The organism is Mycobacterium sp. 134, from assembly GCF_048282715.1.
Classification (GTDB): Bacteria; Actinomycetota; Actinomycetes; order Mycobacteriales; family Mycobacteriaceae; genus Mycobacterium; species Mycobacterium septicum.
Genome location: NZ_JBLVUN010000008.1, coordinates 2265756 through 2322757, shown reverse-complemented (window position 1 = coordinate 2322757; position 57002 = coordinate 2265756). Strand labels below are relative to the sequence as shown.

Annotated in this window: 52 protein-coding genes, 3 pseudogenes and 1 riboswitch (2 of these 56 cut by a window edge); of the genes and pseudogenes, 17 read left to right on the top strand and 38 right to left on the bottom strand. The window is 67.9% G+C overall.

What is annotated here, in order from left to right; translation table 11 throughout:
• The 7 genes from ACNQVK_RS15905 to ACNQVK_RS15875 form a co-directional block, all read left to right on the top strand.
• Nucleotides 1-160: the 3' portion of an LLM class flavin-dependent oxidoreductase gene (locus tag ACNQVK_RS15905; protein ID WP_418034181.1), read on the top strand. Its footprint begins 1199 nt before the window's first position; the window shows 160 of its 1359 coding nt (coding positions 1200-1359); its start codon lies off the left edge, out of view; its stop codon occupies nt 158-160.
• A gap of 59 nt (nt 161-219) precedes the next feature.
• Nucleotides 220-1326, top strand: a complete 1107-nt coding sequence (locus tag ACNQVK_RS15900; RefSeq protein ID WP_418030278.1) for an LLM class flavin-dependent oxidoreductase — start codon at nt 220-222, stop codon at nt 1324-1326.
• Nucleotides 1323-2549, top strand: coding sequence for a GNAT family N-acetyltransferase (locus ACNQVK_RS15895; RefSeq protein WP_418030277.1), 1227 nt, complete (start codon nt 1323-1325; stop codon nt 2547-2549). The genes ACNQVK_RS15900 and ACNQVK_RS15895 overlap by 4 nt, the downstream gene beginning before the upstream one ends.
• Nucleotides 2550-2654: 105 nt before the next feature.
• Nucleotides 2655-4289 carry a dipeptide ABC transporter ATP-binding protein gene (locus ACNQVK_RS15890; protein ID WP_418030276.1) on the top strand — a complete coding sequence of 545 codons (1635 nt, stop codon included), beginning with the start codon at nt 2655-2657 and terminating at the stop codon, nt 4287-4289.
• Nucleotides 4286-5227: an ABC transporter permease gene (locus ACNQVK_RS15885; RefSeq protein WP_418030275.1), complete on the top strand. Its 942-nt coding sequence runs from the start codon at nt 4286-4288 to the stop codon at nt 5225-5227. The genes ACNQVK_RS15890 and ACNQVK_RS15885 overlap by 4 nt, the downstream gene beginning before the upstream one ends.
• Before the next feature lie 4 nt (nt 5228-5231).
• On the top strand, nt 5232-6230 hold the full coding sequence (locus ACNQVK_RS15880; RefSeq protein WP_418030274.1) for an ABC transporter permease: 999 nt from the start codon (nt 5232-5234) through the stop codon (nt 6228-6230).
• 27 nt (nt 6231-6257) lie between these two features.
• Nucleotides 6258-8027 carry an ABC transporter substrate-binding protein gene (locus ACNQVK_RS15875; RefSeq protein WP_418030273.1) on the top strand — a complete coding sequence of 590 codons (1770 nt, stop codon included), beginning with the start codon at nt 6258-6260 and terminating at the stop codon, nt 8025-8027.
• 33 nt (nt 8028-8060) lie between these two features.
• Here ACNQVK_RS15875 and ACNQVK_RS15870 read toward each other — a convergent pair whose 3' ends face one another.
• Nucleotides 8061-8606, bottom strand: coding sequence for a class I SAM-dependent methyltransferase (locus ACNQVK_RS15870; RefSeq protein WP_418030272.1), 546 nt, complete (start codon nt 8604-8606; stop codon nt 8061-8063).
• 54 nt (nt 8607-8660) lie between these two features.
• Here ACNQVK_RS15870 and ACNQVK_RS15865 point away from each other — a divergent pair, with 54 nt between their 5' ends.
• Nucleotides 8661-9575, top strand: a complete 915-nt coding sequence (locus tag ACNQVK_RS15865; protein WP_418030271.1) for a zinc-binding dehydrogenase — start codon at nt 8661-8663, stop codon at nt 9573-9575.
• A gap of 10 nt (nt 9576-9585) precedes the next feature.
• Here ACNQVK_RS15865 and ACNQVK_RS15860 read toward each other — a convergent pair whose 3' ends face one another.
• The 6 genes and pseudogenes from ACNQVK_RS15860 to lepA form a co-directional block, all read right to left on the bottom strand.
• Nucleotides 9586-10821 carry an acyl-CoA dehydrogenase family protein gene (locus ACNQVK_RS15860; protein ID WP_409552477.1) on the bottom strand — a complete coding sequence of 412 codons (1236 nt, stop codon included), beginning with the start codon at nt 10819-10821 and terminating at the stop codon, nt 9586-9588.
• Nucleotides 10822-11823: a GNAT family N-acetyltransferase gene (locus ACNQVK_RS15855; RefSeq protein WP_418030270.1), complete on the bottom strand. Its 1002-nt coding sequence runs from the start codon at nt 11821-11823 to the stop codon at nt 10822-10824. It abuts the gene before it with no gap.
• On the bottom strand, nt 11820-13307 hold the full coding sequence (locus ACNQVK_RS15850; protein ID WP_418030269.1) for an APC family permease: 1488 nt from the start codon (nt 13305-13307) through the stop codon (nt 11820-11822). The genes ACNQVK_RS15855 and ACNQVK_RS15850 overlap by 4 nt, the downstream gene beginning before the upstream one ends.
• Before the next feature lie 126 nt (nt 13308-13433).
• Nucleotides 13434-14815 (bottom strand): annotated as a pseudogene (locus ACNQVK_RS15845) (LLM class flavin-dependent oxidoreductase).
• The gene (locus tag ACNQVK_RS15840) at nt 14812-16116 is read right to left on the bottom strand and encodes an NtaA/DmoA family FMN-dependent monooxygenase (protein ID WP_418030268.1); all 1305 of its coding nucleotides are present in this window, start codon (nt 16114-16116) and stop codon (nt 14812-14814) included. The pseudogene ACNQVK_RS15845 and the gene ACNQVK_RS15840 overlap by 4 nt, the downstream one beginning before the upstream one ends.
• Nucleotides 16117-16206: 90 nt before the next feature.
• Nucleotides 16207-18081, bottom strand: a complete 1875-nt coding sequence (lepA, locus tag ACNQVK_RS15835) for a translation elongation factor 4 (RefSeq protein ID WP_044522964.1) — start codon at nt 18079-18081, stop codon at nt 16207-16209.
• A gap of 79 nt (nt 18082-18160) precedes the next feature.
• Here lepA and ACNQVK_RS15830 point away from each other — a divergent pair, with 79 nt between their 5' ends.
• A complete protein-coding gene (locus tag ACNQVK_RS15830; protein ID WP_418030267.1) occupies nt 18161-18796 on the top strand; it encodes a type II toxin-antitoxin system PemK/MazF family toxin in 636 nt (211 codons plus the stop codon).
• Between the two features lie 63 nt (nt 18797-18859).
• On the opposite strand, the gene ACNQVK_RS15825 is transcribed toward ACNQVK_RS15830, so the two are convergent.
• The 6 genes from ACNQVK_RS15825 to ACNQVK_RS15800 all read right to left on the bottom strand — a co-directional run bounded on the left by ACNQVK_RS15825 (nt 18860) and on the right by ACNQVK_RS15800 (nt 24006).
• Nucleotides 18860-19639, bottom strand: coding sequence for an ABC transporter ATP-binding protein (locus ACNQVK_RS15825; RefSeq protein ID WP_418030266.1), 780 nt, complete (start codon nt 19637-19639; stop codon nt 18860-18862).
• A complete protein-coding gene (locus ACNQVK_RS15820; protein WP_418030265.1) occupies nt 19636-20661 on the bottom strand; it encodes a FecCD family ABC transporter permease in 1026 nt (341 codons plus the stop codon). The genes ACNQVK_RS15825 and ACNQVK_RS15820 overlap by 4 nt, the downstream gene beginning before the upstream one ends.
• Nucleotides 20658-21659: an ABC transporter substrate-binding protein gene (locus tag ACNQVK_RS15815; protein WP_418034180.1), complete on the bottom strand. Its 1002-nt coding sequence runs from the start codon at nt 21657-21659 to the stop codon at nt 20658-20660. The genes ACNQVK_RS15820 and ACNQVK_RS15815 overlap by 4 nt, the downstream gene beginning before the upstream one ends.
• A 17-nt stretch (nt 21660-21676) precedes the next feature.
• Nucleotides 21677-22675, bottom strand: a complete 999-nt coding sequence (locus tag ACNQVK_RS15810) for an ABC transporter substrate-binding protein (RefSeq protein ID WP_418034179.1) — start codon at nt 22673-22675, stop codon at nt 21677-21679.
• An 80-nt stretch (nt 22676-22755) separates the two neighbouring features.
• Nucleotides 22756-22888: riboswitch (cobalamin riboswitch) on the bottom strand.
• Between the two features lie 16 nt (nt 22889-22904).
• Nucleotides 22905-23531: a GNAT family N-acetyltransferase gene (locus tag ACNQVK_RS15805; protein WP_418030264.1), complete on the bottom strand. Its 627-nt coding sequence runs from the start codon at nt 23529-23531 to the stop codon at nt 22905-22907.
• A gap of 43 nt (nt 23532-23574) precedes the next feature.
• Complete coding sequence (locus ACNQVK_RS15800; RefSeq protein WP_418030263.1) at nt 23575-24006, bottom strand: CBS domain-containing protein; 432 nt, start codon at nt 24004-24006, stop codon at nt 23575-23577.
• A gap of 104 nt (nt 24007-24110) precedes the next feature.
• Here ACNQVK_RS15800 and ACNQVK_RS15795 point away from each other — a divergent pair, with 104 nt between their 5' ends.
• Nucleotides 24111-24971: a ribonuclease Z gene (locus tag ACNQVK_RS15795; RefSeq protein WP_418030262.1), complete on the top strand. Its 861-nt coding sequence runs from the start codon at nt 24111-24113 to the stop codon at nt 24969-24971.
• On the opposite strand, the gene ACNQVK_RS15790 is transcribed toward ACNQVK_RS15795, so the two are convergent.
• Together ACNQVK_RS15790 and ACNQVK_RS15785 are read right to left on the bottom strand one after the other, a co-directional pair.
• Nucleotides 24938-25819 (bottom strand): LLM class flavin-dependent oxidoreductase, encoded by an 882-nt coding sequence (locus ACNQVK_RS15790; protein ID WP_418030261.1) that lies wholly within the window; start codon nt 25817-25819, stop codon nt 24938-24940. The genes ACNQVK_RS15795 and ACNQVK_RS15790 overlap by 34 nt on opposite strands.
• Entirely contained in the window at nt 25816-26517 is a 702-nt protein-coding gene (locus ACNQVK_RS15785) for a hypothetical protein (RefSeq protein WP_418030260.1), read from the bottom strand. Before ACNQVK_RS15785 ends, ACNQVK_RS15790 begins: the two co-directional genes overlap by 4 nt.
• A gap of 88 nt (nt 26518-26605) precedes the next feature.
• On the opposite strand from ACNQVK_RS15785, the gene ACNQVK_RS15780 reads away from it, so the two are divergent.
• Complete coding sequence (locus ACNQVK_RS15780) at nt 26606-27067, top strand: MarR family winged helix-turn-helix transcriptional regulator (RefSeq protein WP_418030259.1); 462 nt, start codon at nt 26606-26608, stop codon at nt 27065-27067.
• Between the two features lie 4 nt (nt 27068-27071).
• Here ACNQVK_RS15780 and ACNQVK_RS15775 read toward each other — a convergent pair whose 3' ends face one another.
• The 3 genes and pseudogenes from ACNQVK_RS15775 to ACNQVK_RS15765 all read right to left on the bottom strand — a co-directional run bounded on the left by ACNQVK_RS15775 (nt 27072) and on the right by ACNQVK_RS15765 (nt 30401).
• Nucleotides 27072-27911, bottom strand: a complete 840-nt coding sequence (locus ACNQVK_RS15775; protein ID WP_418030258.1) for a transglutaminase family protein — start codon at nt 27909-27911, stop codon at nt 27072-27074.
• A pseudogene (locus ACNQVK_RS15770) lies at nt 27912-28885 on the bottom strand (alpha-E domain-containing protein).
• A 13-nt stretch (nt 28886-28898) separates the two neighbouring features.
• Nucleotides 28899-30401: a circularly permuted type 2 ATP-grasp protein gene (locus tag ACNQVK_RS15765; RefSeq protein WP_418034178.1), complete on the bottom strand. Its 1503-nt coding sequence runs from the start codon at nt 30399-30401 to the stop codon at nt 28899-28901.
• Between the two features lie 396 nt (nt 30402-30797).
• On the opposite strand from ACNQVK_RS15765, the gene rpsT reads away from it, so the two are divergent.
• Nucleotides 30798-31058, top strand: coding sequence for a 30S ribosomal protein S20 (gene rpsT, locus ACNQVK_RS15760; RefSeq protein WP_044522939.1), 261 nt, complete (start codon nt 30798-30800; stop codon nt 31056-31058).
• Nucleotides 31059-31091: 33 nt separating this feature from the next.
• Here the strand turns inward: rpsT and holA are convergent, their stop codons facing one another.
• The 4 genes from holA to ACNQVK_RS15740 all read right to left on the bottom strand — a co-directional run bounded on the left by holA (nt 31092) and on the right by ACNQVK_RS15740 (nt 35338).
• The gene (gene holA, locus ACNQVK_RS15755) at nt 31092-32042 is read right to left on the bottom strand and encodes a DNA polymerase III subunit delta (RefSeq protein ID WP_418034177.1); all 951 of its coding nucleotides are present in this window, start codon (nt 32040-32042) and stop codon (nt 31092-31094) included.
• A 25-nt stretch (nt 32043-32067) separates the two neighbouring features.
• Nucleotides 32068-33639 carry a ComEC/Rec2 family competence protein gene (locus ACNQVK_RS15750; RefSeq protein ID WP_418030257.1) on the bottom strand — a complete coding sequence of 524 codons (1572 nt, stop codon included), beginning with the start codon at nt 33637-33639 and terminating at the stop codon, nt 32068-32070.
• Nucleotides 33620-34456, bottom strand: coding sequence for a helix-hairpin-helix domain-containing protein (locus ACNQVK_RS15745; RefSeq protein WP_418030256.1), 837 nt, complete (start codon nt 34454-34456; stop codon nt 33620-33622). Before ACNQVK_RS15745 ends, ACNQVK_RS15750 begins: the two co-directional genes overlap by 20 nt.
• Nucleotides 34457-34543: 87 nt before the next feature.
• A complete protein-coding gene (locus tag ACNQVK_RS15740; protein ID WP_211155071.1) occupies nt 34544-35338 on the bottom strand; it encodes an SPFH domain-containing protein in 795 nt (264 codons plus the stop codon).
• A 170-nt stretch (nt 35339-35508) separates the two neighbouring features.
• Between ACNQVK_RS15740 and ACNQVK_RS15735 the strand changes: the two genes are divergently transcribed.
• Nucleotides 35509-36561 (top strand): dihydrodipicolinate reductase, encoded by a 1053-nt coding sequence (locus ACNQVK_RS15735; protein WP_418030255.1) that lies wholly within the window; start codon nt 35509-35511, stop codon nt 36559-36561.
• Here the strand turns inward: ACNQVK_RS15735 and ACNQVK_RS15730 are convergent.
• The 10 genes from ACNQVK_RS15730 to ACNQVK_RS15685 form a co-directional block, all read right to left on the bottom strand.
• Nucleotides 36539-36889 (bottom strand): transcriptional regulator, encoded by a 351-nt coding sequence (locus ACNQVK_RS15730; protein WP_418030254.1) that lies wholly within the window; start codon nt 36887-36889, stop codon nt 36539-36541. The genes ACNQVK_RS15735 and ACNQVK_RS15730 overlap by 23 nt on opposite strands.
• Nucleotides 36886-37350: a hypothetical protein gene (locus ACNQVK_RS15725; protein ID WP_418030253.1), complete on the bottom strand. Its 465-nt coding sequence runs from the start codon at nt 37348-37350 to the stop codon at nt 36886-36888. The genes ACNQVK_RS15730 and ACNQVK_RS15725 overlap by 4 nt, the downstream gene beginning before the upstream one ends.
• Nucleotides 37351-37461: 111 nt before the next feature.
• Entirely contained in the window at nt 37462-38301 is an 840-nt protein-coding gene (locus tag ACNQVK_RS15720) for a DegV family protein (protein WP_418030252.1), read from the bottom strand.
• A gap of 2 nt (nt 38302-38303) precedes the next feature.
• Nucleotides 38304-39053 (bottom strand): diglucosylglycerate octanoyltransferase, encoded by a 750-nt coding sequence (gene octT / locus ACNQVK_RS15715; RefSeq protein WP_418030251.1) that lies wholly within the window; start codon nt 39051-39053, stop codon nt 38304-38306.
• Nucleotides 39043-39711 (bottom strand): glucosyl-3-phosphoglycerate phosphatase, encoded by a 669-nt coding sequence (gene gpgP, locus ACNQVK_RS15710; RefSeq protein WP_418030250.1) that lies wholly within the window; start codon nt 39709-39711, stop codon nt 39043-39045. The genes octT and gpgP overlap by 11 nt, the downstream gene beginning before the upstream one ends.
• Before the next feature lie 7 nt (nt 39712-39718).
• Nucleotides 39719-40105, bottom strand: coding sequence for a ribosome silencing factor (rsfS, locus tag ACNQVK_RS15705; RefSeq protein ID WP_418030249.1), 387 nt, complete (start codon nt 40103-40105; stop codon nt 39719-39721).
• Nucleotides 40102-40749 (bottom strand): nicotinate-nucleotide adenylyltransferase, encoded by a 648-nt coding sequence (nadD, locus tag ACNQVK_RS15700; RefSeq protein WP_418030248.1) that lies wholly within the window; start codon nt 40747-40749, stop codon nt 40102-40104. The genes rsfS and nadD overlap by 4 nt, the downstream gene beginning before the upstream one ends.
• Before the next feature lie 81 nt (nt 40750-40830).
• Entirely contained in the window at nt 40831-42285 is a 1455-nt protein-coding gene (locus ACNQVK_RS15695) for a vWA domain-containing protein (protein WP_418030247.1), read from the bottom strand.
• Nucleotides 42285-43172 carry an AAA family ATPase gene (locus ACNQVK_RS15690; protein ID WP_044522897.1) on the bottom strand — a complete coding sequence of 296 codons (888 nt, stop codon included), beginning with the start codon at nt 43170-43172 and terminating at the stop codon, nt 42285-42287. The genes ACNQVK_RS15695 and ACNQVK_RS15690 overlap by 1 nt, the downstream gene beginning before the upstream one ends.
• Before the next feature lie 30 nt (nt 43173-43202).
• Nucleotides 43203-44468 carry a glutamate-5-semialdehyde dehydrogenase gene (locus tag ACNQVK_RS15685; protein WP_418030246.1) on the bottom strand — a complete coding sequence of 422 codons (1266 nt, stop codon included), beginning with the start codon at nt 44466-44468 and terminating at the stop codon, nt 43203-43205.
• An 83-nt stretch (nt 44469-44551) separates the two neighbouring features.
• On the opposite strand from ACNQVK_RS15685, the gene ACNQVK_RS15680 reads away from it, so the two are divergent.
• Both ACNQVK_RS15680 and ACNQVK_RS15675 read left to right on the top strand, forming a co-directional pair.
• A complete protein-coding gene (locus ACNQVK_RS15680; RefSeq protein WP_418030244.1) occupies nt 44552-45412 on the top strand; it encodes a ribokinase in 861 nt (286 codons plus the stop codon).
• Between the two features lie 45 nt (nt 45413-45457).
• Nucleotides 45458-46282, top strand: coding sequence for an enoyl-CoA hydratase/isomerase family protein (locus ACNQVK_RS15675; protein ID WP_418030243.1), 825 nt, complete (start codon nt 45458-45460; stop codon nt 46280-46282).
• Between the two features lie 30 nt (nt 46283-46312).
• On the opposite strand, the gene ACNQVK_RS15670 is transcribed toward ACNQVK_RS15675, so the two are convergent.
• Nucleotides 46313-48991, bottom strand: coding sequence for a CocE/NonD family hydrolase (locus ACNQVK_RS15670; RefSeq protein WP_418030242.1), 2679 nt, complete (start codon nt 48989-48991; stop codon nt 46313-46315).
• Between the two features lie 140 nt (nt 48992-49131).
• Nucleotides 49132-51173: pseudogene (locus ACNQVK_RS15665) on the bottom strand (NAD(+) synthase).
• 131 nt (nt 51174-51304) lie between these two features.
• Here ACNQVK_RS15665 and ACNQVK_RS15660 point away from each other — a divergent pair.
• Nucleotides 51305-52147 (top strand): NAD-dependent protein deacetylase, encoded by an 843-nt coding sequence (locus tag ACNQVK_RS15660; RefSeq protein WP_418030241.1) that lies wholly within the window; start codon nt 51305-51307, stop codon nt 52145-52147.
• On the opposite strand, the gene ACNQVK_RS15655 is transcribed toward ACNQVK_RS15660, so the two are convergent.
• Nucleotides 52116-53402, bottom strand: a complete 1287-nt coding sequence (locus ACNQVK_RS15655) for a cytochrome P450 (RefSeq protein ID WP_418030240.1) — start codon at nt 53400-53402, stop codon at nt 52116-52118. The two genes, ACNQVK_RS15660 and ACNQVK_RS15655, sit on opposite strands and share 32 nt — an antisense overlap.
• Before the next feature lie 66 nt (nt 53403-53468).
• Between ACNQVK_RS15655 and ACNQVK_RS15650 the strand changes: the two genes are divergently transcribed.
• Nucleotides 53469-54104 (top strand): TetR/AcrR family transcriptional regulator, encoded by a 636-nt coding sequence (locus tag ACNQVK_RS15650; protein WP_418030239.1) that lies wholly within the window; start codon nt 53469-53471, stop codon nt 54102-54104.
• Nucleotides 54105-54153: 49 nt separating this feature from the next.
• On the opposite strand, the gene proB is transcribed toward ACNQVK_RS15650, so the two are convergent.
• The 3 genes from proB to rpmA form a co-directional block, all read right to left on the bottom strand.
• Nucleotides 54154-55275 (bottom strand): glutamate 5-kinase, encoded by a 1122-nt coding sequence (gene proB / locus ACNQVK_RS15645; protein ID WP_418030238.1) that lies wholly within the window; start codon nt 55273-55275, stop codon nt 54154-54156.
• Nucleotides 55272-56747: a GTPase ObgE gene (gene obgE / locus ACNQVK_RS15640; protein WP_418030237.1), complete on the bottom strand. Its 1476-nt coding sequence runs from the start codon at nt 56745-56747 to the stop codon at nt 55272-55274. The genes proB and obgE overlap by 4 nt, the downstream gene beginning before the upstream one ends.
• Nucleotides 56748-56837: 90 nt before the next feature.
• Nucleotides 56838-57002: the 3' portion of a 50S ribosomal protein L27 gene (rpmA, locus tag ACNQVK_RS15635; protein WP_003879727.1), read on the bottom strand. 102 nt of this gene lie beyond the right edge of the window; 165 of the gene's 267 nt are visible here — the last part of the coding sequence; its start codon lies beyond the right edge, outside the window; it ends in the stop codon at nt 56838-56840.

Genomic DNA, 57002 nt, shown 5'->3' with positions numbered 1-57002 from the left:
GCCCGAGTTGGACCGGCGCGGTCGAGTGCGCCCCAGACCGACGGCCCCGGCCACTCTTCGCGGCAGGATCGGCGGCCGGGCCAGGGTGCGCGACGATCACCCGGCGGCACGCTACCGGGATGCCCTGTCCGAAACCAGCCGCCAGACGCGGACGGGTTAGATTCACGGCTGGTTTATCGGTTGTCCGCGGCGGGCTCCGGTGGCAGCGTTGCCAGGCTGATGAGCATTCACCTGCATTGGTACCTACCCACCAACGGAGACAGCCGCGACATCGTCGGGTCCGGCGACGATTCGCACCTGGCGGTCGGGCCGTCGGCCGGCAGAATTCGGCCACCGACAATCGACTACCTGACCGAAGTCGCCCGCACGGCAGAGCTTCTCGGCTTCGAAGCGGTACTGACGCCCACCGGGACCTGGTGTGAAGACGCCTGGATCACCACGGCAGCGCTCAGCCAGGCCACCACCCGCCTCAAATTCCTGGTGGCGTTCCGTCCCGGATTCATCTCGCCTACGCTGGCGGCGCACCAGGCCGCGACCTTCCAGCGCATCTCAGGTGGACGGCTCCTGCTGAACATCGTCACCGGTGGCGACCCGGTGGAACAAGCCCGCTTCGGTGACCACCTCGACCACGATGAGCGGTACCGGCGGACCGGCGAGTTTCTCGATGTGGTGCGCGGTGTCAGCACGGCCCCGGCGGGAGCCGCCTTCGACTTCGACGGGCAGCACTACCGAATTTCGGGCGCCCGCATCGACTTCGGCGACTGGGATCCGCCGCAGATCTTCTTCGGCGGTGCGTCACCGGCGGCAGAGGAGGTGGCCGCCCGGTATGTCGACACGTACCTGGCCTGGGGCGAGACGCCGGCCCAGATCGCCGAGCGGCTGCAGCGGTTGCGGGCCCGTTCGGCGGCTCACGGCCGGACCCTGCAGTTCGGAATCCGGCTGCACGTGATCAGCCGGGACACCTCCGAACAGGCGTGGGCACATGCCGAGCGGCTACTGGGCGCGATCAGCGAGGAGCGGATCAGATCCGCTCAAGAGGTGCTGGCCCGCACCGAATCGGTGGGACAACAACGGATGACCGCGCTGCACGCGGGCAGCACGGCCGATCTCGAGATCTCCCCCAATCTGTGGGCCGGCTACGGCCTGGTCCGCGGCGGTGCGGGTACCGCGCTCGTCGGCAGTCACACCGAGGTCGCCGACCGCATCAGTGAGTACCACGATCTGGGCATCGACCACTTCATCCTGTCCGGGCAACCCCATGTCGAAGAAGCCTTCTGGTTCGCCGAAGGCGCGGGGTCGATCCTGCGTGCGAGGGGACTCGTATGAGCCGCGCACGCAATGACATCCGGGTGCTCGATACCGAGGACCACCTGATCGGTGCGCTGAACCTGTTCCGCACCGCGATGGTCGGATTCCCTCCGCTGCGCGGCCTGGCGCCCGGACGGATCCACACCCTGCTGGAGCAGGGGCGGACTCTGGGTGCGTTCGTCGACGGCAGGCTGGTCGGCACCACCGACTCGGCCACCAGCACGCTCACCCTGCCCGGCGGCAAGCTCGTCGGGCATGCGGCCGTCACCCATGTCGGCGTCCTACCGACGTTCACCCGGCGTGGTGTCGCCACCGATCTGCTCAGCCACCAGCTGCGCCAGATCCGGGACCGGGGTGAGGTGGTCGCAACGCTGCGGGCATCCGAGGCCACCATCTACGGGCGATTCGGTTACGGCGTGGCCAGTTCCTCGGCCGCCGTCGAAGTGCTGACCCGGCGTGCCCGCCTGCGAGCCGGTGTCGGCGCGGGCGGGCCGGTGCGGCTGATCGACGTGGAGGACTCCTGGAACCTGCTGTCGCAGATCTACTCCGCCAACCGGCCGTCGCTGCCCGGATCGATCGACCGGCCCGCGGTCTGGTGGCAATCGCAGCGACTGCGAGCCGAGACGACGACTGGTCCGAGCTACGTTGCCGTCCACGGTGATCCGGGTTCGGAGACCGGATTCGCGCGCTATCACCCGGCCGACACCGACGGGTGGTTCGTCAGCGATCAGCGCACCGTCGTGGTCGACGATCTGTTCGCTCCCACCACCGATGCCTATCTCGGGCTGCTGAGGTACCTGCTCGATCTCGACCTGATCGACCGCCTGGTGCTACCGATGCGTCCGGTCGACGACCCGCTGCCCTGGCTGCTCACCGACCGGCGGGCCGCGCGGTTCACCGGTATCAGGGACGAGACGTGGCTCCGCGTGGTCGATGTGTCGGCAGCCCTGGATGCACGCACCTACGCCGGCGAAGGAGACGTGGTCGTTCGCATCGACGACCCCGTGCTGCAGGAGAATTCACAGACATACCGAATCTCGCCGACCGGCGCGGTGCCCACCGACAGCCCGGCCCAGCTGGAGGCCGACATCGAGGCGCTGGCCGCAGCACTGCTCGGGGCGACCCGTTGGCACGATCTGGCACTGGCCGGCCTGGTGCGGGTCAACGATCGCGACGCGGTGGGCGTGGCGGATCGACTGTTCGCGGTATCGGCACTGCCGCACACCGGAATCTACTTCTGACCGGCGATAACTTCGTACTGATCCAAACGGTGTCCGTCGCGCGGGCGAAGGCCGATAGTGTTCGCATGATTGCGGCGACGGCGCCTTCTGGGGCACGAACAGACGATGGCACTGTTTGACGTCGCCGACCTCGCCGTCACGATCCATACCGGGAACCGCGCGAGCGGACGGCGAGCGGTGCGGGCGATCGAGTCGTTCTCGTTCTCGGTGGATTCCGGGCAGACGGCTGCGCTGGTCGGTGAATCCGGTTCGGGCAAAAGCGTTTCGCTACTGGCGGCCACCCGTCTGCTCGGCCCGCGAGCGGAGGTCAGCGGCTCCGTGCGATTCGGCGGCCGTGATCTGCTGAGCGTTTCCGACAAGGAGCTCCGTCGGATCCTCGGCAAGGACATCGGATTCGTGTTCCAGGATCCGCAGAGCAATCTGCACCCGTTCAAGACCATCGGCAACCAGATCGACGAGGTGTTGCGGATCCACACCCGAACCGGTCGGACACAGCGGCGCGAGCGGGTCGAGGAACTGCTCGACGACGTGGGCATCTCCGACCCCTCCGATGCCTACGACAGCTACCCCGCCGAGTTCTCCGGGGGCATGCGGCAGCGCGCGATGATCGCGATGGCGATCGCGCTGAACCCGGCCCTCATCATCGCCGACGAACCCACCACCGCCTTGGACGTCAGTGTGCAGCAAGGCATCCTGGAACTGCTCAAACGGCTGCAGCACGAACATGGAACCGCGATACTGTTCGTCAGCCACGACCTGGGCGTGGTGCACGAGATCGCCGACACCGTAACGGTCGTCAAGGACGGCCGAGTGGTCGAGAGCGGTCCGCGGGACAGGATCTACCATCGGCCCGAACAGCCGTACACCCACGCTCTGCTCGCCGCGTCACAGCTGCACAGCATCGACTCGGTCAAGCCGCCGGCACCGTCCGGCACGCACCCCCAGGCCGAGCCGCTGCTGGTGGTCCGCAACCTGCGCAAGAGCTATCCCCGGCGCGGACAGCGTGACCGTGCGACCGTGATCGACGGGCTGGACTTCACGGTCCACCGCGGTGAGATCGTCGGTCTCGTCGGCGAATCAGGCTCCGGGAAATCGACCGTCGGGCGCATCGTCGCCGGCCTGCAGTACGCCGACTCCGGTGACATCGCCCTGGCTGGAACGCCGTTGCCCACCTCGGTCCACGACGGCGTGCCGCGCCTGGCAGCCACCACCCGCCGGGCCGTTCAGTTGGTCTTCCAGGATCCGTACTCCAGCCTCAACCCGCGCCGCACCGCCGGTGAATCCGTGGCTGAACCGCTGCGGGCACAGCGTGTTCCGGTCACCGAGATTGCCGGCCGGGTGCGCCGGGCCGCCGATCAGGCCAGGCTGCCGGAACCGCTGCTGAGCCGCCACCCGGCCGAGTTGTCCGGTGGACAGCGCCAGCGGGTGGCGATCGCACGGGCACTGGTGCTCGAACCGGATCTGATCGTCGCCGACGAGGCATTGTCGGCTCTCGATGTGACCACCCAGGCCGAGATCATCGGACTGGTCGAGCAACTGGCGCGCGAACACCACACTGCCTTCCTGTTCATCACCCACGATCTGGGCGTGGTGTCCTCGATAGCGGACCGGGTGATCGTGCTGAGCCCCGAGGGTGTGGCCGAGATCGGGCGTACGGCAGACGTGTTCGCGAACCCGCAATCGGCCTACACCCGCCGGCTGCTGGACGCTGTTCCCCGGCTGCGGGCACGGGCGTCATGACCGGACTGCTGGTCCGCTCCCCGATCGCCGTGGACCCGCCGGCGCCGCCGGCGCGCCGGGGGCTTCGGACATACTTCGCCGATCCCGGCCTGCTCGCCGGCTCGGCGCTGGTGGCCGCGGTGGTTCTGGCTGCCATCTCGGCCCCCGTGGTGGCCGCCGTCGTCGGGCACGGACCCAACGACCAGTTCCCCGACGAGACGCTCGACGCCAGTGGCCTGCCGATCACCGGAGGAAACGGCTTCCTGTTCGGCGCCGACGGCAGCGGCCGGGATGTCTTCGTCCGCACGCTCTACGGCGCGCGGATCTCCCTGGCGATCGGTATCCCGGCCACCACCATCGCCATGCTGGTCGGGGTGGCCGTCGGCCTCATCGGCGGATACTTCGGCGGCCGGGTGGACGCAGCGCTCTCCGAGCTGACCAATGTCGCACTGGCCTTCCCGTTCCTGGTCACCGCGCTGAGCGTGGTCACCCTCAATCGCGGCACCGCGGGTACCACGTTGGTCGATCCCATCTTCGTCGTGATCGGCATCATCGCGCTGTTCTCGTGGACGTATTTCGCGCGCCTGGTACGCAATTCGGTGATCGAGCTGAAGTCCAAGCCGTTCGTGCTGGCCGCGATCGGGGCGGGAAGCACGCCGGTGCGCGTCCTGCTGCGGGAGATTCTGCCCAACATCGCCCCGACCGTGATCATCTACTGGGCAGTGCAGCTGCCCACCAACATCGTGGCGGAAGCGTCGCTGTCCTATCTCGGGGTCGGCATCAAGGCACCGACTCCGAGTTGGGGCACCATGATCGCCAACGCGCAGGATTCCGCGCTGTATCAGACCCAGCCGTTGATCCTGATCGCACCCGCCGGTGCGCTGTTCGTTACGGTGCTCGGATTCAACATCCTGAGCACCCGGTTGCGCAGCCGCTTCGATCCGTCGTCGGCCCGGTGAGAACATGGTGACAAGCACTTTGACTCGGTATTTCACCTGGCGGCTGGCGCGGATGGCGTTGACGGTGTCGGCCGTCGTACTCGTGACATTCGGACTGACCAGGGTCGCCTACCAGAATCCGGCCCGCATGCTGGCCCCGGAGAACGCATCCGAGGAGACGGTCGCCGCGATCGCGAACAGCCTGCGCCTCAACGATCCCTGGTACCTGCAGCTGTGGTATTACGTCGTCCGCGGGCCGGAGATCAAGGGAACTCCGACCGGATTGCTCAACTGGCCACCGAGCCTCGGATACTCCTATCGCCAGCAGCGGCCGGTCACCGATCTGATCCTGGAGAAGATCCCGGTCACGTTCAGCCTGGCGGCCGGTGCACTGATCCTCTGGATCACCGTGTCGATCGTGCTGGGGGTCTACGCCGCCCGTCGGCCGGGCAGCGTGTTCGACCAGGTGAGCTCCGCGACATCGTATGTGCTGCTGTCCATCCCGACTTTCGTCACCGGAGTCATCCTGCTGTTCGTCCTGTACTACCAGTTGTCGCTGGCCGGGGTGAAGTTCTTCCCCAGCGGCGGTTACGTGGCGCTGACCGAATCCCCTGCCGAATGGGCGCGGCATCTGCTGCTGCCCTGGCTGACCCTGCTGCTGGCCGAGGTCGGTTTGTTTCAGCGGGTGGTGCGGGCCTCGGTCCTCGAGGTTGCCAACAAGGACTACATCCGTACAGCGCGGGCGAAAGGAGTTGGGACACAAGGTGTGTATTTCAACCACGCGTTGTCCGCGGCCCTGAACCCGATTCTGACACTCGGCGCCATCGAATTCGCCGCCATCCTCGGCGGGGCGATCATCACCGAGCAGATATTCGGGCTCGACGGCGTCGGACGGCTGGCCGTCAACGCGGCCAACAACGGCGACGCCCCGGTGGTGATCGGGTGCACGCTGCTGGGCGCTCTCATCTTCGTCGTCTCGACCTTCGTCGTCGACCTCATCACCCACGCCCGCAGTGGCAAATGATCCTTCCGTAACACAACAAGGAGCACCATGAGAACACCGCGAAAAGTGGTGGGCGCACTGATCGCCACCACCGCACTGCTCGTCGCCGCGTGCGGCACCGACAAGGACGGGTCGGCATCGCCGGCCAACCCGGACAGCCTCTATGGCGGGACACTGCACGTCGCGTCGGTGGAGGACATCGACGCGCTCGACCCGCTGATCGCGTACTCGGCAGAATCCTGGCAGGTGATCCGGGCGACGACGCGTCAGCTGGTCACCTACGCGGGCAGCAAGGACGGTATCGGCGATGACACCAAGGTGGTGCCCGACCTTGCCGAAAGCTGGGACATCAGTCCCGATCGCCTGACCTACACCTTCCATCTGCGGGACAACATCGCCTACTCGGGGGCGAGCAGCCGTCCGATCACGGCCCGGGACTTCGTCTATGCCGTGAAGCGCTTCCCCGACCCCAACGCACAAGTCAGCGCGATCACCTACTTCAACGCGACGTTCGCGGGTTTCAAGGAGTACGCCGACGAGTTCGCCAAGGTACCGACCGGCGATCTGGCGGCGGTCAAGAATTTCATCGACAGCCACGAGATCAGTGGCCTCAAGGCGTTGGACGACAAGACGTTACAGCTCACCTTGACCGCTCCGGCCAGCGACATCCTCGACATCCTGACGCTGAACTTCGTCACGCCGCTGCCCGAGGAGGTGACCTCGAAGTACTTCGCCGACAGCCTGGAGTTCCGTAAGAACTACGTGTCCAGCGGCCCGTACCAGATCAAGTCCTACGACCAGGGCAGGCAACTCACCCTGGCCAAGGTTCCCGAGTACAACTCCGACGGCGACCCGCGCAAGGCGTACGCCGACGAGATCGTCTTCGACACCACCGTCGCCTCGGCCGACGCGGCGTCCCAGCAGTTGCAGACCGGCACGGCCGACATCGCGCTGTATGTACGCGCCTTCCCGGCCAACGCGATCGCCCAGTACAAACAGCGTGACCCCGACCATCTGCACACCTCGGCCAGCGGCTCGGCGGTGTTCATCAGCTGGAACAATCCGGCCGCCCCCAAGACGCCGGCGCAGGCCGCGCTCAAGGACCTCAAAGTCCGTCAGGCGGTGAACTATTCGCTCAACCGGGCGGACGTGGTCCGGGGGCTGGGCGGCCCCGACTCGGCGATCCCCAGCAACGAGATCCTGACCTCGACGATCGTGGGATACAACAACGAGAACCCCTACCCCACACCGGAGGACAAGGGTGACCCGGACAAGGCCAGGGCATTGCTCGCCGAAACCGGTCACCCGGACCTCACCCTCAGCGTGGCGTACCGCAACACCCCTGAGTTCGAGAAGATCGGCACCTCGGTGCAGACCGCACTCGCCCGCTCCGGAATCACCGTCCGCCTGGTCCCGATCGCCGGGGACAGCTGGGGTGCCTTCCGCTCGTACCTGGCCGAGGGCTCCAACCTGAATCAGTGGGATCTGGCCATCACGAACTGGACCCCGGACTGGCAGGGCAACAGCGCCCGGATGACGCTGGGCGGCTGGCTCAACTCCGACTTCGCTCCGGGAGGCACCTGGAACGGCGTGACCTATAACAATCCGCAGCTCAATGCCGCGGTCGCGCGGGCATTCGCCGCGCCGGACCCGGCAGCGGACTGGAAGCAGGCCAACAAGATCGCCACCGCCGATCTCGCGTGGTTCCCGCTGATCGAACGGGTCAAGACGATCCCGACGTCCGACCGGGTGACCAACTGGACATGGCAGTCGCTGGGGAACAACGCCGACATCACGAACATCGCGGTCAACGGCTGAGATCGGGGGCGGTGGGCCTGACTCGCGCCGGCCTCAACCGGCGGCGCGCGCCAGCAGCCAGGCTTCGCCGTCCCCTTCCTGCTCGGCGATCACCCGTAGCCCGGTGAACTGGGTGCGCAGTTCACCGGGTACGGCGCGGAACCTTCCGGGTGAGGCACCCACCTCGCTCAGCACACAGATGGCCAGCAGACCGCCCGGCTGCAGCCGCGCAGCCAGAGCCGGGTAGAGCCCGGGGTCGCGGAAGCGATGACACAAAACCACGTCGACGGGCGGTCCGGCCGGGAGACCCCCGTCAAGATCGGCGACATCGAAACGGCAGCGCTCTGCCACCCCATGGCGGACGGCCGACTCCCTCGCCCGGGTGATCGCCACGCCGGACACGTCGAGACCCCATACGTGTAGTCCGCGCCGGGCCAACCACACCGCGGCCCGACCGGTGCCACAGGCGACCTCGAGTGCCGAACCTGCCACGGGAAACAGGTCGGCGTGGCCCCTGAACACCTGCGGCAGCGCCGGCCCCGCGTCCGGGTCCCCGTCGGTATAGGCCGCGTCCCAGCGGATGCGGTCCTTCTCGCTCACGTGCGCCACCCTATGGGAGGGAATAGCCACACCAGGTTCGGGGTTAGCCCGTTCATGCGAGCCCTCGTCTACGACCCGCACGCTCCTGCCAATCTCCGGTTCGACGAGGTGGCCGAGCCTTCGGTCACCGAATCGCAGGCCCTGATCGAGGTGCGCGCGATTGCGCTGAACTTCGGTGAGCTGCACTTCATCGACCAGATGCGCCGTCCTGGCGAAGTTCCCGGCTGGGACAGTGCCGGCGTGGTCGCCCAGGCCGCGGCCGACGGCTCCGGACCGCCGGTCGGCGCCAGGGTGGTCGGATTCAGCGGTGAGGCCGGCTGGGCCGAACGACGTGTCGTGGCGACCGACAATCTCGCGGAGCTTCCCGAGTTCGTCGAGTTCGAGGAGGCTGCCGCGCTGCCGGTTGCCGGGGTGACCGCGCTGCAGGCGTTGCGGGCCCTCGGTCCGGTAGTGGGGCGCCGGGTGCTCATCACGGGCGCGTCCGGGGGTGTCGGCAGGTTCGCCGTCCAGCTCGCCGCCCGGGCCGGCGCCCACGTGGTGGCCGCGGTCGGCAGCGCCCCACGCGGTGAAGGTCTCGAGGAATTGGGCGCGGCCGAAGTGGTGGTCGGGCTCGACGCGGTGACCGAGCCGGTGTTCGGAGTGCTCGACAACGTCGGTGGGAAGCTCTTGGCACAGGCTTTCAGCCTGCTGTCCGACGGTGGCTCGGTTCAGTCCATCGGGATGGCCTCCAACGAGCCCACCACGATCAACTTCGAACAGGAACGGCGCTCCGGCAACCGGAAACGGTTGGAGCCGTTCACCGTTCGGGCGCCGTTCCAGGACGACCTACGTTATCTACTGACCCTGTTGGCCGACGGCGAACTCGATCCGCAGATCGGCCTGCGGGACTCGTGGGAGAACACCGCCGATGCTGCCCTCGCGTTGTTGGGCCGCAAGGTCGCGGGCAAAGCGGTGCTGCAGGTCGCCTGACCCGGCGGGCTCAGTTGCCCTGGCCGCCTCGTCCCCGTGACACCAAGTCGGCCACCGGGTCCTTGCCGTTGATGAACCAGTCGCCGAGGATGCGCGCCTTGTAGACGACCGGGTTGTGCGATGCCAGCGTTCGGGCATTGCGCCAATGCCGGTCCAGGCCAAGCTCTTCGGATACGCCCGAGGCGCCGAGGGCATCGAACACGCGCGTGGTGGCCCGCAGTGCCGCGGCCACGATGACCAACTGTGCCTGGGTGACGGCCACCTCGGCGTCGACCAGCAACTGTCGAGCCTGGCCGTCGCTGCCGGCTAGCCGACCGGCCACGATCCGATCCAGGCTGCGCGCACTCTGCCCCAGTGCCGCAGTGGCGCCGAACGCCTCGGCCGACACCTCGCCGATCACCTGCAGCAGCTGCGCATCGGCGGACGGAACCTCGGCCAGTCCCTGCGGATAGTTGCGCTTCCGGGCCGACAATGCCGCCGAGCCGTCACGCTGTGCGGCCCTGATGATTCCGGTCAGCACCGCCAGCATGGCGATCTGGTAGAAGTGCGCCTGATAGGTGAACCGTTCGGTCGCCGGGAACACGTTGCCGCGCTCGGCCCGGGCCTGCTCGTAGCGGGCAGAACCGCTGCCGGTCGTGCGCTGGCCGAACCCTCGCCAGTCATCGATTAGGGTGACGCCGGGATCATCGGCGCGCACCAGGGCCGTCCACAGCTCTCCGTCCTCACCGCGGCCCAGAACGTCGAGCCAGTCGGCGTAAAGACTGCCGGTTGCATAGAATTTCGCACCGGACACCAGCCAGTGCCCGTCCTGCTCGGTGACCGTCGTGGCCAGATTGGCCAGGGTCAGGTTGTTGGCCTCGGTCCATCCGCCGCCGACGAACTCGCCGGCCAGAAACCGCTTGATCCAGGTGGTGTTGTCCTCCGATACCGGCGCATTGAGCCGGTCCTCGACGAATGCCAGGTGGTTGCGCCAGATGTGGGCGATATTGGCATCGGCCTCCCCGAGATCGGCCAGCAGCAGGAAGGTCTGCTCCAGCGACGCCCCGAAACCGCCCTGCTCTGCCGGAATCCGCAAGGTGCCGAAGCCGGCATCATTGAGCCAGCGCACCTGCTCGTGCGGGAACACCCGGTCGGCCTCGCGCTGCCGATTCCCTTCGGCGATCCGCTCGAAGATCGGCCCGAACACCGAGCGCAATTCGGCGTCGTAGCCCGAGGGGCGCTTCAGATATGTTGCTTCCGTGGACATTTAAGAGTTCTCCTCGGTGTCGATCCGGTACGCGTACTCGTCGCGCACAGTGCGATACCCCAGTCGGGCATAGAGCAGGTGGGCATTGCTGGCATTGGCGATGTCCGTGCCCAGCGAGGCGTGGGTGAAACCCCGCCGCAGCGCCGCCAGCCAGAGCTTCCGCAGCAGGAGCTCCGCGGTTCCGGCCTTACGGCGGTCCGCGCGCACCCCGATGTAGTCGGTGTGCGCACTGCGGATCTCGTCCGCACCGCTTCCCGAGGTGTAGGTCGAGCCGAGCACATAGCCGACCACGACACCGTCGTCATCTACGGCGGCCAGGCTGAAATCCGGGGTGAACGCCCGGCTGGCCAGGTGGTGTTCCCAGCGCTGCGGAGTCTTCGACATGTTTCCGAAATGCTCTCGGAAGGTGTCGAATTGCACCTGCCGGACCTGCTCGGCGAGGCCTTCCGCCAGGACCTGCGGCCACGACAGGATCGTGATCGACGCGACCCCCGCCTCGGCCAGCGCGACAGGATCCTCGTCGCGCAGCGACTTTCGGGTGCTGGCGAATCGGCGCTCTTGACGCGCTCCGCGAGCGAGCAGAGCATCGATCGTCACTGCCTGGTCGGCGCCGATGAACACCCGTAGGTAGGCGCCCGGCACGGCCACCCGGCCGAACTGATCGACGGTGTCGTCGACGATCGCCCGCACCGCGTCGGCTGGTACGTGCGAACCGAATACGAAATCCCCCAACACCTCCGGTTCTGTGCCGTCCGGCCGGTGCAGGGCTGCGTATCCCCCCACCGCGCCGGCATCGTCGAGGAGAACGACCGCAGAGCCGGGGTACACGCCGCCGAGTTGTTCTGCGATATCGCGGGAATCGGCGGCGAACTTGCGCCCACCGAGCCCCGGTGTGGTGGCCAGGAAGTCGGCGATCAGCGGGTGATGTCGTGGGGTTACCTCTGCGACGGTCCAACCGGTGACATCCGACGCCGCAGACGGGGTGTCGTGGATCAGCGTCACGGCGTCACCCCCGCATCGATCCACCGCTGCTGCCCCTCGGGAGAGACGCTCTGGATGGTGCCGATCCGGTTGGCCACCTCAGGACGGGTCCGCTTGAGGTACCAGTACCAGGACAACCCAGCCAGCAGAATGGCGCCGAACACGAAAGGCAGAATGTTGAACGGGAACTCGGGCACCGGGTAGAAGTTGCTGACGATCACATAGCCGAGGCCGATGGTGGCCGCGACCGCGACGGCGAGCCGCCGCGGGGTCAGCGCACCGATCTTGCGAAGCCAGATCGGCGTGGCGATGACCACCAGCAGATAGCTCACCAGGAATCCCCAGTTGGCCACGTAGCCGCCGTACACGTCGAACACCAGCCGGCCCGCGGAGCTGAACGTGGCCGTGATCGAGAACGCGAGGGCCAGGATGCCGACGAACACCACACCTGCCCACGGGGTCTTGTAGGTGGGGTGCACCTTGGTGAACACGTGCGGCAGGGCGCCTTCGTGGGCGAAGGTGAACAGCGAGCGCGCGGCGGCGGTGGTGACCGCGGTGACGAACACGATGAACGCGATCGCGACGGCACCACTGACGACCTGGTTCACCCATTCCACCCCGACACTGGTCGCCAGCTGCGGCAGCACCGCCTTGTCCCCGTCGATCTCGCCGAAGTGCAGGATCTGCGGGTACGTCGCGAAGATGTAGAGGGCGCCGATCAGGATCACGACGCGCAGAAGGGATCTGGCGATGTTGCGGTGGGCATCCTTGGCCTCGGCCCCGAGCGAGGCGACGCTTTCGAAGCCTGCATAGGAACCCACCGCGGTGACCGCCGCGATGAACGTCGCACTGGACCCGAGATGCTGGGGGTTCCACTGCTCCCAGTCGATGCGGAACCCGTAGCCGATGTAGGAGGCCACGATGATCACCAGGATCGACGCGATGGCGAGCAATTCGAAGGCCAGTTCGTATTTCGCGGCCAGTGAAACCCCGCGATACGGCAGGTACACCGCGACGCCGACCACCACGATCACCAGCAGCAGGCGGAACCAGACCGCTTGGGATCCAAGGCCGATCGACTCCAGGAACGCGTCGAGGTAGAGCACCCCGCCGAGGGTGCCGGTGGTGGCGAAACCGATATAGCCGAACAACAGGCTGAACCCGGCGGCGAAGGCAAAGCCGGGGCCCAGACCGTTACCCGTATAGGTGCCTAGCGATCCGGAGGACACCGTGCGCTTGGCCTGGAAACTGATCGTGATGGCGACCAGCACCACGATGGACAGGCCGATCACCGCGGCCCAGGCCGCACCCTTGCCTGCCGCCACGAACAGCGAGAACGGCACGACGGCCAGGGCGACACTGGGTGCGGCGGCCGCCAGGCCCTGGGCGAACACGCCCCACGGGCCGAGTGCGCCCGATTCCAGCCCGGTCGACTCCGCCGCGATCAGCGTGCGGCCTCCGGCCTCCGTCGTCGGATGCGCCTTCGGATCGTCTGTAGTAGTCACGGCAATGTCCCTTTCTGACCGCGACGCCTCCCGTCCGTGAACCGGTACGGGTGGTTGATATGTCGGTATGTGTTGCCACACTGCCGCAATCGGATTCGCGTCGTCAGCTATGGAATCGGCGGGATTCTATTGCGAATGAACGGAATTCCTGCGGAATCCGGTGGCGGGGTGGCCGTCAGCCAGTAGTCCGTCGTCGCCGCCGAACAGCTTCTGCCGCAACGTGGTCGGATCGGAGGCCTCGCGGGCGCGGCCACGCCGGCGGAGTTCGGGGATGAGGTAGGTGGCCACATCGGCGAAGCTGCCGGGTGTCACGTGGTAAGCGATGTTGAACCCGTCCACCCCGGTCCGGTCGGCATACGCGTCCAGGGCATCGGCCACCGTGGCGGCCGACCCGACGAACAACTCGCCGCCGAACCCGCCCAGTCCCCCGACGTAGTCCCGCAGCGTCAGGCGCTCACGGACACCGGAATCGGTGACCGCGGCCAGGATGGACCGGCTGGCGTCGGTGTCGAACTGCCCGATCGGGCGGTCCACCCCGTACGTCGACCAGTCCACCCCGGACAGTGCCGACAACAGCACCAACCCGCCTTCCAGGTCGTGGAAGTCGGCTAGTTCGCGCGCCTTGGCCTGTGCCGCCGAATCGGTGGTGTCCGTGACGATCTCGACCGAGGTGATGAACTTCAGTGATTGCGGGTCGCGGCCGTGCCCGCTGCCCGGCGCCGGATGTCCTCGATGTGGCCCCGCAGGACCTCGGGCCGCGGATCGCTGACGAACACCAGTTCCGCGTTGCGGGAGGCGAACTCCCGCCCGGCCGGCGATGTTCCCGCCTGGAACAGCACGGGAGTGCGCTGCGGTGAAGGCTCGACCAGATGCGCCCCGGGCACGGTGAAGTACCTCCCGTGGTGGCCAATGTCGTGCACCTTCGCCGGGTCGGTGTACACCCCGCGCTCCGCATCGCGCAGCACCGCGCCCGGCTCCCACGAACCTTCCCAAAGCTTGTAGGTCACTTCGACGAATTCCTGGGCCATCGCATAGCGCTCGTCGTGGGGAATCTGCCGGTCGCGTCCGATGATGTTGCGCGCCGCGCTGTCGAGCAGGGAGGTGACGATGTTCCACCCGATCCGGCCGCCGGTGAGGTGGTCCAGAGTACTGAACTTGCGCGCCAGCAGATAAGGGCTCTCGTAGGTGGTGGACACCGTGATGCCGAATCCCAGACGCTGGGTCGCCGCGGCCATCGCCGACACCGCCAGCAGCGGATCGGTCACCGGCGTCTGCACGCCCCGCGCCAGCGCGGCACTGGCGTCGCCGCCGAACACGTCGAGTTGCCCGACCGCGTCGGCGATGAACAGCACGTCGAATCCGCCGTCGTCGAGCAGCTTCGCCAGTTCCACCCAGTAGCGGACATCGGTGTAATCGGCGGTGCGGTCCTGCGGGTGACGCCACAGCCCGAAGTTGCCGTGCGACACCGTCGACATGGTGAACGCCGAGAGCACATACGGTTCGGTCATGACAGCTGCCGCTGCGGTACGTCGATCCCCAGATGGGATCGCAGTGTGGTGCCGGCGTATTCGTGGCGGAACAGCCCGCGCTTGCGCAGCACCGGCACCACCTGCTCGACGAAAAGCTCGTGCTGACCGGGTAATCCGGAATCCCGTAGCACGAACCCGTCGGCAGCACCTGCGCTGTACCACTGCTCGATCTCGTCGGCGATCTGCTCGGGCGTGCCCACCACCGCGGCTCCCCAACCGTTGACCGTGCGATACAGGAACTCTCGCACCGTCGGGTTTCCGTCAGTGGCCAGCAGCCGGTAGCCCGCCAACGCGGTCTGGTGGGTCTCGGTGTGCGAGGGGAAGGCCGACTCCGGAACCGGACCGTCCAGGTCCGCACCGGTGACGTCGACGTCGACCTCGAGCAGCCAACCGGCCTGGTACTGCGGACTGAAGTACTCGTACTCCTGCTGCTGTGCGCGCCGGGCTTCTTCCTCGGTGGAGCCGACGAGATACCGCAGCGACGGGGTGATCAACGGTGGCCTGGCCCGGCCGGAGCGCCGCGACTCCTCGTGGATCTGGGCGTAGAACTCCTGCGCCCGCTCCCGGTTGCCGTGACTGGTGAAGATCACCTCTGCGTGCCGAGACGCGAAACCCCTTCCGGTTTCCGACGATCCGGCCTGGAAGATCACCGGCTGCCCCTGAGCCGACCGTGCCGAGCCCAGCGGACCGGCCACGTCGAAGTAGCGCCCGTGGTGGTCGGTCGGTTGAATTCTGGTGACGTCGTTGAATATCCCCGCGGCGCGGTCTTCGACGACGGTGTCCTCGCCCCAACCGTCCCACAGCTTGCGTACCACCGCCAGCGCCTCCTCGGCGATGCGGTAGCGCTCGTCGTGGGCCACCACACCGCGGGCGCTGAAGTTGTCGGCGGCAGCCTGCGCGAAGCTGGTCACCAGATTCCAGCCGGCCCGCCCACCGCTGAGGTGATCGAGTGAAAGTAGCTGGCGGGCAAGGTGATACGGGTGAGCCAGGGTGGCCGATCCCGTCACCACCAGCCCGATCCGGTCGGTGACCGAGGACAGCGCGGCCGTCGCGGTGAGTGGTTCGAAGTCTTCGGTGATCTTGTACGGCCAGGTGGCCGGCGGACCGTAGTTCAGACCATCGGCGAAGAACAGCGCGTCGAACGTGCCGGCCTCGGCGGTCTGGGCATAGCTGATCAGCCGTCGGCGCACCCCGGCGGGGCTGTTGTCGATATCGGGATGCCGCCACGGCCCGGTAGACCGGGTATTGCCGAAGGCCAGCAGATGAAGCTCTCTTGACACTCCGGCGACACTACGATCGCGACCCGCAACGGCCCAGGGTTGTGCTCAGCGCGAACCAATCCCCCGGCGGGTATTCCTCCCGGGGGCCGCCTACTTCTTGGGCTTGTCCGATGCCGCGTCGGTGGACAGCGCCGCGACGAACGCCTCCTGAGGCACCTCCACGCGACCGATGGTCTTCATGCGCTTCTTGCCCTCTTTCTGCTTCTCCAGCAGCTTGCGCTTACGGGTGATGTCACCGCCGTAGCACTTGGACAGCACGTCCTTGCGGATCGCCCGGATGTTCTCGCGGGCAATGATCTTCGATCCGATCGCGGCCTGGACCGGAACCTCGAACTGCTGGCGCGGGATGAGCTCTTTGAGCTTGGTGGTCATCTTGTTGCCGTAGGCCGACGCCGAATCCTTGTGCACGATGGCGCTGAACGCGTCCACCGCCTCGCCCTGCAGCAGGATGTCGACCTTGACCAGGTCGGCTTCCTGCTCACCCGCCTCCTCGTAATCCAGGCTGGCATAGCCGCGGGTACGCGATTTCAGTGAGTCGAAGAAGTCGAAGATGATCTCGCCCAGCGGCATGGTGTAACGCAGCTCGACGCGCTCGGGCGACAGGTAGTCCATGCCGCCCAACTCGCCGCGACGCTGCTGACACAGCTCCATGATGGTGCCGATGAACTCGCTCGGCGCGATCACCGTGGTCTTCACCACCGGTTCAAAGACGCTGCGCACCTTGCCTTCTGGCCAATCCGACGGATTGGTGACGACCATCTCGGAGTTGTCGTCCTTGATCACCCGGTACACGACGTTGGGTGAGGTCGAGATCAGGTCCAGGTTGAACTCGCGCTCCAGGCGCTCCCGGGTGATCTCCATATGCAGCAGCCCGAGGAAGCCGCAGCGGAACCCGAAGCCCAGCGCCACCGAGGTCTCGGGCTCATAGGTCAGCGCGGCGTCGTTGAGCTGCAGCTTGTCCAGCGCCTCCCGCAACACCGGATAGTCCGAACCGTCCACCGGGTAGAGGCCCGAGTACACCATCGGCCGGGGTTCGCGGTATCCGGTGAGCGCCTCGGTGGCACCGTTGCGGGCCGAGGTCACGGTGTCACCAACCTTGGACTGGCGAACATCCTTCACGCCGGTGATCAGGTAGCCGACCTCGCCGACGCCCAGTCCGTCCGAGGCCTTCGGCTCCGGTGAGACGATGCCGACCTCGAGCAACTCGTGCGTCGCCCCGGTGGACATCATTTTGATCTTCTCGCGCGGGTTGAGCTTGCCGTCCACCACCCGGACGTAGGTGACCACACCGCGGTAGATGTCATAGACCGAGTCGAAGATCATCGCCCGCGCGGGCGCGTCGGCGTCGCCGACCGGCGCCGGGATCAGTCGCACCACCTCGTCGAGAAGTTCGGCCACGCCCTCGCCGGTCTTGCCGGAGACGCGCAGCACATCGCTCGGTTCGCAGCCGATGATGTGGGCGATCTCACCGGCGTAGCGCTCCGGGTCGGCAGCGGGCAGGTCGATCTTGTTCAGCACCGGGATGATGGTCAGATCCCGGTCCAACGCCAGGTACAGGTTCGCCAGCGTCTGTGCCTCGATGCCCTGGGCGGCGTCGACCAGCAATACCGCGCCCTCACAGGCCTCCAGCGCACGGGACACCTCATAGGTGAAGTCGACGTGACCCGGGGTGTCGATCAGGTGCAGCACGAAGTCTTCACCGTTGACCTGCCACGGCAGCCGCACGTTCTGAGCCTTGATGGTGATGCCGCGCTCGCGCTCGATGTCCATCCGATCCAGGTATTGAGCCCGCATATCGCGGTCGGCGACCACGCCGGTGATGCCCAGCATCCGGTCCGCCAACGTCGATTTGCCATGGTCGATGTGGGCGATGATGCAGAAGTTCCGGATCTGCGCCGGCGCAGTGAACGTCTTGTCGGCGAAGCTGCTGATGGGAATCTCCTGGTGAGCGTGGGTGTCAAGCACGTGCTGTGCTCCCTAAGGGTATCGAGCAACCACCGTCGCGACACAATCGCCAGGGGTCCGCTCGCATATGCTCGACACCATGGCGTCGCAGTGGAAGGCGTTCCAACAGGTTCTCAGGGGCGTAGTGGATGGCGCCGAGAACCTGGTGTTCAACGAGGCACCGAAGTTCGTGCGTCAGCTACAGACCACAGACAACGTGCCGCGGACCGTGCAGCAAGGCATCCAACAGGGCCTTCAGCAGGGCCTCAGGCTGGGTCTGGGCGTGCTCGCCGGTGCGACCGCCCCGCCGCCGCAGGCGATCACCGCCGGCCGTCCGGTATCGAAGAACAGCGTGCCCACCGCGCACCGGGCCCGCAAAGTCGTCTACGCCCCCGATCTGGACGGGCAGGCCGATCCCGGCGAGATCGTCTGGACCTGGGTGGTCTACGAGGACGATCCGACCCAGGGCAAGGACCGGCCGGTCCTGGTGGTGGGCCGCGATCAGCGCACGCTGCTCGGGTTGATGCTGTCCAGCCAGGACTACCACCGAGACGATCCGGACTGGATCGCCATCGGCACCGGCACCTGGGATTACGACGGCCGGCCGAGCTGGGTCCGGCTGGACCGGGTGCTCGACGTTCCAGAGGAAGGCATCCGCCGTGAGGGTGCGATCCTGGATCGCGGCCGGTTCGAAGCGGTCGCGCTACGGCTGCGCGCTCAGTACTCCTGGAGCTGAGTCTTTCAACATCGCCGAGAGTGACGCATTGGCTGCTGTCACCGCGGCGAAACGACCATTTCGTCACTCTCGGGGACCGGCCGGGCCGCTGCGGTGTTCGAATCGCACGTACGGTCCGGCGTCGTCGACAGTGATCCGGCACCGCACTCCGTAGACGTCGGCCACCAGCTCCTCGGTCAGCACCTCGGCCGGCGTACCGGTGGCCACCACGGTGCCCGCCGACAGCACCACCACGTGGTCGCAGAACATCGCCGCGAGGTTGAGGTCGTGCAGGGCCACCACGCTGGTGACGTCGAGCGCGCGGATCATCGCCAAGATCTCCAGTTGATGGGCGATGTCGAGATGGTTGGTCGGCTCGTCGAGCAGTAGCTCGCTGGGTTCCTGGGCCAGGGCCCGGGCGATCTGCACGCGCTGACGCTCCCCACCCGAGAGGGTGTGCCACAGCCGGTCGGTCATGCTGCGCAAACCGGTGGCCGCCATCGCCGCGGTGACGGCTGCGGTGTCGTCGCGGCCACCACCGAACACCGGGGTATGCGGGATGCGCCCCAGCCTGACGATGTCACGCACAGCGATGTCCAGATCGGTGTCGGCGTGCTGCCCGACCATCGCCACCCGCCGTGCCACCGCCCGCCGCGACATCGTGTGCAGCTCACGACCGTCGAGCTGCACAGATCCGGAATCAGGCCGGTCGATTCCGGCCAGCAGCCGCAGCAGCGAAGACTTGCCGGATCCGTTGGGGCCCAACAGTCCGACTGTGCTGCCCGGAACCGGGTCGACGGTGACACCGTCGAGGACGACCCGCCCCGAACGGGTCCAGCACACCTCTACCGCGCGCAGGCTCATCGGCGTATCCCTCTGCGCCGCAACAGGATCAACGCGAACGCGGGGACGCCGAGCAGTGCGGTGACCACCCCGGTCGGCAATTCCTGTGGGGCGAAGACGGTCCGGGCCAGGGTGTCGACCCACACCATGAAGACCGCGCCGAGGATCACCGCGGTCGGCAACAGGCGCCGATGGCCGGGCCCGACGACGAAACGCGCGGCGTGCGGCAGTACCAGCCCGACGAATCCGATCGCCCCGGCCGCACTGACCAGGGCCGCCGTGACCAACGCGGTCATGACCAACAGCACGACGCGTGCCCGGGCCACCGCGACGCCCAGCGTCGCGGCCGCATCCTGACCGAAGGCGAAGGCGTCGAGGGTGCGCGCATAGGCCAGGCATACCGCCAGCCCGACGCCGACGACGACTGCGCAGGTGAGGACATCGGACCAGGACACCCCGGCCAGCGACCCCAACAGCCAGAACAGCACTCCCCTGGTCTGTTCGGCGTCGGCCGACGACAACACGATGAAGGACGTCAGCGCCGAGAACAACTGCGTGCCGGCCACTCCGGCCAGTACCACCCGGTCGGTCCCGCCGCCGGCCGCGTAGGCGAGCAGCAGCACCACGGCGAACGACAGCACCGCGCCGGCGAAGGCGCCGCCGGACAAGGTCAGCGTGCCCGCGCCGACGCCGAGCACCGCGACCAGCACCGCCCCCGTGGAGGCACCCGAGGAGACCCCCAGCACGAACGGATCGGCCAGCGGATTGCGTAGCAGCGACTGCAGTATCGCCCCGCACAGCGCCAGCCCGGCTCCACAGATGGCCGCCAGGACGACTCTCGGCAGGCGCAGTTGCCAGACGATGCTCTCCTGAAGCCGGGTCGCCCCCGAGGGCCCCGCGCCGAGACGGTCGCCGACGATGCGGTAGACGTCGCCCACCGACAGCGCGGCGGGCCCGATGGTGATGGCCACCGCGGCCGAGAACACCAGAAGGACAAGGCCGGCGGCCCACAATCCGCCGAGCCATCCGCTACGCCGACTCACCGCGGTGAGCCGAAACCGAGCTCGGCCAGGCCCTTCGCCACCTTCTCGGCGCCGTCCACGGTGCGGATCGACGGGTTCAGATCGGCCCCGTTCACCACGATGTAGCGGCGGTGCTTGACGGCGGTCAGCCCCTTGGTGAGCGGATTCGATTCCAGGAACTCGACTTTGGTCTCCAGTGCGTCACCGTCGATCGTGCGGCGGCTCAGGTCACCCAGCACCAGCACATCCGGGTCGCGGTCGGCCACGCTCTCCCAACTCACCTGCGGCCATTCATCGGTGGTGTCGGCGAACACGTTGCGCGCCCCGACGGTCCCGGCGATCACCCCCGGGGATCCGCAGCAGCCGGCGAAGTAGGGGGCGCGAACATCGGAGAACCAGAACGCCAGGTCGACGCCGGTGAGAGCCTCCGCGGCCGCGTCCATCCGCCCGCGTAACTCCGCGATGAGCCGATCGCCGCGTTCGATGACACCGAATATCGTCGCCAGGTCACGGATTTCGGTGTAGACGGCATCCATGCTGAACGGAGTGCTGCGCGCGCCGTCGCCGTTGACCGAGGTCTTGCCCTCGCAGTCGCTCGGCGCCAGATAGGTCGGCACGCCCAGCTGTGCGAACTGGTCCCGGTCGGCGACACCGCCGGGCCCCAGGGTGCCGCCGAAAGACGCCGACACGAAATCGGGTTCGGTGTCCAGCACCGTCTCCAGCGATGGCTTGTTCACCGCCAGCCGTGGCACCCGGGCATTCTCGGCTTCCAGGCCGGGACGGACCGGGTCCGTCCACGTCGCGGTGCCGACCATGCGGTCCGCCAAGCCCAGCGAGAGCAGGATCTCGGTGGAGCCCTGGTTCAACGACACCGCCCGCCGCGGCGGTGCATCGATCACCACCTGCCTGCCGCAATTCACCACTGTCAGCGGGTATCCGGGCGCCGCCCCGGGAGGCGCTGCCGGATCGGTGGCCTGGCCACAGGCGGCCATCAGCAGCGCGCCCATTACTCCGGCCATCAGCCGGACCCGTCCCGTCACCCGGCCAGCCCGAACGCCCTGAAACCGGCGGCCAGCTTCTCCAGGGCATCGATCTCGCGGATGCCGGGGTCCAGTTCGGATCCGGACAGTACGACATAGCGCTTGTCGCGCACCGCGGTCATGTTCCTGGTCACCGGATTCGATTCCAGGAACTTCACTTTCGCATCCAGGGCGTCCCCGTCGACGCGTCGTCGATTGAGGTCGGCCAGCACCAGCACGTCGGGGTCGCGATCGGCCAGGGCCTCCCAGCTGACCTCCGGCCAGTCCTCGTGGGTATCGGCGAAGACATTGGTGACGCCGAGCTCGGTGGCGTACAGCCCAGGCGCCGAGCAGCAGCCGGCCAGGTACGGCGTCCGTAGCCCCGAGAACCAGAACGCGACGCTGGTATCCGGCTGGGTGATCGACGGTGCGTCGTCCAGCCGCCGGGTGAGCCGATCGATCAGGTCGCGGCCGCGCTCCTGCACATCGAAGATCTGGGCCAGCTCGGTGATTTCCCGAAACAACGTGTCCAGTGCCAGCGGTTGGGTGCGGGTTACGGTCTCACCCTCGACTTTCGCCCCGGTGCACACCGAAGGCGATTGATACGTCGGGATGCCCAGCTGGGCGAACTTTGAGCGGTCGGCAACCACCGCGGAAGTAAAGGTGTGAGCGCTGGCCGAGGTCACCAGGTCCGGCTCGACATCGAGCACCGTCTCCAGCCCCGGGTCGTTGTCCGCCAGCCGGGGCACGGTGGCATTGTCGGCCGCGAGCTCGGGCAGCACAGGATCAAACCAGGTCGACGTGCCGACCATGCGATCGGCCAGACCGAGCGCCAGCAAGATCTCGGTCGAGGACTGGTACAGCGACACCGCCCGCTGCGGCGGTCCGTCGAAAGTGACGGTCACGCCGCAGTTCTCGATCGTGAGCGGATAGCTGGTCGGGCCCGCGGCAGGCTCGGCGGCGGGGTTGTCGGCGCCAGAATCTCGATGTCCGCAAGCCACCGTGAGCGACAACATCACAGACAACAGGGACAACAGTGCGGTCAGTACACGCACGGCCAAGACTTCCTTTGATCCAGGGCCCGGTCGCGGAGCCGTCAACGGTCGTTCCCGGCCACAGGTAGTCGGACTCGAGGCGGTGCCTCATACCGTTGCGCGTCAGTTCCGGCTTTTCACCGGATTCCCCTGTTGGTCGGCCTTCGCACTCTAACAGCCACGATGCGCCGGCGATTGCCCTCGCGGCCGGCTACCGCGGCGCCCGCCACATCGGCGTCATGGTGGGTCCGCCGTCGGGCAGCACGATCTCGCCGGTGACCTCGAACCCGAAACGCATGTAGTAAGGGACGTTGTCGGGGTTGCTCGACTCCAGGTAGGCGGGTGCATGTTCGGCGTCCACCCGGTCGAGGCGCGATTGCATCAGGGCGTGCCCGAAACCGCCGCCGCGTACCGCGGGGTCACTGCCGATCACTGCCAGATACCAATGCGGTTCCTCGGGGTGCTGCTTCTTCATCAGCTCGACGACCTGCTGGCCGCGCCTCATGGTGCTGCCGAAGGCCAGCACCATCGTGGGCAGCATGCGCAGTTCTTCGCCCGGCGTCTGTTTCCAGCGGCCCGGGCCGTCCCACAACGCCGCCGCGCCGATCTCGCCGTCCCGGACGGCCACCTCGGCACCACCCCCGGCGAGAAAATGGTGGCGCGTGATCGCCGCGAACAGCCGCGGCAGGCCCTTGGCGCGACGGGTGTCGTCAGCCAGGAGCCACGACATCACCGGGTCATTATGGAAGGCCCGGCCCAGGACCGCGGCGAGCCGCTTCACGTCAGACTTGTTCGGGGGACGGACATCGACGGCAGCCACCAACCCACCATCGCACATGCCTCACACCGATTTCGCGTGAGAGACCCTCGTCTCGACGCGATCAACGGCCTTGGGTGATGTAGGCCTGCAGCTGTTCCTGCTCAGCCTCGAGTTCTTCCATCCGGGTCTTGACGATGTCACCGATGCTGACGATGCCGGCCAGCCGGCCACCGTCGAACACCGGGATGTGGCGCACCCGGTTCTCGGTCATCAGCGCACTCAGGTGATCCACGGTGTCGCGCGGCGTACAGGTCGCCACCACCGTGGTCATGATCTCCGACACCGGCTGCGCCAACAGGCTGCTGCCTCGTTCGTGCAGCTTGCGCACCACATCACGCTCGGAGACGATCCCGGCCAGTCCACCAGGCCCCATCACCACCATGGCACCGATGTTCAGCTCGGTCAGCCCGGCCAGCAACTCTGTCACCGTGGTCTCCGGCGAAATCGTCACCACCGCCGTGCCCTTGTTTTTCAGCACGTCCGCGATTCGCATCGGCAGCCTCCGATCGTGATCCACCTCACACCAGGCTAGGTCGGTGTCGGCCAGTAAGAAAGAAGCCACGCCCGTTTGGCCCGGGACGGAGTAGGAATGGGGCCATGATCGAGGTCACGCTGCTCGGCACCGGTAGCCCGATCCCTGATCCGGAGCGGGCCGGACCGTCAACCCTGGCGCGCGCGGGCGACCAGATGTTTCTGATCGACTGTGGCCGGGGCGTGCTGCAGCGCCTGGCCGCCGTCGGCTCGGGCGCCAACCAGCTCAGCGCGCTACTGCTGACCCATCTGCACAGCGATCACATCGCGGATCTTGGCGACGTGATCATCACCCGCTGGGTCAGTACGTTCACCCCGGAGGCAGCTCCCCTGCCGATCATCGGTCCGCCGGGAACCGCCGAGGTGGTCGACGCGACGCTGCGGGCATTCGGACACGACATCGGCTACCGCATCGCCCACCACGCAGACCTCACCGGCCCACCGCGAGTCGAGGTCCACGAATGCACCGACGGGGCGGTATGGGATCACAGCGGTGTGCAGATCCGGGTGGCCCCCACCGACCACCGGCCCGTGACGCCGACCATCGCCTTCCGGATCGAACACGGCGGAGCCTCGGTCGTGGCGGCCGGCGACACCGTGCCGTGTCCCAGCCTGGACGCCCTGGCCGCCGGCGCAGGAGCCTTGGTGCACACGGTGATTCGTAAGGATCTGATCGAACTGCTTCCACCGCAACGGATCCGCGACATCTGCGACTATCACTCCTCGGTGCAGGAGGCGGCGGCCACCGCCACCCGCGCCGGCGTCGGCATCCTGATCCTCACTCACTACGTGCCCGGCATCGCCGCAGGCACCGAGGACGACTGGCGCGCACTGGCCGCATCAGAGTTCGACCGCCAGATCGAGCTCGGCGACGACCTGCACCGGGTCGAGGTTCACCCCGGAGTGTGCACCAAACCGGCCACCTGATCGGCGGCGGCGGCCACCACGTCCAGATCGTCAGGTGCCCAAGGACGGCCGCGCACGATGAGGACGACGTGCTGCAATCCGTACCCACCCAGCTCCCCGCACCGAGCTGCGAGTTCATCGGCCGACTCGCCCTCCCGCAGGGCGGTCGTGATGGTGCGTTCCACCGCGCCGGCGGGCCGGCCCACCTCGGCGCAGTGTCGGTCGAGCACCGCAAGCCAGGTCCTGATGGTTCGACCACCGTCGGGAACGTCGAACACGTTGCAGGCGTCGGCGTACTCGGCAACCAGTCGCAGTGTCCTCCTCGCACCCGTACCGCCGATGAGGATCGGCGGCCGCGGGCGTGTCGCCGGAACGGGCGAGCCGACCGGACGATCCAGCCGCACATGCGTCCCGAGGAATGGGGTCTCGTCGCCACGCCACATCTGGGCGGCCTGCCGCAGCAGCTCAGCGAGGCGCTCGAATCGCTCGGCGGCGCCGGGCAGGAACAAGCCCATGGCGGCAGCTTCTTCGGCGCTGTATCCGGCGCCCACGCCGAACCAGGCACGGCCGTCGGAGAGCACGTCGAGCGTCGTGACCGCCTTGACCAGCAGCGCCGGGGCCCGGTAGGTCGCCGCACTCACCATGGCGCCGAGCCGCAACCGGCTCGTCGCCGCAGCGAGGAATCCGAGCACCGTGTACGCCTCGAGCATCGGCTCATCAGTCCGACTGGCGGGGTCGACCTGCATCAGATGGTCGGGCACCCAAAGGGTGTCGACCACGCTGCCATCGAGACGGCGAGCGATCAATTCCAGGTGATCACGGGTACGCGACTGCCACGAGTAGTTCGTCGCGCTGACACTGATCTTCATTGCGCGCCCCGATTGCGGCGACGCAGCGGCAGCATGGCGCCGGCGACGATGAGCCAGATCAGCCCACTGAACCGGGCGACCGGAAGCAGCACCGAGAAACCCCAGTGCAGCATCGTCAGGAAACTCAGCTCAGCGATCGCCGCGATCAGCAGCCCGGCCCAGGCCACCGGCCGGGGCAGCAGGCCAAGAATGAGACCCGGCACCGCCACCCCGGCCACCAGCAGCCCGAGTGCCACGACATGCCCGGGCCCGCCGGTGAGGAACACCAGGTAGTACAGCGCGTGAACCAGCGTCGGATCCACCACGAGTTCGGGCCGCGACAGCGCCCAGGCGATCAGCCCCGACAGCCCGATGCCTGCGGCGGCCAGGGTGCCGCCGACCAGGGCGATCGTCGCTCCGGGCGCGGTGACGCCCAGCTGGCGCAGTCGCGAACTCACCGTTGCCGCATAGATCGCCAATGGCACCGACGATGCGAAAGTCCCTGCGGCGACCGCCTGCACGGCCACCGAATGGTCCCGAACGTAGGCCAGCACGGTCGCGGTGGCTGCGTAGGGCATCGGCATCACCCCGGCGAGCGCGACACCGACGATCAATCCGGTCAGCAACAGCACGAGCGAAATCGCCGCGAGCGCTGCCAGTGGGGGCCCAGACTGCTGCGGGCGTCGGGCCCCAATAGATTCTCCGGTGAAATCATTCATGCCTTGAACGATATGCCTGCGCTGGGTATGCGGCAAGGGCCTACAACAGTTCCATCTTCGAAACGTTCGGAATTGGTACGATCCAGCGGTGTCAACCGACGACGGCGACAACGTCGCATTCCTACTGACCCAGCTCGGCACCTATGCCGCAACGCGGTTCGCCGAGCAGATGGCGACGATCGATCTGACGCCACCCCATGCCGGAATCCTGCGCGCCATCGCCGCGGCACCCGGCCGAAGCCAGCAGGCACTCAGCGCTCAGCTCGGGTTGCTGCCCAGCCGGGTGGTGACCTTTGTCGACGAGCTGGAAGAGCGCGGCTACGTCGAACGTCGCCGAAACCCCGACGATCGCCGCCTGCACGCGCTGTATCTCAGCACCGCGGGCAAGAAGGTCCTTCGCAAGATCGGTGAGCTCGGGAAGCGGCATGACGAGCAGCTCACCGCCGGCCTCGATGCCGACCAGCGCATCACGCTGCGCGAGCTGCTGGCCACCCTCGCCGAGCGACGCGGCCTCACGCCGCACGTCCATCCCGGGTACCGCGCACTGTAGGCGGTCAAGCCAGTCGGGTGACCTCCACCACCACGTCGAGATCCGTGGACCCCTCGCCCGAATAGATTCCCTTGAGCGGGGCCACATCCGAGTAGTCCCGGCCCACACCGACGCTGACGTACTGCTCGGTGATCTCGCTGTCGTTGGTCGGGTCGTAATGCCACCACCCGCCGGTCCAGGCCTGAATCCAGGCATGGCTCTGCCCGTCGATCGTGTCCCCCACCACCGCCTCGCGCGTCGGATGCAGATAGCCCGACACATACCGGGATGGAATTCCCATGGACCGCAACATGATCAGCGACAGATGGGCGAAGTCCTGGCACACCCCTTTGCCCTCACGCAGGGCATCCAGGCCCGAGGAGTGCACTCCGGTGGTGCCCGGAACGTAGTCGAGCTCACTGCGCACCCACTGCGCCACCGCACAGACCGCCTCGAACGGGTCGTGGTCTTTGGCGATCCGCTGCCCCACGCGCGCGATGCGCTTGCTGTCCGGCGTGTAATGCGTCGGGCTGAGCACCTCGTCGAACCGGTCGATCACGGCCTCCGAGCGCAGATCATCCCAGTTCGCCAGCTCCTCGGGTTTCTCGGCGACTTCGGTCTCGACCACCGAGGACCCCGAGACCTCCAACTCGGTGTGCGGGGCGTGCAGATCGAATGCCGTCACCGCCGTGCCCCAGTAGTCGACATACCGATAGGACCTGGTGGCCGGGATGGTCTCGACCCGGTTCAGGATCACGTTCTGACGTGAATCCGAACGCGGGGTCAGCCGGGCCTCGTTGAAGGACGCGGTCACCGCCGACTTGTAGGCATATCCCGTGGAGTGCACCACCCGTAGCCGCCACATCTAAACCTCGCCCTCCTCGATCACAACCGCATCCCCGTGTCCGGCATCGGTCCAGGCCACCCACGGCGCGGAGTGGAAGTACTGCAGCGCCAACGCTTCTCCGACATCGCGGCAGGTCGTCTGCAGCCCGGCCAGCCGGCGTCCAGGGATTCCAGCACCGCGCCCGGCTGCAGGAACTCCAGCTCGCTGCGCGCCCGGCCCAGGAGCCGCTGCGCCTCGGCGGTGGCCCCGAGCCGGCTGTGCGGCCGGTTGAGCAACTCGTCGAGGCTGTGTTCGGCCAGCCGCAACGAATAGAAGATCGACCGTGGGAAAAGCCGGTCCAGCAGCATGAACTCGACCACGCGACCGGCATCGAGCGCGCCGCGGTAGGTACGCAGGTACGTGTCGTGCGCCCCGGCCGAGCGCAACAACGTGACCCAAGCCGGCGACGAGCCGCTGTCCCCGACCCGCGACAGCAGCAGCCGCACGGTCATGTCGACGCGTTCGATCGCGCGGCCCAGCACCATGAACCGGTAGCCGTCGTCGCGGCTCAGCGTCGAATCGGCCAGCCCGGCGAACATCGCCGCCCGCCCCTCGACATACGACAGGAACTCATGCGGGCCGAGACGTTTGGCCGCGCGCTCCCGCTCGGCCAGCGCGTTGTAGGTGGTGTTGAGGCACTCCCAGATCTCGGTCGAGGTGACTTCGCGGGCACCGCGGGCGTTCTCGCGCGCGGCCGAGATCGAGTCGACGATCGAGTTGCCGCCGCTGTCGCGGCTGAATGCCACGATGTCGGTCAGCGACCACACGTCCAGGCGCCGGTTGGGCGGCTCGATCCCGAGGACCCGCAGCAGCGTCCGCGAGGCGACATCCGGGTCGACGCTGGAATCCTCCAACAGCTGATGCACCGTGACATCGAGAATGCGTGCGGTGTCGTCGGCCCGTTCCACATAACGTCCGATCCAGTACAACGACTCGGCATTGCGCGCCAGCATCTACCCCCACCCCCTACTGCTGTTGTTGGGACGACGAACCATCAGGAGCGCCATTGCCTTTGGGCCCCTTGTCGGATTTGGGCAGTGACCGCACCACCTCGGCAGCGGCCAGCTCGCGATCCGCCGCCGACGTACGCGACGCCAGTACCCAGGTGTCCTTCGATCCGCCGCCCTGGCTGGAGTTCACCACCAGCGACCCTTCCGGCAATGCCACCCGGGTCAGCCCGCCGGGTAGCACCCAGACGTCGTTGCCGTCGTTGACCGCGAACGGGCGCAGGTCCACATGCCGGGGCGCCAGCGTGTTGCCTATCTGGGTGGGGACCGTGGACAGCTGTATCACCGGCTGGGCGATCCAACCGCGTGGGTCGGCGCGGATCTTCTTCGAGATCGTCGCCAGTTCCTTGGCCGTGGCATCCGGGCCGAACACGATGCCGTAGCCGCCCGAGCCCTCGACCGGTTTGATGACGAGTTCGTCGATCCGGTCCAGCACTTCCTCCCGTTCGGCGTCCAGCCAACAGCGGTAGGTGTCGACGTTGGCCAGGATCGGCTTCTCGCCCAGGTAGTACTCGATGATGGTCGGCACGTAGGTGTAGACGAGTTTGTCGTCGCCGACCCCGTTGCCCACGGCACTGGAGATCACCACGTTGCCCGCGCGGGCGGCGTTGAGCAGCCCGGCCACCCCGAGCACCGAGTCGGGGCGGAACTGCATCGGGTCCAGGAACGTGTCGTCGATGCGGCGGTAGATCACGTCGACCTGGCGCTCGCCTTCGGTGGTGCGCATGTAGACGGCGTTGTCTCGACAGAACAGGTCACGGCCCTCGACCAGCTCGACGCCCATCTGCCGGGCCAGCAGCGAGTGCTCGAAATAGGCCGAGTTGTAGACGCCGGGCGTGAGCACCACGACGGTGGGGTCGGCGACGTTGGTGGGTGCGGCGTTGCGCAGCGCTCGCAGCAGGTGCGACGAGTAGTCACCGACGGCACGCACCCGATGGGTGGCGAACAGGTTCGGGAAGACGCGCGCCATGGTGCGCCGGTTCTCCATCACATAGGACACCCCCGATGGCGATCGCAGGTTGTCCTCGAGCACCCGGAAGTCGCCCTTGTCGTCACGGATCAGGTCGATACCGGCGACGTGGATGCGTACGCCGTTGGGCGGGACGATGCCCGCGGCCTCACGGTGGAAGTGCTCACAGGAGGTCACCAACCGGCGTGGGATCACCCCGTCGCGCAGGATCTCCTGCTCGCCGTAGATGTCGTCGAGGTACATCTCCAGTGCCTTGACCCGCTGGGTGATGCCGCGCTCCAGCCGCGACCATTCGGCCGCCGAGATCACCCGCGGCACCAGGTCGAGCGGGAACGGCCGCTCCTGGCCGGACAGCGAGAACGTGATGCCCTGATCGATGAACGCCCGGCCCAGCGCTTCCGACCGCGACTGCAGCTCCGAGGCGTCCGACGGAGCAAGCTCGGCAAAGATGCCCTTGTACGGTCCGCGGACGTTGCCGGCGGCATCGAACATCTCGTCGAACGCCTCCGAGTACCGGCCCAGCTGGTTGTAGCCGTCGAAGATGCCCTGATGTTTGACGCGTCGTGCCGACGCGGCACGTTGGCCGGCCGGCCTCGACCCGTTCGACTCGGCTCCTTGCGCACGGACAGTTCTCAGGCTCACCCTCATCATGCTGCCGCACCTGGCCGGGTTTCGCCGGGTCAATGGCACAGCCCGTTTCGGCAGGCCAAAGGGCGGTTAAGGTGGTATGAGAGCCGAAAAACGGGGCATCCGCACCCGAGCTTTCCGCTGCACCGCTTTGGGAGTTCAGACGTCTCGCTGGTACCCTGAACAGTCGCTGCCCGCAGTGCGGGCGGGCGCACCCAGACTTCGGTAACCCCAGCTAGAGAATTACGAAGGAATTTTTACGTGGCCAACATCAAGTCGCAGGAAAAGCGCATCCTCACCAACGAGCGTCGTCGGCTGCGTAACCAGTCCGTGAAGTCGTCGCTGCGTACGGCTGTGCGTAGCTTCCGCGAGGCCGTCGAGGCGGGCGAGAAGGACAAGGCCGCCGAGTTGCTGGTGGCGACCAGCCGCAAGCTCGACAAGGCCGCCAGCAAGGGCGTCATCCACGCCAACCAGGCCGCCAACAAGAAGTCGGCTCTGGCCCTGGCGCTGAACAAGCTCTGATCCTCCGGTCCTACCCGAAGTAGTTTTCCCGGTTCACCGGGTGGCGAGTTCCGCCACCCGGCGTACCGCTGTCTCAAGGGCGTAGTCGGCATCTGCCGCTGCGCCCTTTACATCTGCATTGAGCGTGGCGACCACCCGCATGGCCTCGGCCACCGAGTCACGCGACCATCGGCGTGCCTGCTTCTGCGCCTTCTGCACCCGCCACGGCGGCATCCCCAGTTCACCGGCCAGCCGGTACGGATCCCCCGACAGCGGACCGACCCGCGCGATCGTGTGCACAGCCTCGGCCAGCGCGTCGGCCAACACCACCTGCGGCTCACCGGCAAGCATCGCCCACCGCAACGCCTCAGCGGCCCCCGCTACATCCCCGGTGACCGCCTTGTCGGCGATGTCGAAGCCCTTCACCTCGGCTTTACCGCTGTGATAGCGACGTACCGCGACCGGGTCGACCTGCCCGGCGGTGTCGGCCACCAGCTGTGAGCACACCGCGGCGAGCTCACGGATGTTCGAACCGACCGCGTCGAGCACCGCAGTGACGGTGTCGTCGGAGACCTTGACCCGTAAGTGACGGAACTCGGAGCGCACGAAATCCGCGCGCTCCGCCGGCTTGGTGATCCGTGCACACGGATGCACTTGCGCACCAAGCTTTTTCAGCTGATCGGCCAGCGCCTTGGCCCGCCCGCCGCCGGAGTGGATGACACACAGCACCGTGCCGGGCGGCAGATCGGCTGCGGCCGAGGCGATCAGGGCCACCGCATCCTTGCCCGCCTCGGCGGCGGCCTCCAGCACCACCAGACGTTCCTCGGCGAACAACGACGGGCTCAACAGCTCGGCGAGCTCGCTGGTGCTGACCTCGCCGGCGCGCATCCGGTCCACCGGGACGTCGTCGGATCCGGCCTGCTGACGCAGTGCCCGCAGCACCGCCCCCACTGCCCGTTCGACCAGCAGTTCCTCATCGCCCAGAACCAGGTGCAGACCGTCGATCTGTTGACTCACACCGATGATCGTGTCACGCCGACCCGACAGCCCCGACCACCTGGCCCGCCAGCGTCCAGGCCAGCAGGCCCAACACCGACACGGCCAGCCCGCGACGCATCCAGCGCAACCGCCACAGCACCGTCAACGCCACACCGCCAAGGGCCACCGACAGGACACCGGCCACGCCCGAGGGCGACGGCAGCGCGGCCGCGGGCAGCGCCGACGCCCACCGCGCCACCGACAGCAGCCACCACAGCTCGGGGCCGGTGAACCGGATCAGCAGCTGCGCTCCGCCCGGCCAGATGCCCGCACACACCGCCGCAGCGGTGCCGAGGACCGTGATCGGCGGAATCACCCCCGCCACTGCGAGATTGGCGGCCACCGCCACCAGGCTGACGGTGCCCGAGATCCCCGCCACGAGTGGGGCCGTGACCAACTGGGCCACCACCGCGACGCTGACCGCCGCCGCCAACGGACGCGGCCAACCACGGGCCTCCAGTCGGCCCGCCCACACCGGGGCGAGGACGACGATGCCTGCCGTGGCGCACACCGACAGCGCGAACCCGACATCGACGGCGAGTTCGGGGGCGGCGATCATCAACGCGATCACGCTGGCTGACAGCGCGGGGACGGCCTGCCGGCGCCGGTGGGTCAACACCGCCAGCAGCGTCACCGCCCCCATCACCGCGGCCCGCAACACGCTGGCCGATGGTTGCACCACGATGACGAAGCCGACCAGACCGGCGCCGGCCAACAGCACGGCCGCCCTGGGGCCGACGAGCACGGCGCTCAGCAGCAACGCACCACAGACGATCGTCACGTTGGCCCCCGACACCGCGGTCAGATGGGTGAGACCCGCCGTGCGGAACTGCGCGGTGGTCGTGGCGGTGATCGCCGAGGTGTCCCCGAGCACCAGCGCGGGCAGCATGGCCGCCTGGTCGGCGGGCAACACGACGCGCGCCGCGTCCGCGAAGCGCGAACGAATCTGCGCCGCAACACGTTGCACGGCCGAGGTCTCCCGCCGCGACGGCTGACCCGATGCCGCCAGCACGGCCACACTCAGATCCTTGCGGTCCGGGCGTCGCACGGTGGCCCGGAACCGCACCGGAGTCCCGGGACCGGCCTGGCCGAAGGCCGCGGGGGCGAACACCACCACCCGTCCCGACACCGGGACCCGATCGACCTCGCGCAGCGCGGCACGGAACATCAGCCGACCACCGCTGATCACCCGCGGGGTCTCCCCGGGCACCACCTCGACCGTCGCCGCGCCGCCGTAGAGCCGGCCGATCGGATGATGCTCGACCTGGTGCACACGTAGTCCGATCGCGATGGCGAACCCGGCGGCCACGGCCGCAACGGCCAGAACCGCGGCCGCGATCGGTTGATCGTGAGTGCCGTCCGAGTCGTGCGCGCGACCCCACCACGCGGCCAGCCAGGTGGAACCCACCGCACCGAGGCCCACCACCATCGCGGCACCGGGGTGCCAGACGATTCCGGCCGCCGACACCGACCACGCGGTCAGGGCGGCCGGGACGATCCGCAGATCCAGGGATCGCCCCTCGGCCCCCGCGTCGGCGGACGGGTCACGCCCGGACCAGCTCACGCAGTTTCTCCAGCCGCGCCGGGCCGATCCCGTCGACATCGCCGAGCTGATCGACGCTGTCGAACCGGCCGTGCGCGGCACGCCAGGCCACGATCGCCTCGGCGGTCACCGGGCCGACGCCGGGCAGTGCGTCGAGGTCCTCGACTGTCGCGGTGTTGAGGTCCACCGGTCCCGAAGGTGCGCCGGACGTGGCCGCCGGAGCGCCGGGTTGCGCAGATGCCGCCGCGTCGCCGGCGACCGAACTGCCCATGGTCGCCGGTTGGCCCGCCGGCGGGTCGATGCCGACCACGATCTGTTCACCGTCACCGACCTTGCGGGCCATGTTCAACCCGATCAGGTCGGCTCCGTCGAGCGGCCCACCCGCGGCTTCCAGCGCATCGGCGATCCGCGCCCCGGGTTGCAGGGTCACCAGGCCCGGCTTGTGCACCAGGCCGACCACGCTGACCACCACCTGCCCTGCCGGGCTACTGTCGGCCGGCGTCGGGGCGGACGACGAAACCATCTGCACCGGTGGAAGGTTCGCCGAGGCAACCGGTGGCGGCTGCTGGCGGATCAGGGCGAATACGGTGACCAGGATCGCGAGCACCCCGACGCCGGCCAGGGCCAGCGCCCCGGCGCGGCCGGGATCGGCGCGCACGGCGGCCAGCCACCCCGGGCCGTCCCCCGGTGCCGTATCGGGCAGCCATCTCGACAGCGCGCTCTCGGACACCGTGTCGCGGTCTGACCCGTCTACGTTCTCGGCATCCGGATCATCCCCGCCGCCCGGCCGGCCGCCACGCAGGCGACGGAGCCGCTCCACCGACAAATCGGTTCCCATGCCCGCGACGGTAGGTGCGGGTCGCGACGATTCCAGGTTCGCGAGCCGTCGGCACCGGCCGGCTGTGGATGAATCTCGCGCTGTGGATTACCTACCCGCTGCGCCGTTGGAGGACGGCGGCGGCGTGACCCGCTCCAGGAAGCGCAGCAGTTCGACCGGGAACGGCAGCACCACGGTGGAGTTCTTCTCCGCGGCCACTTCGACCACCGTTTCCAGCAGCCGCAGCTGCAGTGCCGCGGGCTCGGCGGCCATCACATCGGCGGCCGCGGCCAGTTTCTCCGACGCCTGCAATTCGCCGTCGGCGGTGATGACCCGGGCCCGCCGTTCCCGTTCGGCCTCGGCCTGGCGCGCGATGGACCGCTTCATCGAATCCGGTAGCACGACATCTTTGATCTCGACCCGGTCGATGTGGATCCCCCAGCCCACCGCGGGGTTGTCGATGAGCAGTTCCAGACCTTGGTTGAGCCGCTCACGGTTGGACAGCAGGTCGTCCAGATTGCTCTTGCCGATGATCGACCGCAGCGAGGTCTGGGCCACCTGACCGATCGCCGACATGTAGTCCTGGACGTCGACCACGGCCCGCACCGGGTCGATCACCTTGAAGTAGATGACCGCGTCGACGCGCACGGTGACGTTGTCGCGGGTGATGCCGTCCTGGGCGGGGATCGGCATCGTGATGATCTGCATGTTGACCTTCTGCAACCGATCGGCGACCGGAATCAGCATGGTCAGACCGGGTTGCCTGACGTTGTCCCGGACCCGGCCCAACCGGAACACGACGCCCCGTTCGTACTGCCTGACCACGCGGATGTTGCTCACGCCCAGCCAGAACAGGGCGATGGCGCCGGCCCCCAACAACGCGACCGTGTAGAGCATCTCCATGATCCGACCTCGATTCATGGCTTCGCCGGGGCCCGCATGCCCCATAGTTCGATTGTGCGACGCCGGTGCGCCGCCCGCCAGGACGGCGGCCGGCCGGTGCCCCTACCGGAGGTGAACAAGTCCCCGATAGTGTCTAGCGGACACAGCAGGATTCAGCGAGGGAGGCGATCATGACCGCAGCGGGTAAGCCGATTCGGGTCATCCAATGGACCACCGGAAACATCGGGCGACGCTCGCTGCACGCGATCATCGGTCGCGACGACATGGAACTGGTCGGCGTCTTCGCCCACGGCGCCGACAAGGTCGGCGTCGACGCGGCCGAGCTGGCCGGCCGGTCCGAACCCACGGGGGTCCTGGCCACCAACTCGATCGACGACCTGATCGCGCTGAAACCCGATGCCTGCTGTTACAACCCGTTGTGGCCCAACATCGACGAACTGGTCGCGTTGCTGGAGGCCGGGGTCAACGTGTGCTCCAGCGCGGCCTGGATCACCGGCGGCAAGCAGACCCCGGAAGACCTCGATCGCATCCGGAAGGCCTGTGAGACAGGCAAATCCACCATCTTCGGCAGTGGCGCCCACCCGGGCATGACCAACATGGTCGGCATGGTGCTGTCCGGCTCGTGCGAGCGCGTCGACGAGATCCGCATCACCGAATCGGTGGACTGCTCGACCTACGAATCCGCGGGCACCCAGTCGGCGATGGGATTCGGCCAGGACCCAGAGACCCCGGGCCTGGCCGAGAGCGTGCGCCGCGAGAGCGAGGTGTTCGCCGAGTCCGCGGCCATGATGGCCGACGCCATCGGCGCCAAGCTGGACCGGATGACCTTCGACGTCACCTTCACCGCCGCCACCGATGATTCCGATCTGGGTTTCATGCAGATCCCCAAGGGCACCGTGGGCAGCGTCTACGGCTACCACCGCGGCTGGGTCGGCGACAAGAACGTGGTGAGCGTCGGATTCAACTGGACCATGGGCGATCACGTCACCCCGCCCAAACCCCTTGAGCACGGCCACGTCATCCAGGTCTTCGGACTGCCCAACATGCGCACCGTGCTGCACTGCCTACCGCCCAAGGACTGGACCGAACCCGGCTTCATGGGGCTGGGCATGATCTACACCGCGCTGCCCGTCACCAACGCGGTGCCCGCGGTGGTGGCCGCCCCACCCGGGATCGTCACACTCAAGGACATGCCGCCGATCACCGGCCGGTTCGCCGGCTGACGCCCGCCGCAACGTCGTCGCCGATGCCCGCTCCGTCGGCTCCGCCGACGATGGCCCTCAGCGCCGCGACGTGACCGTCGAACGCCACGCGGCCGGCGTCGGTGAGCCGGGCGTGCACCTTGTGCCGGCTCCCGTCGAGGCGCCGCTCGGTGGCGACATACCCCGCGTTTTCCAGAATCGCCAGCTGCTTGGACAACGCTGAATCCGAAAGCCCCAGGGTCTCTTTGAGGTAGGAGAACTCCGCCCAATCCGCGGCGGCCAGCGTCGCCACCAGCGTCAGGCGCGTGCTGGGGTGGATCAGTTCGTCGAAGTGCGGCACCGGCGTCATGCACGGGTCCAGCGGCACAGGGTGCGCAGGATCTCGGGGCCGCCCAGCCCGACGACCGCGGCGACAAACACCGCCGCGGCAGTCCCGGCATGGCGGGTTCCGTCGGCACCCAGCGCGAATCCCACCGCGATGGTCAGGCCGACCAGTGCGATCAGCATGCCGATGACCACCAGCGGAATCCGACGCCAGGCCGTGTCCGCGCTGACCTGCAGCCGGTTGGTCCTGCGGCGACCGTCCAGACGGCGTGAGGCGATCACGGAGTGAACGGCACCGAACCCGATCGTGGCTGCGATGACGAGCCATTGCGGGCCGAAATCGCCGACGATCCCGAGGAATACCCAGCCCGCCGCCAAGATCCACCAGTACCACCGGGGCAGGCCGACTTCGTCGGCGACCCGCGCCGTGGCGCGGTCGACAGCATCCAGTGCGGCGCGCGCATCGGCCGGTGTCGGGTCTCCCATGGTCCCATCTCCACTTTCCCACATGGAAAGTAGAATCCACTTTCCATGCGGGAAAGTCAAGGTTTCCAACCGGGTGCTACCGGCGTCGACAATCTCGGGGGGCACACGCCCCTAGGCATCCTCCACGGTGATGCACGCACCGACCGCGCCGCCGCCGACGTGCACGGCGAGTACCGAACCCATGTCCGTCACCGACAGTGACCGCAGGTGCGGCAGGCGCTCGGTGAGTGCAGCCGCGATCTCCTCGGCACCGTCCGGGTTGTCGACGTGGTGCACGACCACGCTCACGGCACGGTCCCCCGCCGCGTCGGCGATCTGATCGACAAGTGCCGCATGTGCTTTCGATATGGTCCGGATGCGTTGCGAGAGCACCAGCCGGCCGTCCACATCCAGGCGCAAAAGCGGTTTGAGTGACAGTGCCGTACCCAGCCACGACGCCGCCGCACCGATCCGGCCGCTGCGCCGCAGGTTGTCGAGCCGGTGCACGACGATGAACGCCTGCCCGCGCGGGATCGCGGCGCGCGCCGCGGCCTCGACACCGTCGAGTGTTCCTCCGTCACGGGCTGATTCGGCCGCGGCCAGGGCTACGAAGCCCACCCCCATTGCCGCAGCGCGGGAGTTCACCACCCGTACGGCCTGCCCGATCTCGCGGGCAACCGCTGCCGCTGTGCTGTAGGTACTCGACAGCGCAGCCGAAATATGGACTGCGACAACACCGTCGCCACCGCTGTCGGCCAGCGCCTGCCTATAGGTCTCGGCGAGATCGGCCGGCGAGGCGCCCGACGTCGTGACCCTGGCCCGGTCGTAGATGGCCGCCGGGATCGGATCAACGCCGTCGCGCCAGTCACTGCCGTCGTCGAGGATGTGCAACGGCACCTGCCGGATTCCCCACTGCTCGCACAACTCGGGTCGCAACCGCGACGTCGAGTCGGTCACCACCATGACCGCCATCGTCAGTCTGTGGAATCCAGTTGTGGCACACCGGCATCGGCCAGGCCCTTGAGCATCAACTCGGCCACGGCCCGGTGGGCTTCGAAATTCCAGTGGATGCCGTCGGGGTTGCCGCGCCCACCGAGGACCTCGTCGGCCACCGCGGCCTTGAGGTCCACCAACGGCACGTCGTGCTCCTGCGCCCAGGCCGTGATGGCCTTGACCGTGGGCTCGCGCCCGTGATGGGCCTTGCCGTACGTATCGGCGATGTGCACCGACGGCAGCGAGGCCACCACCGGAATGCCGGGCCGGTTGAAATCGATGGCGTTGCGCGTCATCTCGAGGTACTCGACCGTGACGTGCGGGGGCAGCGCCGCTCGTGAGATCGGCGACAGCCGGGGCTGCAGCCAACCGTAGCCGTCCCGTGCCCAGCGCCGCAGCCAGGCCGGACGCACATAGCGGATCAGCTCGCGCAGCGCCGTCGGCAGCGGAGACGGCAGTGAATCCATGCCGCTGGTGGCGAAGACCACCGCACCCGCGCGCGGCAACGCAGCCCATGCCCGCGGATCCTGCGTCGAGGCCCACCAGACGTCGCGACAGGTCCAACCGATCCGGCCGATGAGTTCCACATCCCAGCCCAGCTGCTCGGCCACGATGTTGGGCCAGATCCGCGGATCGTCGGACGGCAGACCACCGGTCGGGCCGAAATAGGACAGCGAGTCGGCGAATACCAACAGCACCGGCTTGCGATCAGGAGAGCGATCAGAGGACATCGTTGGCCACCTGCGCCGAGGCATTCCAGACATCCAGCCGCCACCGGGTCGCGTCGAAATCTCCGTCATCGTCGGAATGTCCGGACAGCTGAACCCAACTGGCGTTGCCCATCCCGCCGAGCACCGGCCAGTTGTCCACCGGCAGGCCGAGCAGCCCGGCGGTCAGCGCCGCGATCAGCCCGCCGTGCGCAACCAGCACAACGGGGCGGTCCGAGCCGTCAAGACCCCACTCCGCTTGTCCGGCAACAAGTTCAGCGACCACTGGGACGCTGCGGTCGGCCACGTCGACACGGCTCTCACCGCCGTGCGGTGCCCACCGTGCATCCTCGCGCCAGGCCACGCGAGCGCCCGGGGCCATCGCGTCGACTTCCTGGTGGGTCAGGCCCTGCCAGTCCCCCAGATGCGTCTCACGCAGCCGCTTGTCCACCTGTACCGCGATACCGGCGCGATCACCGAGGGTCACCGCGGTGTCGAGGGCGCGCGTGAGATCCGAGGACACGATCAACAGCGGCTGGCGCTTGGCCAGCACCTCCGCAGCCGCGGCGGCCTGGTCGCGCCCGAGATCGGACAGCTCGGTGTCGAGCTGACCCTGCATCCGGCTGCCCGCGTTGTACTCGGTCTGGCCGTGGCGCAACAGCACCAGCCGACGGACCCTCATGCCGCCCTCATTCCGCCGACTCCGGGTCCACCGGCCCACCGAGATCGACCGGAACCGTCGGGCAATCGCGCCACAACCGTTCCAGGGCGTAGAACTCCCGCTCGTCCTGGTGCTGGATGTGCACCACGATGTCGACGTAGTCGAGCAACGTCCAGCGCCCCTCGCGGGTGCCCTCGCGGCGCGCGGGCTTGTAGCCGGCCAGCCGCATCTTGTCCTCGACCTCGTCGACGATCGCATTGACCTGGCGCTCGTTGGAGGCCGACGCGATCACGAAGCAGTCGGTGATTACCAACTGCCCCGACACGTCGATGACCACCACATCGTCTGCCAGCTTGGCCGAAGCAGCCTGGGCGGCCACCGTCGCCATCGCGACGGCCTCGTCGGTCGCGCTCATCGAACCGGCTCCATGATGTGTTCACCCTTCCCGTCTGCGGAGTACAACCCGCGTTTGGTCACGTACTGGACCACGCCGTCGGGCACCAGGTACCAGATCGGCCGGCCTTCGGAGGCCCTCTTACGGCAGTCGCTGGAGGAGATCGCCAGCGCGGGCACCTCGACCAACGTCAGTGCGTCCGGCGGCAGCTCGCGCAGCGCCGCCTCGATATGGTCACCGTCCAGCTCGTAGCCCGGCCGGCTGACGCCGACGAACCTCGCCATGGAGAACAGGTCTTCCCAGTTCTGCCAGGACAGGATCGATGCCAGGGCATCGGCTCCGGTGATGAAGAACAGGTCGGTGCCGGCGTTGAGATCACGCAGGTCACGCAGGGTGTCCTTGGTGTAGGTCGCCCCGCCCCGGTCGATGTCGACCCGGCTGACCGAGAAACGCGGGTTGGACGCGGTCGCGATCACCGTCATCAGATACCGATCCTCGGCCGCGCTGACCTGCCGGTCGTGTTTCTGCCACGGCTGACCGGTCGGGACGAACACAACTTCGTCGAGTTCGAACAGGTCCGCCACCTCACTGGCGGCGACCAGGTGCCCGTTGTGGATGGGATCGAACGTCCCACCCATCACACCCAACCTGCGCCGTCTTGCCACAAAGAGGCAGCTTACGGGAGCGTTGACGGGCGCAGGCACCCGTGCGAACCCGGCGGCTCGGGGCTGACGCGACGCTCGCGCTCAGACCGGCAGCAACCCGTCGATCACCGCGGCCAGCTGCTTGGCCGAGCGGCACTCGTGCATCGGGATCGTTTCGAGGTATTTCGGCACCGCGGAATCCCCGCTGCCCCACAGGTGCTTGGGCTCCGGGTTGAGCCAGTGCGCGTGCCGGCTGGCCGACACCATGTGGGCGAGCAACGCCGTCTCGGGGTTGCGGTAGTTGTTCCGACCGTCGCCCAGCACCAGCAGCGAGCTGCGCGGCGACAGCACGTTGGGGTACTTGTCCAGGAACGACACGAAGGCGTGGCCGTAGTCGGAGTGCCCGTCGCGGGTGTAGACGCCCGCCTCACGGGTGATGCGCTGCACCGCGACCGCCAGATCGGCCTCCGGCCCGAACATGTCGGTGACCTCGTCGGTGGTGTCGATGAAGGCGAAGACACGAACCCGGGAGAACTGCTGGCGCAGCGCCGAGACCAGCATCAGGGTGAAGTGGCTGAACCCGGCCACCGACCCGGACACGTCGCACAGCACCACGAGCTCGGGACGGGCCGGATGCGGCTTCTTGAGCACCACGTCGATCGGCACACCGCCGGTGGACATCGACTTGCGCAGCGTCTTGCGCAGGTCGATCTCCCCGGACCTGGACCGTCGGCGCCGGGCCGCCAGCCGCGTCGCCAACGTGCGTGCCAGCGGTTGCACGGTCTTGCGCATCTGGCGGAGCTGCTCACCGGATGCGCGCAGGAACTCGACGTTCTCGGCCAGTTGCGGCACCCCGTACATCTGCACGTGGTCGCGGCCCAGCTGCTCGGCGGTGCGGCGCTTGGTCTCGGACTCGACCATCTTGCGCAGCTGGGAGATGCGCTGGGCGGCCAGGGCCTTGGCGATCTCTTCCTGGGTCGGCGTGGGCTCGTCGCCGTAGGGGGCGAGCAGCCCGGCCAGCAGCCGGCCCTCCAGATCGTCGAGGCTCATGGCCTTGAGCGCCTGATACGACGAATACGACGGGCCGCGGCTGGAGTTGTAACGGCCGTAGGCCTCGACGATGCGGGCGATCATCGCCGCCATCCGGTCGTCGAGGTTGGCCAGATCCTCGTTGTCGGCCAGCATCTGCACCAGCGCGTCGCGCATCGCCTCGATGTCCTCGGGCGGCAGCTGGAGCCGATCCTCGTCGCCGGTGTCGCCCTCGCCCTCCTCATCGAGCACGGTGCGGGCGCCGAGCGCCGCCGGGAAGAACAGGTCGAACATCGCGTCGTAGGTCTCGCGGTGGTCGGGGCGGCGCAGCACCGCGCAGGCGATGCCCTCGCGCAATGTCTCACGATCGCCCAACCCCAGCACCGTGATGACCCGGCCGGCGTCCACGGTTTCCGACGGACCGACCGAGATACCCTGCCCGCGAAGGGCTTCGACGAACTCGACGAGGTGCCCGGGCAGCCCGTGCGGGGCCAGCGGCTGGGGCGGTCGAACCCGGCGGGGCACCATCAGTTGAGCCTGAGCTCGCCCGCAGCGCGCTGCTGGTCGGACTGGTGTTTGAGCACCACGCCGAGGGTGGCGGCGATCATCTCGTCGTCGATGGTGTCCAGGCCCAGGGCCAGGACGGTGCGGCCCCAGTCGATCGTCTCGGCGACCGACGGCAGCTTCTTGAGCTGCATACCGCGCATCACACCGATGATCCGCACCAGCTCGGTGGCGATGTGCTCGGGCAGTTCGGGCACCCGGGACAACAAGATGCGGCGCTCCAGATCCGGATCCGGAAAGTCGATGTGCAGGAACAGGCAACGACGCTTGAGCGCCTCGGAGAGCTCGCGGGTGGCATTCGAGGTGAGGACCACGAAGGGCGGCCGTTCGGCGGTGATCGTGCCGAGTTCCGGGACGGTGACCGCGAAGTCGGAGAGCACCTCCAACAGCAGGCCCTCGATCTCGATGTCGGCCTTGTCGGTCTCGTCGACCAGCAGCACGGTCGGGTCGGTGCGCTTGATCGCGGTCAGCAGCGGACGCGTCAGCAGGAACTCTTCGCTGAACACGTCCATCTTGGTCTGGTCCCAGTCGCCGCCGTTGGCGTTCTGCCCGGCCTGGATCCGCAGGATCTGCTTGGCGTGGTTCCACTCGTAGAGCGCGCGGGCCTCGTCGACGCCCTCGTAGCACTGCAACCGCACCAGCTCCGAGCCGGTGGTCGCGGCGACCGCGCGGGCCAGCTCGGTCTTGCCGACACCCGCGGGGCCCTCCACGAGCAACGGCTTGCCCAGCCGGTCGGCGAGGAACACCGCTGTCGCGGTGGCGGTGTCGGGCAGGTATCCGGTCTCCGCCAGGCGGCGCGCGACATCGTCGATGTCGGCGAACAACGGAGCGGGGCGAGCGGGCACGCTCATGTGGTCTCCTGGTCTCTATCTGGTCGGCGCCTAGGCCGGGCGGGTCTGACCGTCTCCCCAAACGATCCATTTGGTGGAGGTCAGTTCGGGCAGGCCCATGGGTCCGCGGGCATGCAGCTTCTGGGTGGAGATGCCGATCTCTGCGCCGAAACCGAACTGCTCTCCGTCGGTGAACGCGGTGGACGCGTTGACCATCACCGCAGCCGCGTCCACCTGTTCGGTGAAGCGCTGGGCCGCAGCAAGATTCGTTGTCACGATGGCCTCGGTGTGTCCGGTGCCGTACTCGTTGATGTGGGCGATCGCGGCGTCGAGACCGTCGACCAGGGCCACGGCGATGTCCATCGAGAGGAATTCGGCGTGCAACTCCTCGTCGGTGGGGTCGGCGTGCACCGTGACCCCTGCCTCACGCAGCGCGGAGGTCAGCCGGGGCAGCGCGGTGGCCTCCAGCGCCTTGTCCACCAGCAGCGTCTCGGCGGCATTGCAGACGCTGGGACGCCGGGTCTTGGAGTTCAGCAGGATCTTCTCGGCAACGTCGATATCGGCCGCTTCATGAACGTAGACATGGCAATTGCCGACGCCGGTCTCGATCGTGGGCACCTGGGCGTCGCGCACCACGGCCTCGATCAGGCCGGCTCCCCCGCGCGGGATCACCACGTCCACCAGACCACGGGCCTGGATCAGGTGCGTGACACTGGCGCGGTCATGGCTGGGCAGCAACTGCACGGCATCCAAGGGCAAACCGACCGACGCCAGTGCCGAACGCAGCGCGGTCACCAGTGCCTCGTTGGACCGGGCCGCGGACGAACTGCCGCGCAGCAGAGCGGCATTGCCCGATTTCAGGGTGAGCCCGAAGGCATCGACCGTGACGTTGGGACGGCCCTCGTAGACCATGCCGACCACGCCGAGCGGCACCCGCTGCTGACGCAGCTGCAGGCCGTTGGGCAGGGTCCGGCCGCGCAGCACCTCGCCGACCGGGTCGGGCAGACCGGCGACCTGGCGCAGACCGGCGGCGATGCCGTCGACGCGTTGCGGGTTGAGCGCCAGCCGGTCGAGGATCGACTCCGGGGTTCCGGCCTCGCGCGCGGCCTCGACATCGGCGGCGTTGGCCGCGAGGATCTCGTGGACGTGGGCCAGCACGCTGTCGGCGGCGGCATGCAACGCGCGGTTCTTGGTCTCGGCGCTCAGGGTGCCCAGGATGCGGGCGGCGACTCGTGCCCGACGCGCCGCCTCGTGCACCTGGTCGCGCAGGTCGGCGTGCGGCACCGCAGTCGCCGGAGACTCTGTCTGAACGCTCATCTAGCCAGCGTATCGGACCTGTTCACGTCCTTCGACACGTGTCAGGCGCCACTGACGCCTCAGCCCGGTTAGCCTTTTTATCTATGGCCGCTGCGCGGGTTTGCGTCGTCGGGAGTATCAACGCCGATCTCACGTTCACCGTCGGTGCGCTGCCGCGCCCGGGACAGACGGTGCTCGCGTCGTCGCTGTCATCGGCGCCCGGCGGCAAGGGCGGCAATCAGGCGGTGGCGGCCGCGCGGGCCGGCGCCGACGTCGAGCTGGTGGCCGCGGTCGGAGACGATCCCGCCGCCACGATCCTGCGCCGTCACCTGCAGGCCAACGGAGTCGGGGCCGACGCCGTGACGTGCATGCCGGGGCCCAGCGGATCCGCCGCGATCCTCGTCGACACCGTCGGGGAGAACTGCATCGTGGTGGCACCGGGCGCCAACTCGCGGCTCGAAGTGGATTCCGCGGCGGCCCGCTCGGCGATCGTCTGGAGCGAGGTCACCCTGATCCAGTTGGAGATCCCGGTGGCGACGGCGATCGCCGCGGCCAAGCTGGCCCGGGCCGCCGGGGCGGTGGTGATGCTCAACGCCTCGCCGGGAGGTACGCCCGCCCATCACCTGCTGGCCCTGTCGGAACTGGTCGACGTCGTGGTGGTGAACGAGACCGAGGCGGCGGAGTGGCATTGGCCGGTGCGGCACCTGGTGATCACCAGGGGCGCACGAGGGGCCAGCTACCTGGGCGAGGACGAGCGCTTCGACGTGCAGGCACCCGCGGTGCGGGCGTTGGATACCGCCGGTGCCGGTGACGTGTTCGCCGGGGTGCTGGCCGCAGGGTGGACCACGGGCCACGAGCAGGCACTGCGCCGCGCCTGTGCGGCCGGAGCCCTGGCCACGCTGGTGCGAGGGGCCGGCAACTGCGCGCCGTCCGCCGGCGACATCGATGCCGTCCTCACCCACTGAGACGGCCAACTGAAGCCGATACCGTTGGCGTTATAGTCGCCAACCATGACACAGGGACTCTCTCCACGGCCCCCCGAAGGCGACTGGCTCGGCACGCCATACCTGAAGTTCGAGCGGCAGGGCCCGTTCGGTGTGGTCACCCTGGATCGGCCCGAGGCCCGCAATGCGATGACCCCGGCCATGTACTTCGGCATCCGGTACGCGGTCACCCACGTCGAGGCGGACCCTGACCTGGCCGGCCTGCTCATCACCGGCACCGGCGACGTGTTCGCACCGGGCGGTGACCTCGGCGGCGGCAACGGTGTCGACGACTGGATGAGCTTCGGTGCGGCTCTGTCGATGGACGTCACACCGTTCGAGACACTGCGCCAATCGGTCAAGCCCGTGGTGAGCGCGGTCAACGGGTTGTGCCAGGGCGGTGGGCTGCAGATCGCGATCTGCAGCGACATGGCCGTGGTCAGCGACCGCGCCACGTTCCGGGTGCCCGAGTTGTACCGCGGTATCGCCGACACCTACTACAGCCAGATGCTGGCCCGTCTGATCGGCCCGGTGCGGACCCGCGACCTGATGTTCACGGGACGCACGCTCAGCGCGCAGGAGGCCGTCGACTGGGGCATGGTCGCCAGGATTGTGACCCATGACGAATTGCTCACTGCCGCAACCGAAGTGCTCGCTCAGTGTTGCCGGACCGCACCCCGGGCCCGCGGCGTGGTCAAGTCCAGCCTGGATAGCTACATGGGCCTCTACGACCGCATCGGCATGAAGGCCAGCTACAGCGGCGACGAGGCGATGGAGGGCTTCCGGGCATTCAAGGCACGTCGCTCACCCGAATGGGTGCATCCAGACCTGCGGGCCGAGGGCCGGCTCTAGACATCCACCAAGACGCGGCCCCCGGCATCGCTAGACGCTGACCACCTCCTGAGCGGCGTCGGCCGCGGGGTGCGCGTTGGCACCGGGTCCCACGGTCGGCAGCGACACTTCCACACCGGAGATGTCGATGACGCCGAACTGGGTGAAGTTGAGGAACGGTGTGGCCGAACTGGTGATCTGCACCGTGGCGGTGTGCCCGGGCTCCAGCGTGTAGGCGACGGCCTCCATCGGAATGGTGACGGTGTGCTCCTTACCGTCGAGGGTGACCGGGATCGCCGTGACCACGTTGCCGATCACCTGCCCGGTCTGGTCGTCGACGATCTGGGCGTAGACGTGACGGCTGGTGCCGATGCCGGAGTAGGTCATCGTCAGTTCGGGCGCCCCGACGATCTGGGTCGCGGTGCCCGACGGCGCGGTCACCGTGGTGTTCACCGCGTTGGCCGCCTTGGTGCCGTCGCCGAGCCCGAACGGAATCCCCGCGGCGCCCGGTCCGGAACCGCCGAGGATCGGGACGATCCCCAACACGCCACCGCCGCCGGACGCCGTGACCGGTGTGCCGGTGAAATCGGGGTCGGATGGCAGCAGATCGGACGTGTAGTGATCGCCGTTCTGGTCGATCCACTGGAACCTGGGAAGACCGTCGTCCACGTCTTCGCCCTTGTGCTTGACGTAGGTGTCCAACCAGCTCAGCGTCGCGGTCTGGACCATCTCCGCGCTGTCACCGGGCGGGGTCTCGCAGTTGCCGTGGCCGCCACAGAACCAGACCATCTTCACCGGCACCCCGTTGGCGTCCAGGATCGTCGCGTTGTCGATCGCCTGCTGCAGCGGGAACAACACGTCGACGGTGCCCTGGATGATCAGTGTCGGAGCGGTGACCTTGTTGACCAGGGCGGTCGGGCCGCTGCTGGCCAGGATGGCCTGCTGCTCGGGGGTAAGGACGCCGAGCACCGCACCGGTGAAGATGCCGCTGTACAGCTGGCTGTTGATGTTCGCGCCGGATGTCACCAGCGACAGCAACAGCAGCGCGGCATACGACGTCTTGAACGCCCCGTTGGGGTACAGCGAACCGTTCAGGGAGTTCCACGAGATCGTCGGGACGATCGCGTCGACCCGGTTGTCGGTGCCCGCGGTGACCCACTGGATACCGCCGCCGTATGAAGGGCCCACCATGCCCATCCGCGGGTCGTTCGCCCCGTCGAGCTGGGTCCCGGGTTGCTTGGCCACATAGTCGATCAGGGCCGAGACGTCGCGGCCCTCGAAGAACGGGTTGTCCAGCTGCAGGATCCCGCCCGAGTCGTGCTCGCCGCGCGAATCCCAGGTGACGACGTTGTAGCCCGCATCGCGGAACGTGCCGACGCCGGTGGCGCCCCCGGAGTACGGGTTGGTGTCACCTGCACTGGACAGGCCCGCACCGCTGAAGATGGTCGGCGCCTCGTCGCCTGCCTCAAGTCCTGACGCCGGGAAGTAGTTCATGCTGATCTGCGCGCCGTCGAAGGACGTCACCTTGACCGTATAGGCCACCGGGGTGCCCGCCGGTGCCAGCTCGCCGACGTCGACGTTGACGTCCACCACCTCGGCGTCGCCGATGAGCGGCGCCAGCAGGTCGCTCACGACCGGCACCTGGTGAACGATCACCAGCACCTGCGGCACGAACGAGCCCACGATCGGGATCTGTTGCAGCGCAGCGTCGAACGCCGTGGTCTCGGCTACCAGGACGGTGAACTTCTCGGTGCCGCCGCTGTCGACCACGGTCGCGTAGGGCAGGAACGTGAAGGTCCCGTTGGCCGAGTTGAGCCGCACCTTGCCGCCTGCGCTCGGGTCACCGATGACGGTGTAGGTGAGCGGCAGACCGCTCGAACTGGTGGCCCCGGTGGTGCCGTGGATGATGCCGTCGGTGATGCCGACCGATGGCGCCGCGACGATGCCGCCGGTGGCGCCCGCGGTCGGAGACACGGCGGCCGTGGAGAACTCCCGACGCGCGGCCGCCAGCAAAACCCACTCGGCAGGCGAATCGGGCGCGGGTGCGGTAGGCGAATTTCCGGCCAGCGTCCTGGCGATGTCGTTGACGACGGTCTCGATCAAGCCCCGCACGGGAGCCGCGCCTGCGGCCGGCGCTGCCTCGGTCTCGGCCGTCGCGGTGATCGCCGGTGTCGTTGCGGGTTCGTCAGCCAGACCCGTTTCGACGGCCTCGGTCGTCGGCTCGTCATCGGTCGCGTCCGACTCCGGCGTCCGAACGTGATCGCGCAGCGGACGGGGCAGATTCGGCTTGGCGGACAGTCCCCGCAGCGTCTCGGCGGGCTTGGTGACCTTGGGTTTTTCGGCCGGGGCCGAGTCGCTGCCGTGACGGGTCAGGCCGGCCTCGACCGCAGCCTGCGCCTCTGACAGTCGGTCGGTGATCGACTGCACGACGTCGGACTTCGGCGTCGTCGCGCTGACGCGGTGGCGGCCGGATTCACCGAGCTTGGCCGCCCGGTCCTTGATCGCCGCGCGTACCGCGGCCTGCCGCGAAGACTGGGCGCCCTGCCGGTCCTTGGCGGGGCCCTTCTTGGCGCCCGGCGCGGATGGGGACTGCGACGAGGTGTCGCTGGAACCGGGTGATGCCGAGGCGGCCGGTGCGCTCAGCACCTGCCCGCCCAGCACGACAGCCGATCCGACCCCGAGCGCGACCGCCAATCCGCCTACCCGACCGACGTACTTCGCAGCACCCAACGCAACCTCCTCGACCCGACATCCGGCACCGCCGGAACTGTGACCCGCCGCACATTAGCGCGCCGATGTGAGCCAGAAGGTTAGCTTGTCAATTTTTTGCGTCGTCAATTGGGTGAACCGACCATTGGGGCCGGTCAGAACTACTGCTCGGGAACGCTCCGCTCGATCTCGTCGAGCCAGATCCGCGCCGACATGTCCGACGGCGCCCGCCAGTCGCCACGCGGCGACAGGGCGCCGCCATGCGACACCTTGGGGCCGTTCGGCAGCGCCGAACGCTTGAATTGCGAGAACGAGTAGAACCGCTGCGCGAACACCTGCAGCCAGTGCCGGATCTCCTTGAGCGAGTACGCCGGCGCTTGTCCTCGGGGAACCCGGCGGGCCAGTCACCGAGGGACGCGTCATGCCAGGCATGCCAGGCCAGGAACGCCACCTTCGACGGACGGAACCCGTAGCGCAGCACCTGGAACAACGAAAAATCCTGCAGCGCATAGGGACCGACCTTGGCCTCGCTGCTCTGGATCTCCTCGTCCTCGCCGGTGGGCACCAGCTCAGGGGTGATCTCGGTGTCCAGCACCGATTGCAGGACCTCGTTCACCTCAACGCCGAACTGGTCCGAGGAGATCACCCACCGAATCAGATGCTGGATCAGGGTTTTCGGCACCCCGCCGTTGACGTTGTAGTGCGACATCTGGTCGCCGACGCCGTACGTCGACCAGCCCAGCGCCAGCTCGGACAGGTCGCCGGTGCCGAGCACGATGCCCCCGCGCTGATTGGCCAGCCGGAACAGATAGTCGGTTCGCAGGCCGGCTTGGACGTTCTCGAACGTGACGTCGTAGACCTTCTCGCCTCGGCCGAACGGATGGTCCATCTCGGTGAGCATGAGCTCGGCGGTCTTCTTGATGTCGATCTCGGCGAACGTCACGCCCAGCGCCTCACTCAGCCGGATCGCGTTGTTCTTGGTGTGCTCGCCGGTGGCGAAGCCGGGCATGGTGAACGCGAGAATGTCACTCCGCGGACGGTTTTCCCGATCCATCGCCCGGGCCGCCACGATCAGGGCATGAGTGGAATCCAGACCGCCGGAGACCCCGATCACCACCTTGGGGTAGTTCAGCGCCCGCAGTCGCTGCTCCAGACCGGAGACCTGGATGTTGTAGGCCTCGTAGCAATCCTGTTGCAGCCGCGCGGGATCCGCCGGAACGAACGGGAAACGCTCGATCTCACGCAGCAGCCCGATGTCGCCCGTCGGCGGGTCGAGCTGGAACTCGATGCGGCGGAACGAATCCACGAGACCGCCGTGGTGTCTGGCGTTGTCGTCGAACGTGCCCATCCGCAGCCGCTCGGACCGCAGCAACTCCAGATCCACGTCGGCCACCGAGCGTCGTTCACCGCGGGGGAAGCGCTCACTCTCGGCGAGCAGCAGCCCGTTCTCCCAGATCATGGTCTGGCCGTCCCAGGCCAGGTCGGTGGTCGACTCCCCCTCACCGGCAGCGGCGTACACGTAGGCGGCCAGGCACCGCGACGAGGCCGAACGGGCCAGCAGCGCACGGTCTTCGGCGCGGCCCACGGTGATCGGGCTGCCCGAGAGATTGGCCAGCACCGTCGCACCCGCGAGCGCCGCTTGCGCGCTGGGCGGCACCGGCACGAACATGTCCTCACAGATCTCGACGTGCAGCACCAATCCCGGAAGGTCGGAGGCCACGAACAGCAGGTCGGGCCCGAACGGAACCTCCGCCCCGGCCACCCGAATGGTGCCGCGGACATCGGCGCCGGTGGCCATCTGCCTGCGCTCGTAGAACTCCCGGTAGGTGGGCAGATAGGACTTGGGTGCCACACCGAGCACGGCGCCGCGGTGGATGACGACCGCCGCGTTGTAGATCCGGTGCCGGTGCCGCAGCGGCGCACCGACCACCAGCACCGGTGCCAACACCACCGAGGCCGCGACGATTTCGATGAGCGCCTGTTCCACCGACTCCAGCAGGGCATCCTGCATGAGGATGTCGTCGATCGAATAGCCCGACAACGTCAGCTCGGGGAACACCGCGACGGCCACGCCATCGTCGTGGCAGGCCTGCGCCAACCGGAGCACCGATTCGGCGTTCGCCGGCGGATCCGCCAGCGCCGTGTGGTGGGTGCAGGCGGCAACCCGCGCGAAACCGTGGTGGTAGGCGCTGTAGAAGTCCATCACGCCCATTGTGACCCGAAAAGCATCGATATCGGGCCACTGGGTACCAATTGACGCAGGAGCGATACCGCCCCGGGGGTTGCGGACAGGCTCGACCGCTACCGCCTCACGGGCGGCCTATCCTGGCGAAGGTGGATGCCCCCGAACTCGTCGCCCTACTTCAGGGCCGCCGCGTCGCGGTACTGACCGGGGCCGGGATGTCGACCGATTCCGGCATCCCCGACTACCGCGGCCCGGATTCCCCCCCGAGCAATCCGATGACGATCCGGCAGTTCACCTCCGATCCGGTGTTCCGCCAGCGGTACTGGGCCCGCAATCACGTCGGCTGGCGCCACATGGACGAAACCCTGCCCAACGCCGGGCACCGTGCCCTGGCCGCGCTGGAATCCACCGGGGTGGTGAGCGGACTGATCACCCAGAACGTGGACCTGCTGCACAGCAAGGCCGGCAGCCGGTCGGTGGTCAACCTGCACGGCACCTACGCGCAGGTGATCTGCCTGGGCTGCGGCGCGACCACGGGCCGCGACGAGTTGGCCGCCCTGCTGGAGACGGCCAATCCCGGCTTCATCGAACGTGCCGAGTCGGTCGGCGGCATCGCAGTGGCCCCCGACGCCGACGCCGTGATCAGTGAGACGAGTTCGTTTGTCATCGTGGACTGCCCGGTGTGCGGGGGCATGCTCAAACCCGACATCGTCTACTTCGGCGAGAATGTCCCCAAAGACCGTGTCGAACAAGCGTATTCGATGGTGGAGGACGCCGAGGCGCTGTTGGTGGCGGGTTCCTCGCTGACCGTGTATTCCGGCTACCGATTCGTCCGGCACGCGGCCGCGCACAACATCCCGGTGGGGATCATCAACCGCGGCCCCACCCGCGGCGACGACCAGGCCACGGTCAAGGTCGAGGCGGGCTGTTCGGAGATGTTGACGCTGCTGGCCGGCGAACTCAGGAGAACGTGCACGGCATCGCCCGGATAGCGTGCACGAAGTTGCCCTCCAGGTAGGCGGGCTCCCCCGCGGCGATATCGGGCAGCTGGTGCAACAGCTCACCGAAGATCGCCCGCAACTGCGTCCGGGCGACATGCGCACCCAGGCAGAAATGGCGGCCGCCGCCACCGAATCCGAGGTGTGGATTGGGCTTTCGGCTCAGGTCGAAAACCTCCGGCCGGTCGAACACCTCGGCGTCCCTGTTGCCCGAGGCGTAGAACATCACCACCTTCTCCCCCGCGGAGATCTGCTGTCCACCGAGTTCGACATCGACGGCCGCGGTGCGCCGGAAGGTCATCACCGGCGTCGCCCACCGGACGAACTCCTCGACTGCACCGCCGACCCGGTCGTCGAAATCCGCCATGAGCCAGGCTCTCTGATCGGGGTGGTCGGTGAGCGCCTTGAGCGCGTGGCTGGTGGTCTGGCGCGTGGTGTCGTTGCCCGCCACCGCCAGCAGCACGAAGAACGCCGCGACCTCGGCATCGGTGAGCCGATCCCCGTCGACCTCGGCGTGCACCAGCGCGCTGATCAGATCATTGCCCGGGCTTTCCCTGCGTTCTGCGGCAAGCGCATTCGCCACCTGATGCAGGTACATCTGGTTCTGAAGCAGCACCTCCAGCGGGTTGCGCCCGGCCAGGTAGACCGGGTCCGCCCAGGACACCAGCGCGTCGGCGGCATGTGCCACCCGCTGCCGTTCGGACTCCGGGATCCCGACCATGTCCGACAGCGTTCTGATGGGCAGTTCCTTGGCGCACTGGTCGACGAAGTCCACCCCGCTGCCGACTTCCTTGAGCTCGGCCACGATCTCGCGGGCGTTCTCCTTGATCGAGTCTTCGATGCGGGCCACCTGCCGAGGCGTGAACGCGGCGTGGACCAGTTTGCGGATCAGCGTGTGCCGAGGCGCGTCCATCGCCAGGAACGACTGTGAGGCCTCGAGCAGCTCTTCCGGAACGGATTCGAACAGCACCCCCTTGCCCGACAGGAATGTCTCGCTGTCCCGGCTGACGGCCACGATGTCGGCGTGCCGGGTCACCGCCCAGAACCCGCGATCGTCGGGATCTTTCATGAGGGCGTCCTCGACGGGCGGATGCCAGCTGACCGGGCGGGAGGTACGCAGTTCGGCGAACGTGACTTCACGATCGGCGGCCGTGGTGGCCCAGAACTTCCGCGACGACAGATCGATCGAGTCGTAGGGGCGTGCGGCGGAAGGCCAGGAGGGAGCTGATGTGATGGGCGACACAGTCATGTTGGTGACAATAGGTCTAGACAGTCTGTCTAGTCAAGGTGTGGCGAATGCCGATACTCTGAGGACATGCCATCGGTAACGCGAAAACCGCAGGCCAACCGAGAGGAACGGCGCGAGCGGATCGAACGCCAACTGCTCGATGCCACCGACCGGCTGATGGCGGACGGCACCAGCTTCACCGAGCTCAGCGTCGACAAACTGGCCACCGAGGCCGGGATCTCCCGGGCCAGCTTCTACATCTACTTCGAGGACAAGGGCCACCTGCTGCGCCGGCTGGCCACTCAGGTGTTCGGCGATCTGACCCAGGCAGCCGAACGGTGGTGGGACGTCTCGGGACGGCACGACCCCGCCGACGTCCATGCCGCCATGTCCGGCATCATCGCCAGCTATCGGACCCACCAGCCGGTGTTGATCGCGCTCAACGAGATGTCGGGCTACGACCCACTCGTCGGGCAGACCTACCGTGAGCTGCTGGCCGGGATCGGCGACCAGCTCACCAAGGTGATCGAAGACGGGCAGTACGACGGGTCGATCCGGCCACAACTGCCCGCCGCCGCCACCGCGAGCACGCTGACCTGGATGGTGGAGAGGACCTGCCACCAGAATCTGCCGTCACACCCGGCGTCCTACGACGCCGAGCTGGCCAACACGCTCACCCAGATCATCTGGGGTGCCCTGTATCTCGAGTCCCCCGAACTGTGATTTGTGGAGTTTCAGCCGTACGCGGGACGGCCAAGACCTCCACAAATCGCTAGGTGGCGACCAGGTCGTCGGCGTGCACCGCGGGCCGGCGCAGCTCGGCCGGCAGATCCGGCGTCGAGCGGCCGATGATCGCGGCCAGCTCCGAGGCCTCGTAGGCCACCACGCCACGCGCGACCGTCTGCCCGTCAAGCCCCCGCAGATCGACCACGTCACCGCCGTGGAAGTGACCGGTGACCTCGGTGATCCCCGCAGGCAGCAGAGAGCGACGCTGTTTGACGACCGCGTGCACCGCACCGTCGTCGAGAGTGAGCGCCCCGTGGGACTCCGCGGCGTGGCGAACCCAGAACCGCCGCGCCGACATCCGCTCGGGCCGCGGCGCGAACACGGTGCCGACCGAGGCATCGCTGAGGGCGGCACCGGCATCCGACGCGGCGGCCAGCAGCACCGGCACCCCGGCATCGGCGGCCAGTAACGCCGACGACAGCTTCGAGGCCATGCCTCCGGTGCCCAGGTGGCTACCCCCGCCGGCCACCACGCCGTCGAGATCGCCCTGTGCGGCGACCTCAGGAATGAAGCGCGCGTTGCCTTTTCGGGGATCGGAATCGTAGAGACCGTCGATATCGGACAGCAGGATCAGTGCGTCGGCGCCGACCAGCTGGGCCACCAGCGCCGAGAGCCGGTCGTTGTCACCGAACCTGATCTCGTTGGTGGCCACGGTGTCGTTCTCGTTGACGATCGCCACGGCGTGCAGGACGCGCAACCGGTCCAGGGTGCGCTGCGCGTTGTTGTGTTGCACCCGCATCGCAATGTCCTGTGCGGTCAGCAGAACCTGGCCGACCGTGCGGCTGTAGACGGCGAACGCCGAACTCCACGCGTTGACCAGGGCCACCTGCCCGACGCTGGCGGCCGCCTGTTTGGTGGCCAGATCCGTTGGGCGCTTGGACAGTCCGAGCGGCTCGATGCCGGCGGCGATGGCACCCGAGGACACGATCACCAGATCGGAACCGGCTTTCATCCGGCCCTCGATGGCCTCGACCAGGACCGCGAGCCGGCCCGCGTCGAAGACTCCGGACGGAGTGGTCAGCGCAGTGGTGCCGACCTTGACGACGACGCTGCGCGCGGTCCGAATCGCATTGCGATGTACCGACGGCGACGAGTCTGCGCTCGTCACTCGTCTTCACTCTGATCGTCGGTGGTCCTCGCGTGCGCGCTGGATTGGCGCCGCTCCCGCCGGGCGGCCTTGCGTTCGGCGGCGCCGATCCGGTCGGTCTGCTCGAGCCGGATGTCGGTGCCGCGCCCGGTCAGCGGCATGTCGATGCCGGCGGGGGTTTGCGGTTCCCAGTCGAAGGTCATGTCGCCGATGGTCACGGCGCAGCCGGGCTTGGCGCCCTTCTTCCACAACGCGTCCTCGACACCCAACCGGGCCAACCGGTCACCGAGGTAACCCACGGCCTCGTCATTGCCGAAGTCGGTCTGAGCGATCCAGCGCTCGGGACGGGTGCCACGCACGATGAACCCGCCGTCGCCGTCGGTCTCGACGGTGAAGCCACTCTCGTCGACCGCGATCGGCCGGATCACCGGACGCCTCGGTACCAGCGCCGGCTGCGCCTCGCGGTAGGCCTTCACCATCTCCCACAGCGCAAAGATCAACGGGCGCAAACCATCACGGCTGACCGTCGAGATCTCGTACACGGGCCAGCCAAACTTGGACTGCACTTCTTCACGCACGAAGTCGGCCAACTCCCGGGCATCGGGAACGTCGATCTTGTTGAGCACCACCGCACGTGGCCGCGAAGCCAAATCGCCCAGCGTCGAATCGCCTTGCAGGGTCGGGGTGTAGGCCGCGAGTTCGGCCTCCAGCGCCTCGATGTCGGAGATCGGGTCACGCCCGGGTTCCATGGTCGCGCAGTCGACGACATGCACGAGCACCGCGCAGCGCTCAAGGTGCCGAAGGAATTCCAGGCCCAGGCCCCGGCCCTCGGAAGCACCGGGAATCAGGCCGGGAACGTCGGCGACGGTGAAGGTGTTCTCGCCGGCCGACACCACGCCCAGGTTGGGCACCAGCGTGGTGAACGGATAGTCGGCGATCTTGGGCTTGGCCGCCGAGATGGTCGACACCAGAGAGGATTTGCCCGCCGACGGGAAACCGATCAGGCCGACATCGGCAACGGTCTTAAGTTCGAGGGTGAGATCGCGGGTCTGCCCCTTCTCACCGAGCAGGGCGAAGCCGGGGGCCTTGCGGGCCCGGGAAGCGAGTGCGGCATTGCCGAGACCGCCGCGACCACCCTGTGCGGCTTCGAACCGGGTACCGGCGCCGACCAGGTCGGCCAGCATCCGGCCGTCCTCGTCGAGCACCACCGTGCCGTCCGGCACGCGCACGATCAAGTCGTCGCCGGTGGCACCGTCACGATTGCTGCCCGCACCCGGCTTACCCGAGGGTGCGGAAACATGGGGATGGAAGTGGAAGTCCAGCAGGGTGTGAACCTGGGGATCCACGACGAGCACGATGCTGCCGCCGCGACCACCATTGCCGCCGTCAGGACCGCCGAGGGGTTTGAATTTCTCGCGGTGCACCGACGCGCAGCCGTGGCCGCCGTTTCCTGCACTCGCATGGATGACGACGCGGTCGACAAACCGGGGCATCGGACATCCTCTCCGTCGAATGTGAAGCTATTGCGATAGTCCTATCGAGAACTCGCAGCTGCTTCACATTCGCGGAGAATCCTCTGAGTCTCAGGCCTCCGGGCGCGGCACGGGAACGATGTTCACGTGCTTGCGACCGCGCTTGGAACCGAACTCGACGGAGCCGGGAGCCAGCGCGAACAGGGTGTCGTCGCCGCCACGGCCGACGTTGACGCCGGGGTGGAAGTGGGTGCCGCGCTGGCGGACGAGGATCTC

Bases quoted from the DNA above. Each gene is read 5' to 3' on its own strand.
- ACNQVK_RS15900 (WP_418030278.1), top strand. From the start codon at position 220: ATGAGCATTCACCTGCATTGGTACCTACCCACCAACGGAGACAGCCGC.
- ACNQVK_RS15895 (WP_418030277.1), top strand. From the start codon at position 1,323: ATGAGCCGCGCACGCAATGACATCCGGGTGCTCGATACCGAGGACCAC.
- ACNQVK_RS15890 (WP_418030276.1), top strand. From the start codon at position 2,655: ATGGCACTGTTTGACGTCGCCGACCTCGCCGTCACGATCCATACCGGG.
- ACNQVK_RS15885 (WP_418030275.1), top strand. From the start codon at position 4,286: ATGACCGGACTGCTGGTCCGCTCCCCGATCGCCGTGGACCCGCCGGCG.
- ACNQVK_RS15880 (WP_418030274.1), top strand. From the start codon at position 5,232: ATGGTGACAAGCACTTTGACTCGGTATTTCACCTGGCGGCTGGCGCGG.
- ACNQVK_RS15875 (WP_418030273.1), top strand. From the start codon at position 6,258: ATGAGAACACCGCGAAAAGTGGTGGGCGCACTGATCGCCACCACCGCA.
- ACNQVK_RS15865 (WP_418030271.1), top strand. From the start codon at position 8,661: ATGCGAGCCCTCGTCTACGACCCGCACGCTCCTGCCAATCTCCGGTTC.
- ACNQVK_RS15860 (WP_409552477.1), bottom strand. From the start codon at position 10,821: ATGTCCACGGAAGCAACATATCTGAAGCGCCCCTCGGGCTACGACGCC.
- ACNQVK_RS15830 (WP_418030267.1), top strand. From the start codon at position 18,161: ATGGCGTCGCAGTGGAAGGCGTTCCAACAGGTTCTCAGGGGCGTAGTG.
- ACNQVK_RS15825 (WP_418030266.1), bottom strand. From the start codon at position 19,639: ATGAGCCTGCGCGCGGTAGAGGTGTGCTGGACCCGTTCGGGGCGGGTC.
- ACNQVK_RS15815 (WP_418034180.1), bottom strand. From the start codon at position 21,659: ATGGCCGGAGTAATGGGCGCGCTGCTGATGGCCGCCTGTGGCCAGGCC.
- ACNQVK_RS15810 (WP_418034179.1), bottom strand. From the start codon at position 22,675: ATGTTGTCGCTCACGGTGGCTTGCGGACATCGAGATTCTGGCGCCGAC.
- ACNQVK_RS15805 (WP_418030264.1), bottom strand. From the start codon at position 23,531: ATGTGCGATGGTGGGTTGGTGGCTGCCGTCGATGTCCGTCCCCCGAAC.
- ACNQVK_RS15800 (WP_418030263.1), bottom strand. From the start codon at position 24,006: ATGCGAATCGCGGACGTGCTGAAAAACAAGGGCACGGCGGTGGTGACG.
- ACNQVK_RS15795 (WP_418030262.1), top strand. From the start codon at position 24,111: ATGATCGAGGTCACGCTGCTCGGCACCGGTAGCCCGATCCCTGATCCG.
- ACNQVK_RS15790 (WP_418030261.1), bottom strand. From the start codon at position 25,819: ATGAAGATCAGTGTCAGCGCGACGAACTACTCGTGGCAGTCGCGTACC.
- ACNQVK_RS15785 (WP_418030260.1), bottom strand. From the start codon at position 26,517: ATGAATGATTTCACCGGAGAATCTATTGGGGCCCGACGCCCGCAGCAG.
- ACNQVK_RS15775 (WP_418030258.1), bottom strand. From the start codon at position 27,911: ATGTGGCGGCTACGGGTGGTGCACTCCACGGGATATGCCTACAAGTCG.
- ACNQVK_RS15765 (WP_418034178.1), bottom strand. From the start codon at position 30,401: ATGTTCGATGCCGCCGGCAACGTCCGCGGACCGTACAAGGGCATCTTT.
- ACNQVK_RS15745 (WP_418030256.1), bottom strand. From the start codon at position 34,456: ATGGGAACCGATTTGTCGGTGGAGCGGCTCCGTCGCCTGCGTGGCGGC.
- ACNQVK_RS15740 (WP_211155071.1), bottom strand. From the start codon at position 35,338: ATGGAGATGCTCTACACGGTCGCGTTGTTGGGGGCCGGCGCCATCGCC.
- ACNQVK_RS15735 (WP_418030255.1), top strand. From the start codon at position 35,509: ATGACCGCAGCGGGTAAGCCGATTCGGGTCATCCAATGGACCACCGGA.
- ACNQVK_RS15730 (WP_418030254.1), bottom strand. From the start codon at position 36,889: ATGACGCCGGTGCCGCACTTCGACGAACTGATCCACCCCAGCACGCGC.
- ACNQVK_RS15725 (WP_418030253.1), bottom strand. From the start codon at position 37,350: ATGGGAGACCCGACACCGGCCGATGCGCGCGCCGCACTGGATGCTGTC.
- ACNQVK_RS15720 (WP_418030252.1), bottom strand. From the start codon at position 38,301: ATGGCGGTCATGGTGGTGACCGACTCGACGTCGCGGTTGCGACCCGAG.
- octT (WP_418030251.1), bottom strand. From the start codon at position 39,053: ATGTCCTCTGATCGCTCTCCTGATCGCAAGCCGGTGCTGTTGGTATTC.
- gpgP (WP_418030250.1), bottom strand. From the start codon at position 39,711: ATGAGGGTCCGTCGGCTGGTGCTGTTGCGCCACGGCCAGACCGAGTAC.
- rsfS (WP_418030249.1), bottom strand. From the start codon at position 40,105: ATGAGCGCGACCGACGAGGCCGTCGCGATGGCGACGGTGGCCGCCCAG.
- ACNQVK_RS15695 (WP_418030247.1), bottom strand. From the start codon at position 42,285: ATGGTGCCCCGCCGGGTTCGACCGCCCCAGCCGCTGGCCCCGCACGGG.
- ACNQVK_RS15690 (WP_044522897.1), bottom strand. From the start codon at position 43,172: ATGAGCGTGCCCGCTCGCCCCGCTCCGTTGTTCGCCGACATCGACGAT.
- ACNQVK_RS15685 (WP_418030246.1), bottom strand. From the start codon at position 44,468: ATGAGCGTTCAGACAGAGTCTCCGGCGACTGCGGTGCCGCACGCCGAC.
- ACNQVK_RS15680 (WP_418030244.1), top strand. From the start codon at position 44,552: ATGGCCGCTGCGCGGGTTTGCGTCGTCGGGAGTATCAACGCCGATCTC.
- ACNQVK_RS15675 (WP_418030243.1), top strand. From the start codon at position 45,458: ATGACACAGGGACTCTCTCCACGGCCCCCCGAAGGCGACTGGCTCGGC.
- ACNQVK_RS15655 (WP_418030240.1), bottom strand. From the start codon at position 53,402: ATGACTGTGTCGCCCATCACATCAGCTCCCTCCTGGCCTTCCGCCGCA.
- ACNQVK_RS15650 (WP_418030239.1), top strand. From the start codon at position 53,469: ATGCCATCGGTAACGCGAAAACCGCAGGCCAACCGAGAGGAACGGCGC.
- obgE (WP_418030237.1), bottom strand. From the start codon at position 56,747: ATGCCCCGGTTTGTCGACCGCGTCGTCATCCATGCGAGTGCAGGAAAC.